Raw genomic sequence first — 55,383 nt, 5'->3', positions numbered from 1 at the left:
GCCCCAGTCGATCTTCGTGCCGGCGCCGCGGGGCACCACTGTCAGGTCGTGCGCGGCGGCCAGCCGCAACACCTCCGCCGCGGCGTGCGGGCCGCCCGGCACGGCCACCCACCGGGCGGTACGGCCGGCCACCTCGTCGGCCGGGCCGGCGAAGCGGGCGAACGGGGCACCGCAGATCGCGGCCAGCTTCCGGGTGATGTCGAGGGCTTCGAGTCGGTCGGTGGAACGTGCCGCATCCGCCATGGCGGTTATCGTACACATGTTCGAAAGACCTGGCGGCGAGTCGTGGGATTCGGTCGACGGGCGAGCCCGGCGGCGGCCCGGCGACCGGTAACGTGGCGCCGTGACCGAAACCCCGCCGCCCGTCGCCAAGCGCCTCCCGACCGAGCGCGTCCATCACGGTGACACAGTCCTCGACGAGTACGCCTGGCTCGCCGCCAAGGACGAGCCGGACACGATCGCGTATCTGGACGCCGAGAACGCGTACACCGAGGCGCGCACCGCCCACCTGGCCGGGCTGCGTGCGGAGCTGTTCGAGGAGACGCGCCGGCGCACCCAGGAGACCGACCTGTCGGTGCCGACCCGCAAGGACGGCTACTGGTACTACACCCGCACGGTCGAGGGCCAGCAGTACGGCGTGCACTGCCGGCGCGCGGTCCGGCCGGGCGAGACGGCGCCCCCGGTCAGCGCGGACGGCGCCCCGCTCGACGGCGAGGAGGTGCTGCTCGACGGCAACCAACTCGCCGAGGGGCACGACTTCTTCTCGCTCGGCGCGTTCGACGTCAGCCCGGACGGGCGCTGGCTGGCCTACTCCACCGACTTCTCCGGCGACGAGCGGTTCACGCTGCGGATCAAGGATCTGACCACCGGCGAGTCGCTGCCGGACGAGGTGCCGGACACGTTCTACGGCACGGCCTGGTCCAGCGACGCGTCCACGCTGTTCTACGTGACGGTGGACGAGGCGTGGCGGCCGAACCGGGTCTGGCGGCACACCGCCGGCACGGCGTCCACCGAGGACGTGGTGGTCTACCAGGAGGACGACGAGCGGTTCTGGGTCGGCGTCGAGCTGACCCGCTCGGAGCGCTTCGTGGTCATCGACATCCACAGCAAGATCACCAGCGAGGTGTGGGTGATCCCGGCGTCCAACCCGACCGGCGAGCCCGCCGTCGTGGCCCCGCGGCGTCAGGGCATCGAGTACGCGGTGGAGCACCACGGCCACCGCTTCCTGATCCTGCACAACGACGGCGCGGAGGACTTCGCGCTGGCGTACACCTCGGCGGACGCGCCGGGCGAGTGGGAGCCGCTGATCCCGCACACGCCGGGCACTCGGCTGGAGTCGGTCGACGCGTTCGAGAACCACCTCGTGGTGTCGTTGCGCGCCAACGGCCTGACCGGCCTGCGGGTGCTGCCGGTGGGCAGCGACGACAGCTGGGACATCGACTTCCCCGAGCCGATCTACAGCGTGGGGCTCGACGCCAACCCGGAGTACCGCACGAACGAGGTCCGGCTGCGCTACACCTCGCTCGTCACCCCGGACTCGGTCTACGACTACGACCTGGTGACCCGCGAGCTGACGCTGCGCCGGCAGAAGCCGGTCCGCCCCGGGCCGGACGGGCGCGCGTACGACCCGGCCGACTACGAGCAGCACCGGGACTGGGCGCTCGCCGACGACGGCACCCGCGTACCGATCTCGCTCGTCTGCCGCCGCGGCACCCCGCGCGACGGCTCGGCGCCCGCCGTCATCTACGGCTACGGGTCGTACGAGGCGAGCATGGACCCGTGGTTCTCGATCGCCCGGCTGAGCCTGCTCGACCGCGGCGTGATCTTCGCGGTGGCGCACATCCGGGGCGGCGGTGAGCTGGGCCGTCGCTGGTACGACGAGGGCAAGCTGCTGGCCAAGAAGAACACGTTCACCGATTTCGTGGCGTGCGCCCGACACCTGGTCAAGGCGGGCTGGACGGCCAGCGACCGGCTGGTCGCCCGGGGCGCCTCGGCCGGTGGCCTGCTGATGGGCGCGGTGGCGAACCTCGCCCCGGACGCGTTCACCGGGATCGTCGCGCAGGTGCCGTTCGTGGACGCGCTCACCTCGATCCTCGACCCGTCGCTGCCGTTGACGGTCACCGAGTGGGAGGAGTGGGGCAACCCGCTCGACGACCCCGAGGTCTACGCGTACATGAAGTCGTACACGCCGTACGAGAACGTGGTGACCGCCGACTACCCGGCGATCCTGGCGGTGACCAGCCTCAACGACACCCGCGTGCTCTACCACGAGCCGGCCAAGTGGATCGCCCGGCTGCGATCGCTCGCGCCGGCCGGCGACTATCTGCTCAAGACCGAGATGGGCGCGGGCCACGGCGGCCCCAGCGGCCGGTACGACTCCTGGCGCGAGGAGGCGTTCGTCAACGCCTGGATCCTCGACCGCGTCGGCCGGGCCTGACCGTTCCGATCAGATGGGCGACGAGAAGCAGCCGGCGGCGCGACGTGCGCCGGCCTGGCTGCTCCTCGTGGTGGTCGCCGGCGCGCTCGTCGTCTGCTGCTGTTCGACGGTGATCGGCCTGGCCGTCGCCGGCTCCGCCGGACTGCTCGGCCGCTGACCGGTCAGGTGCTGCGCAGTTCCTCCACCGAGGTCGCCGCGCGCAGGAACAGCAGGCCGGCCACGACCGTGCACAGCACCGCCGCCAGCCCGCCCGCCGCGAGCCAGGCCAGCTGATCCCACGGTACGTCCGGCGGGACGGTCGTCTTCGGCACCCGTTCGATACGGGTGTACCGGGCCGCGGTGGCCGGGTCGCCGCACAGCTCCGTACCGGCGTCGCAGACGGTTCGCGCGAAGCCACCGTTGCTCGGTGCCGGCATGACGCCCCGGACCAGCAGGTAGCCGACCGTCAACGCGAGCCCGATCGCGGGTACGGCGGGGGCGAGCGCGGCCCAGAGCAGCGACCGGCCGATGGTGGCGCGTGGCACGCCGGTCGCCACCTGCGCCGCGTACGCCCGCCGTCGGCTGGTGATCCCCTCGACCACAGCCACGAGCAGCCCACCGCCGGCGATCGCCATCGCCACCACGACCGCGAGGTCGACCAGGTTCATCGCGCCGAGATAGAAGCCCGGGTCGGCCAGTCCGGAGCCGGTGCGGCGGGTCACCTCGGCCTGGGCCTGGAAGTCGGCGCGCATCCCCGCGGCGCCGGCGCCGAAGATCAGCGCGGCCAGCAACGCGGCGAAGGTGCGGCTGCCGGCCCACGGGTCGGCGGCCAGCCGGCGGGCGGCGAGCAGGGCGGCCGGGCCGCGTCCGTGCCGGTGCAGCAGCCGCCCGGTGTGGTAGGAGATCCAGCCGGTGCCCGAGACGACGCCGATCATCGCGGTCAGCCCGCCGACGACCAGCAGCGTGGGCACCAGCCAGTCGGGTGCCACGGCGCCCCGCCGCTCGTACCAGAGCAGGAGCGGGCGGATCGCGGCGAACATCGCCAGTGCGGCGAGGATGAGCACGCCCGGCCACGGCCAGGGCGCCCGGGTGCGGACCCTGCGCACGACGCCGAACGGCGTGGTGGCGACCCGCCGCAGCAGCAACGCGCTCACCAGCGCGGCGGCCAGCGGCAGGCCGAGCACGACGGCGGCCACCGCCACCGGGGCCGGATGCACGTCGGTGGGCAGCGGCAGCCGCCCGTCCGCGTCGGGCCGGTGCAGCAGGCCGCGCCCGGCCAGGAAGACGGCCAGGCCGACGACGGTGCCGATCAGGCTCGCCACGCCGGTCTCGGCGACCGCGACCCGGGTGACCTGCCCGGGGGTGGCACCGGCCAGCCGGAGCGCGGCCAGCCGCCGGTCCCGGCCGGGCGCGCCGAGGCGGGCGCACTGCCCGGCCAGCCCCAGCACCGGTACGCAGAGCAGCAGCAACGCGAACGCGACGCCGGGGCGCAGGCCGGGTTCCCGCAGCAGGGCGCTGGTGTACTGGTCGGAGTTGAGCCCCTCGTCGCCGGACGGCTCGACCACCGACAGCACGGTCAGCGCGGCCAGCCCGGCCAGCGTCGCGAGCGCGGCGCTCACCGCCGTGAGCACCACCCGTGCGATGTCGGTGCGGGTGCCCGCCAGCACGAGTCGCAGCAGCGTCCCCGGCCTCACCGTGACCCGCCCGGCAGCGCCGGGTCGAGCCCGAGCCCGGTGTGGTCGACCATGCCGTCGCGCAGGCTCACCTCCCGGTCCGCGTACGCGGCGATGCGCGGCTCGTGGGTCACCAGCACGACTGTGGTGCGCTGCTCGCGGGCCAGCCGGACCAACTGGGTGAGCACCTGCTCGCCGGCCAGCGTGTCGAGCGCGCCGGTCGGCTCGTCGGCGAAGATCACCCGCGGCTCGGTGACGAGCGCCCGGGACATCGCGCAGCGTTGCTGCTGCCCGCCGGACATCTCGCCGGGCCGGGCGTCGGCGACGTCGGCCACGCCCAGCCGGTCCAGCCAGGCCAGCGCCGCGGTCCGTGCCGCTCGCCGCCCCGTGCCGGCGAGCAGCAGCGGAAGTGCGACGTTCTCCGCGGCGGTCAGCTCGGCGACGAGCTGCCCGAACTGGAACAGCACCCCGAATTCGGTACGGCGCAGCCGCGAGCGGGCTGCCTCCGACCACGTGTCGATCCGTTCCCCGCGCCAGGTCACCTGACCGGCGTCGGGGCGCAGGATGCCGGCGAGGCAGTGCAGCAGCGTGGACTTGCCGCACCCGCTCGGGCCGGTGACCGCGAGGATCTCGCCTTCGGCCACGTCGAGCGTCACACCGCGCAGCGCGGGTGTGTGACCGTATGCGCGGACGACTCCGCGCGCTTGCAGGAACGTCACGAGCGCACCTCCCGGTGCCAGTCGGCGACCCGGTCCAGGGTGGTGTGCAGCCACCGGAGATCGGCGTCGAGATGGGCGATGGCGAAATCGGCGGCGATCACCTCGTCGAGGCGGGCACCGGGGGCGGTCTTGAGCGCTGTCAGCTCACGCAGTCGCTGCGTGTGCGCCCGGCGCTGGGCGATCAGGCAGTCCCGGGCCTGCCCGGCGTCGGCCACCAGGAGCGCGACGACCACCTTGGCGAACAGCGTGCTCGTCACGTACGGCATCGGTGGTTCGACGGTGCCCAGCCAGTGGTCGAGCGCCGCCCGCCCGTCGTCGGTGAGCGCGTAGGCGGTCCGGTCCGGGCCGCCGTCCCGCTCCTGACCGGCCGGCGCGACCAGGCCGTCCCGGTGCAGGCGGGCCAGCGTCGCGTAGACCTGGCCGAAGGCGAGCGGCCGGGCCCTGGGCAGTCGCTCGTCGTGCGCACGCTTCAGCTCGTAGCCGTGGCGTGGGCCGGCGGCGAGCAGTCCGAGCAGAACGTGCGAAGTGGACACGCCCCTACTATTCGCTGAGTGAATAGCAGTGTCAAGGACGGCCCGCGTGAACAAGCTGCTCGGTCGGAGATGCCGCGCACAGGCGCCCGCTCAGCGGAGGTGGCGCAGCGCGACGGAAGACGCCGTGCGGTTCAGCGGCGGCGGACCGCCACCACCGCCACGTCGTCCTGGATCTCCGGCGGCGCCAGCTCGACGAGCAGTCGCCGGCAGAAATCGTCCAGGTCGTCGTCCACCCGGGCTGCGGCCACGCCGAGCGCCGCCATGCCGTCGTCGATCGTGGCGTCCCGCCGCTCGATCAGCCCGTCGGTGTAGAGCACGAGGGTCGCCCCGGCGGGCAGCACGAACTCCAGGTCCGGCGGGCGCGGTGCACGCACGCCGAGCAGCGGCGCGGACTGCGTGACGAACTCGACCCGCCCGTCCCGGCTCAGCAGCGCCGGCAGGTGCCCGGCGCTGGCCATCCGGACCAGCCCGGTCGACGGGTGGAGCAGAAGGACGCAGATGGTGGCCAGCTCGTTCGGCAGCAGGGTTCGCATCAGCTCGTTGACCCGGTCCAGGATCACCGCGGGCTGATGGCCCTCCACCGCGTACGCCCGCACCGCATGCCGCAGCTCGGCCATCACCGTGGCGGCGTGCAACGAGTGCCCGGCCACGTCACCGATCGCCACCAGCAGGTGCCCGTCGAGCATCACCAGCTCGTAGAAGTCGCCGCCCACCTCGGTCTGCGCGCTCGCCGGCTCGTACCGGACGGCCAGGTCCAGGCCGACGACGTCGGGCAGCCGCTGCGGAAGCAGGCTGCGCTGCAACGTCACGGCGATCCGGTGCTCCTCGTCGAAGGACCGCTGCGCCTCCACCGCCGAGGCGACCGCCTGGGCGAGCTGCACCAGCACCGGCGTACGGACGGTCTGGGTGGCGGTCGGCACCACCACGTAGAGCGGGGCCCGGTCCTCGCGCAGCCGGGACGCGGCCACCGTCACGGTGTCGCCGTCCGGCCAGCCTGCCACCGCCCAGTTGGCCGGCTCGTCGACCCGCACCCGGGTGCCGATCGGCACTCCGGTGTCGTCCACCACCCACGGCACGATGGTGGCCGGCGTGTGCGGGTCGGCCGCCACCCCGGCCAGGCAGTCCCCGTCGAACGTCTCCGCGACCACCGCGGCCGGGGCCTTGAAGATCCGCGCCGCGCCGCTCGCGGCCGCCTCCAGCAGCCGGACGAAGTTCGGCGTCGCGTGCATCTCCACCGTGGCGTCGGCGAGCGCGGCGAGCCGCTCGGCGAGCTGCTCGGCACGCAGCCGGGCCTGGTAGTAGCGCAACACCGCGTGCGCGGTGGCGACCAGTTCCTCCGGCTCGATCGGCTCGGCCAGGTAGGCGTCCGCGCCCCGGGTGAGACCCTGCGCCCGGTCGACCACGTCGACAGCGTGCGCGGAGACGTGGATGACCGGGATGTACGGGTACTCCTCCTTGATCCGCTCGCACACCTCGAAGCCGCTCATGTCGGGCAGCCGCACGTCGAGCACCACGAGGTCGACGTGCTCGCGGGCCACCCGGTCCAGCGCCTCGGTGCCGTTCTCGGCCTCGACCGTGACGAAGCCGGCCCGGGTCAGCCAGTTGACCAGCAGGTACCGCTTGGGGCCGCTGTCGTCGACCACCAGCACGGTCACCGCCCCGCTGTCCACCGTCACGCTCCGCCCGCGGGGAGGACCACGGTGAACCTGCTGCCCCGGCCGGTTTCGCTTGTCAGCTCCAGCGTCCCGCCGAGCAGCGTGACCAGCCGGCGCGCGTACGGCAGGCCGAGTCCGGTGCCACCGACCCGCGTCGTGCCCGGCACCTGGTAGAACTCCTCGAAGATCCGCTCGTGCAGTTCGGGCGGGATGCCGACGCCGGTGTCGGTGACCGAGAGCGTCCACCGCTCGCCGCGGCGCTCGGCGCGCAGGCGCACCTCGCCGCGCTCGGTGAACTTCAGGCCGTTGTGCAGCAGGTTGCGCAGCACCTGGGCGAGCAGCACCTCGTCCGAGCGGAGCGTCGCCGGGGCCGGCGGCTCCTCGACCACCAGCTCCACCTCGGAGCGCGTGGTGAGTGCCCGCAGCGTGCCGCGCAGCTGCCCGAACACCGCGCGCAGGTCGACCTCGGACCAGTCCGGCTCGATCCGGCCCGACTCCGCCTTGGCCAGGTCGAGCAGCTCGTTGACCAGCCCCAGCAGGTCACCCGCCGAGGACCGGATCAGCCCCACCTGGCGGGCCTGCTCGCCGGTGAGCGGGTCGGAGGCGGAGTCGGCCAGCAGCCGGGCCAGACCGATGATCGCGGTGACCGGCGCACGCAGCTCATGGCTGACGTTGGCCAGGAACCGGCTCTTCGACTCGCTCGCTGCCCGCAGTTGCGCGGACTTCTCCTCCAGCTCGGCGTAGAGCGCCACCACACCGCGGTTGGTCTCCTCCAGCTCCTCGGTGAGCTGGTTGTAGAGCGCCATCACGCCCTGGTTGGTCTCCTGGAGTTCGGAGTTGAGCACCTCCAACTCGTCACGCTGGCTGCGTACCTCGTCGAGAGCGGAGATGAGCTGGGAGTTCTGCGCGGCCAACTCGTCCAGCGCGGAGCCCGGAGCGCGCTCGGCCAGCTCGGCCCGGAGCTGGCCGACGCGTTCCGGCGTCAGCTCCTCGGCATGGTCGGGCACCCGTCGGGACATCCTCACGACGGTATCGCCCTCGACGTCCACCGCCCGCAACGTGTCCACAAGACGCGCGACGGCCCCGGACTGCGGCTCGTACCGGCCGCCGGGCAGCGGACGCAGCGGTGACAGGTCCACCTGGAGCACCCTGCGGCCCACGGCGTCGCGGTCGAGGGCGAACGTCACGTCCGCGCCGTCGGCCCCGCGCAGCAACTCCCGGGCCACCTCGCTCAGCGCGGTCGCGATCCGCACCTGGTCCTGGTGTTCCAGCCCGACCGCCGCGGCCACCTCGCGGCCACGCTGCCGGACCAGGAAGATGTCCTGCTCGACCCGGAGTGCGAGATGCAGGAGCGGCTCGCTCATGCCGCCCCCCGGGCCACCAGGACGCACGCGTCGTCGCGGCGGGTGCCGGCGTCACGCAGCAGCGTCGCGGCGGCCAGCAACGGGTTGCGCCCGGCCAGCCCGGGATAGTCGTCCAGGTCCCAGCGATCCACCACCCCGTCACTGTGCATGACCAGGGTGGCGTCGCGCGAGAAGGGGTAGTCGTACCCGCGGATCGCCGGACGCTGGTGCCCGGCGATGCCCGGCAGCGAGACCAGCCCGCGCCGCCGCTCGCCCGGTGTGACGATCATCGCGGCGATGTTGCCCAGGCCGGCGTAGCGGAGCAGCCCGGCGGCGGGATCCGGTTCGGCCACCGCGAGCGCCGCGCCCCGGGTGTGCGAGATGGCGGCGTGCAGGTGCCGCACCACCACGTCCGGCGGCCCGTCCGGCGCCGACCGGAAGGCCGACACGGCGGCCCCGGTCGCGGCGGCGGCCAGTGGCCCGTGGCCGAGTCCGTCGGAGACCAGCACCTGGCGGCGGCCGTCGACCTCGCGGACCGCGTAGCCGTCGCCGCTGCTCTGCTCGCCGGTGATCGGCCGGGTCAGCCCGGCGGCCCAGTCCGGCTCCGGCGGTGCGACGTCCCAGACCTGGACGACCAGGACGGTGCCCCGGCCGGACATCGAGTAGCCGTCGAACCGGCTCGCCTGCCGGACGATCGCGCCGAGGCCGATGCCGAGCGTGCCGGCGGTGGAGTGGCCGTCGACCGAGGACAGCGTGAGGTCGGCCATGCCGGGGCCGGAGTCGATGGCCACCAGCTCCACCCCGGCCAGTCCGGCCCGGCGCGCCGGACGCATCAGGAGCGCGCCCTCGCGGGCGTGCTTGACCAGGTTGCTGGTGATCTCGGCGGTGACGATGGCCAGGTCAGCGACACGTTCGGCGCTCAGTTCGAGCTGCCGGCCGAGACGTTCGGCGGCGCGGCGTACGCCGCCGGCGGTCGCGCCGTTGTCGACCCGGAACCACATCCCGTGGTCGGGGACCACGTCGCCGATCATCGCGACCACTTGGTGATGGTGATCCGCGTCCCCTCGCCGACAGCCGTCCAGATGTCGAAGTCGTCGACGAGCCGGCGGGCACCGCTGAGCCCGAGGCCCAGTCCGCCCCCGGTGGTGTAGCCGTCGGTCAGCGCCAGGTCGAGGTCGGGGATGCCCGGTCCCTCGTCGGCGAAGACGATCCGTACGCCGCGGCGCCGGCCGTCGGAGACGGTGCTCACCTCGGCGCTGCCCCCGCCGCCGTAGATCAGGGTGTTGCGGGCCAGCTCGCTGGCGGCGGTCACCAGCTTCGTCTGGTCGACCAGGGAGAGCCGGACCGCGACGGCGGTGGTACGCACCAACTGCCGGACCCGCACCACGTCCTCGTCGCTGCGGATCGCCTGCGTCGACGGCACGCCCAGGTCGACGCCCGTGGTCATGCCGTCGCCGTCGTCTCGGTGCCCTCGTCGTCGGCCGCCTCGTCCCACTCGTCGGCGCGGCTCGCCGCGATCAGCTCCATGCCGCGCTCGACGTTCAGCGCGGTACGGATGCCGTTGAGCGACAGCCCCAGCTCGACGAGCGTGATGGCGACGGCCGGACGCATGCCGACCACCACCGTCTCGGCGTCCAGCACCTTGGAGATGGACGCGATGGTGGAGAGCATCCGGCCGACGAACGAGTCGACGATGTCCAGTGCCGTGATGTCGATGATCACGCCGTGGCAGCCGGTGGCGACGATCCGCTCGGCCAGATCCTCCTGCAACTGGATCGCCGTCTGGTCGGACATGTCGACCTGGATGGAGACCAGCAGGATGTCGCCGATCTTGAGGATCGGTACCCGTTCCATCAGGACTCCCGGCGCGGGCGGCGAGCGGGGGTCTCGACCCCGGTCATGCGCAGCACGTGGCGCAGCGCGTCGGCGAGGCTCGCCTTGGTGGCGATGTCACCGAACTCGATGCCGAGGGCCACGATCGTCTGGGCGATCTGCGGGCGGATGCCGGAGATGATGCAGTCGGCACCCATCAGCCGGGCGGCCACCACGGTCTTGAGGATGTGCTGCGCGACCTGTGTGTCCACCGCCGGCACGCCGGTGATGTCGATGATCGCGTACGGCGACCCGGTGTCGACCAGGGTCTGGAGCAGCCGCTCCATCACCACCTGGGCACGGGCCGAGTCCAGCGTCCCGACCAGCGGGACGGCGACCACGCCCTCCCAGAGCTTGACCACCGGGGTGGAGAGCTCCAGCAACTGCTCCGCCTGGTCGGCGATCAGGCTCTCGCGGGCCCGGACGAACGTCTCGAAGGTGAACAGGCCCATCTGGTCGATGAGCGCGGAGTAGGCGACGAAGTCACGAAGGGTGTTGTCGCCCTTCTCGTCCTCCATCAGCTCCAGCAGCGAGTCCTTCAACGCGAACACGCTGATCGCGGTCTCGGTCGCGGAGAACCCCTGCCGGGCCCGGTTGGTGGACAGCTCGGACAGCACCGCGCGCAGCTCACCGCCGTGCTCGTCGGCCAGGTCGGAGACACCCTGCCGGCCGGCGTCGATCAGCGCGCGGTGCAACTCCTGCACCTGGCGGGCCAGCTCGGCCCGGCTCAGACGACCGCGCAGCGAACCGGCGACGATCTCGGTCCAGCGACTGGTCAACCGCTCCGCGTGCTCAGTGAGCAGGTGGGCGAGCCGATCACCCTGTTCGGCGCTCAACGCCATGGTTGACCTCCCTGATTTGGACGGGCGGACTCTATCACCGGAGGCTGACGGACTACTTGCCGCGGAGCAAAGAAACGATTGCCCGCACCTGTGACCGCTCCCGTTCTGCGCGGCGGGCCCGACGTGGGATACCGTTTCCACCGAACACAGGAGGTCGACGAATGTCCTTGACGGTGCACACGGAACAGCGCGGCGACGTGGTCGTCGTGTCGGTCGCGGGCGAGCTGGACATGGCCACGGCACCGCAACTACAGGACCAGATCACGGATCTGCTGGACAAGGGGCGCAACCGCCTGGTCTTCGACCTGGCCGAGGTGTCGTTCTGCGACTCCACCGGCCTGTCCGTGTTCGTCCGGGCGAAGAACAACTGCGACGAGGCCGGCGGCGTCGTCCGGCTGGCCGCCCCGCAGCGCGGCGTGCTGCGCATCCTCGAGGTCAGCGGACTGGTCGAGGTGCTGCACACGTACCCGACCGTGGAGCAGGCCGTCGCGGGCGACCCCACCCCGGCCTCCTCCTGACCGGTCCCGCTCAGCGCTCGTCCTCGATGTAGCGGGGACGGGCGATCACCATGCCCGCGGTCGTCTGCACGGCCAGCGCCACCAGCAGGAAGCCGATCGGTGCGGTCCAGCCACCGGTCGCCTCGTAGAGGATGCCCACCAGCAGCGGCCCGAGCGCCGCGATCACGTACCCGGTGCTCTGCGCGAACGCGGACAACGCCACGGTGCCCTCGGCGGTCCGGGCGCGCAGCCCGATCGTGGTCAGGATGAGCGGGAACGCGCCCTGGCCGAGCGCCAGCAGCAGCACCCACAGCGGCGCCAGGCCGCGCGGGGCCAGCGCCAGACCGGTGTACGCGGCGGCGGAGAACACGGTCAGTGACAGCACCAGCGGCCGGAGCGTGGCCAGCCGGCCGGCCAGCGCCGGCATCATCAGCGCCACCGGCACGCCCAGCGCGGTCACGCCGGCGAGCAGCAGCCCGGCCGCCTCCGGCCGGTATCCGGCGTCCCGGAAGAGCTGGGCCAGCCAGCCCATGATCGCGTACCCGCTGAGCGACTGCGCCCCGAAGTAGACCGCCATGGCCCAGCCGAGCCGGGTCCGGCCCGGCCGCACCCGCGCCGGGGTGGCGACGGCCACCGCCGGGGGCGAGGCCCGTCGCGCGGCGCGGGCCCGCAGCGCCAGCGGCACCCACGGGAGTACGGCCAGCGCGGCCAGCCCGGCCCAGATGCCGAGCCCGGCCCGCCAGGAGCCGAACGCGTGCGCCACCGGCACGGCGGAGGCGGCAGCCACCGTCGTGCCCACCGTCAGGGCCATCGTGTACGCCCCGGTGACCAGTCCGGTGCGGTGCGGGAAGTGCTGCTTGACGAGCATCGGCAGCAGGATGTTCGCCACCGCGATGCCGGCCAGGGCGAGCGCGCTGGTGAGCACGAAGATCGCCGCCGAGCCGGTGGCCGCGCGCAGCACCTGCCCGACGGTGAGCGCCAGCATGGCCAGCACCAGCACCCGCGGCGCGGCCCAGCGGCGGACCAGCCACGGGGTGAGCGCGCCCAGCCCGGCGAACGCGATGGTGGGCAGCGTGGTGACCAGGCCGGCCATCGCGCCGGACAGCCCCAGCCCGACCCGGATCTCGTCGAGCAGCGCGCCGAGGCTGGTCACCGCCGCCCGCAGGTTCAGCGCGACCAGCAGCATCCCGGCCAGGACGAGCAGGCCACCCCGCACCGCGCGCGGCGCCGGGGTGGGAGTGCCCGCGGATGCGACGCCCGGGGCGGGGACTGTCGCGGCGGGCGCAGGTGGCGGAGTCATGACCTCGAACCTACAATCATGGGATGAATTTCGGCACGAGGTGTAACCCGTGACACCCGCCGTGGATTCCGTCGCCGTGCCGCCGCGCGGTCACCGGGTCCGCCAGACCATCGAACAGCTGCGGGAGCGCATCCTCGGCGGCGAGTGGCCGGTGGGCGGGCGCATCCCCACCGAGCCGCAGCTGGTCGCCGCCCTCGGTGTGGGGCGCAACACGGTCCGCGAGGCGGTCCGGGCGCTCGTGCACGCCGGGGTGCTGGAGTGCCGGCAGGGCTCCGGCACCTACGTGGTGTCGACCGACGAGCTGGCGCCGGTGGTGGCCCGCCGGCTCACCGACGACCGGATGACCGAGGTGATCGAGGTCCGGCGCGCGTTCGAGGTGGAGGCCGCCCGGCTCGCCGCGCTGAGGCGTACCCCCGAGGACCTGGCGGCGCTCGACGGCGCGCTCGCGGTCCGCGAGGCCGCGTGGCGATCCGGCCGGGTGGACGAGTTCGTCGAGGCGGACGCCGCGCTGCACACGGTCGTGGTGGCGGCCGCGCACAACGCCATGCTCGCCGAGCTGTACGCCTCGGTCGGCGCCGCGCTGCGCAGCACCGTGGCCCAGGCGATGGGCGAGACACTGACCCCCGAGCGGTACGTGGACCACGACCGGTTGGTCGAGGCGATCCGGGCCGGCGACCCGCAGCGGGCGGCGATCGAGGCCGGTGCTTTTCTCGAAGGGCCCGCCGGGGCATAGGTTGTCCCCGACGCAGACTCATCAGGGCACGGGAGTACGGATGCTCAAGGGCTTCAAAGACTTCATCATGCGCGGCAACGTCGTCGACCTGGCGGTCGGTGTCGTCATCGGCGCGGCTTTCACAGGCGTGGTGACCCAGCTCACCAAGTCGTTCCTGGAACCGCTGGTACGCGTGGTCATCGTGTTGATCACCGGCAGCAAGGACGGGATCGGCGGCTCGACACCGTCCTTCCGCGGCGTCGACTTCGACTGGGTGGCGTTCGTCAACGCGGCGATCACGTTCGCGCTCACCGCGGCGGCGCTGTACTTCCTGGTCGTCTACCCGATGAACCGGCTCGCCGAGCGGCGCAAGCGCGGCGAGGAGCCGCCGCCCTCCGCCCCGAGCGAGGAGGTCAAGCTGCTCACCGAGATCCGGGACGCGCTGCTCGCCGGCAACCACGGCACGCCGGGCCAGCGCAGCGCCCTGGACGACGTGCTCGGCCGCCGGCAGGAGCCGCCCGCGCCGCGCTGACGCCATAACCGATCGGCCCTCGCGGGAATCCCGCGGGGGCCGACGTGTATCGAACACATGTTCGATAGAGTCCCGGGCATGGAGCAGCGCAGGCACTGGTGGAACGGGAAATGGGGACGGCTCGCCCGGCGTGACGTCTTCCTCCGGGTCGACGGCGACCGCTGGCACGTGGAGCAGCGGGCCGGCGGCGCCGAGGGGGTCTCCCGGTTCTACGAGCACGCCAGCGTCGAGGAGGCCGAGGATACGGTCCGGGCGCTGCTGGACGGCACCGACACCTGGCGCGAGCTGTCCCCCCGGCCGCCGGGCGGCTGGGCCCCCACCGTTTAGCGCCCGCGTGGCCCGGGAACCGCTGCTGCATGAGCCAGCAGCAGGACACCGTCTCCCGGGTCACCACCGGCATGCGGGTGGTCGACTCCGCAGGCGTCGAGGTGGGCACAGTCGATCTCGTGCAGCGCGGCGACCCGGCCGCGGTGACCGTGCAGGCGCCCGCCCCGGTCGACCCGGGCAGCAGCCTGGACGAGCTGATCGAGTCGGCCGCGGACGAGGAGCCGGACGTACCGGCCGACCTGGCCGCCCGGCTGCTGCGCGACGGCTACCTCAAGGTCTCCACCGAACTGGTCCGCACCGGCGCGGTCTACGTGCTCGCCGACCGGATCGCCGCGGTGAACGACGGCGCGGTACGCCTCACCGTCCCGGCCGCGGAGCTTCCCGCCGAGGAGTGACGGGTCATCCGGTCCGGGCGGGAACGGACGGGACGGGATCCGGCTCGACCGGCGCGGGTGCGGCCCGGCGGCGGAACAGCAGCAGCATCAGCCAGCCCGCGACCAGCCCCCAGAACGCGCCGCCCACCCCGAGCAGGCTCACCCCGGAGGCGGTGACCACGAACGTCACCACGGCCGCCTCCCGCGCGTCCGGCTGGGCGACCGCTGCCGTGACCGCGCCGGCGAGCGCGCCGAGCAGGGCGAGCCCGGCGACGGCCTCGACCAGCACCGGCGGGGAGAGCAGCACCAGGGCGGTGGCCACACCGGCGCCCAGGCCGAGCAGGGCCAGGCCGATCCCGGCGGTGACCGAGGCGATCCAGCGCCGTTCCGGGTCCGGGTGGGCGTCCGGGCCGGCGGCGAGCGCGGCGGTGATCGCGGCGAGGTTCACCGCGTGCGCGCCCGCCGGTGCGCCGAGGGTGGTGGCGAGCCCGGTCACCCGCAGCGCCGAGCCCAGTGGGGCCCGGTAGCCGTACCTGGCGAGCACCGCGGTGCCGGGCACGTTCTGCGCTGCCATGGTGACCAGGAACAGCGGCAGCGCGAGCCCGACGACGGCGGGCAGCGTCCAGGCCGGCGCGGTGAACGCGACGACCGGCGCGGCGTCCAGCCGGGCGGGCCCGGACGTGGTCAGCGCGATCACGACCACTGCGACGGCGAGCGCGCCCGGCACCGCCCAGCGGCGGGCGAACCGGTGCAGCAGCAGCCAGACCAGCACCACCGGCCCGGCCAGCCGGGGCACCTCGACCAGGGCGCGTACCGGCGCCGTACACAGCGGCAGCAGCACCCCGGCGAGCATGGCGGAGGCGATCGGGGCGGGGATCGCGGCGACCGCGCGACCGAGTGCGGGGATCAGCCCGGCCGCGACGATCAGCAGCCCGGTGAGCAGGAAGGCGCCGACCGCGGCAGGCCAGCCGCCGGGGACCGGCCCGGTGGCCACGAGCAGCGCCGCGCCCGGCGTGGACCAGGCGATGGCGAGCGGCAGCCGGTGCCGCAGGCCGAGCCAGACCGCGCAGGCGCCGCTGGCGACGCAGAGCGCGAGCAGGCCGGAGGCGGCCTGGTCCGGTTCGGCGCCGACCGCGCGCAGCCCGGCCAGGACGACTGTGAACGAGCTGGCGAAGCCGACCAGGGCGGTCACCACGCCGGCCAGAACGGGTTGGAGCCGACCGCCCATGCCCTCCTCCTCCGACCGTTCCGTTTACGGAACGGCACGGTGTAGCACCATAGCCCCATGACAGCCGCCGCACCAGCCGATGACCGGGGCGCCCGGGAGGTCGGCCGGCGCATCCGCTCGCTCCGCACCGAGCGGGGCCTCTCCCTGTCCGAACTGGCCCGCCTCGCAGGCGTCGGCAAGGCCACGCTCTCCGGCCTGGAGAACGGTGTGCGCAACCCCCGGCTGGAGACCCTGTACGCGATCACCGCGCAGCTCGGCGTACCGCTGACCGCCGTGCTCTCCGCCCCCGGCGAGGCGCCGACCGTACGCGGGGCCGCGGTCGGGGCCACCCTGCTGGAGGTGTTCGGCGACCGGGAGGCGACCTACGAGCTGTACCGGATGTGGGTCAGTCCGGGCCCGGCGCAGCTCTCCCCCGCCCACTCCGGCGGCGTGACCGAACACGTGACGGTCTTCTCCGGCGTACTCCGCGCCGGCCCGGCCGACGCCCCGCTGACCGCCGGCCCGGGGGGCTACCTGCGGTGGACCTCCGACGTGCCGCACACCTACGCGGCCGTGGGCGAGGAGGAGGTCCACGCGAGCCTCCTGCTGCGCTATCCTCGTCCATCCACACTGGACAGTTGACGCATACCCAGGATGCAAGCTGATGACATTTCTTTCAGCAGACCCGCCAGCGCGTGCAGACGCGGAGCCGTTCTTCTTGGCAAGCTTGTCCTCATGACGCTCATCCTCCGCTCGGCCATCCTCAACGACGTCGGCCTCGTCCGGACCAACAACGAGGACTCCGCCCTCGCCGGTGACCGCCTCGTGGCGGTGGCCGACGGCATGGGCGGGCTCCCCGCCGGCGAGGTGGCCAGCGAGATCGTCATCCGGATCCTCGACGAGCTGACGCCGCCCACCGGCGCCGACGAGGCGGCCGACGCGCTGCGCGCCGTCGTGAGCACCGCGAACCAGCGCATCCGCGCGGCCATCACGGTGGACCCGGCCCGCGACGGCATGGGCACGACGCTCACCACCGCCCTGCTCGCCGGCGACACCCTGGTCCTGGCCCAGGTCGGCGACTCCCGCTGCTACCTGCTGCGCGACCACGAGCTGACCCAGCTCACCCGCGACGACACGTTCGTGCAGGCGCTCGTCGACCAGGGCGCGCTCTCCCGCGACCAGGCCCGGCACCACCCGCAGCGCTCGCTCGTCACCCGCGCGGTGCAGGGCTCCGACGCGCCACCCGCCGTCGGGGCGCTCACCGTGTTCGCCGGCGACCGGCTGCTGCTGTGCAGCGACGGCCTCTCCGACTACGTGGAGGACGCCGCCATCGCGGCGGCGCTCGCCACCTACGGCGACCGCCAGCAGTGCGGCGAGCAACTGGTGAAACTGGCCCACCAGGCCGGCGCGCCGGACAACGTGACAGTGGTCATCTCGGACGTCACCGAGGCGTGAGCGGGCGTCCTTTCCGGTTGCGGACCGCGCCCGGTGCGGTTGGGATGAACGGATGCACATCCGCCGGCTGGCCGCCGATGAACGGCTGACCACCAGCTTCCCGCTCCAGGCGTACGCCTTCGAGGCCTCGCCGATGGCGGCCCCCCGGACCGACCAGTTCCGCGCCTACCTGCCGTACAACGCGGGGAACACGACGCTCGTGGCCGAGGAGGACGGGATCACCGCGGCGGCGGCCTCGGCGATCCCCATGCGGCAGAACCTGCGCGGCGCGGTGCTGCCGATGGCCGGTGTCGCGGGCGTGGCCACCCATCCGCTGGCCCGCCGGCGCGGCCACGTCCGGACGCTGATGCAGCAGCTCCTCGACGGCATGCGCGACGAGGGGCACCAGCTCACCGCGCTGCACCCGTTCCGCGCCTCGTTCTACGAGCGCTTCGGCTACATCGGGCTGCCCCGGCGGCGTACCGCGATCTTCAACCCGGCGGACCTGGCGCCGCTGCTGCGGGCCGAGCTGCCGGACGAGCTGGCCTGGGAGCGGATCGGCGCTGGGTACGCGCGGTGGCGCGCGTACACCGAGCGGTGCCTGCGCGAGCGCCACGGCTTCGCGGTCTTCCCCGACTTCCGGGCGGTCGGGCTGCGCGACCGGGACGACCGCTGGCTGGTCAGCGTGGTGCGCGGCGGCGAGACGGTCGGCGCTGTGACCTACCGCATCGACGACCACGCCGGCACGCTGTTCGTCGACGACCTGCTGGTCGACGACGCGTACGCCCGCGCGTCGGTGCTCCAGTTCTTCGCCCGGCACGTCGACCAGGTGGCCCGGATCAGCGTCCAGGTGACCCCCGAAGAGCTGCCCGAGCTGTGGCTCACCGACCTCGACGTGCAGGTGGAGGCGCGGGTGGCCCGGCCCGACCCGACCGCGCCGATGGCCCGGCTGCTCAGCCTGGACGCGCTGGCCGAGCAGCCGGTCGGGGTCGGCCGGGTGCTCATCGAGCTGGTCGGTGACCGCTGGCTCGCCGGTCGCCACCTGCTCGACGGCACCACCGGCAAGCTCGCGGTGCTGCCCGCGCAGACCGCCGCCGGGGGCAGCGTTCCGGTCGCGCGGCTCACCGCCGCCGGGCTGTCCGCCCTGGCGTACGGCGTGCTCGACCCGGCCGAGGTGGTCGTACGCGGGCTGGGTGAGGTGCCGGTGGACGCGGCCGGTGAGCTGCGCCGCCTGTTCCCCCGCGAGTTGCCGCACCTGTTCGCCGACTTCTGACCCGGTTGGCGGCGCGGATCCGGGGGTAGGGTCCAGCGCGTGCCGGAGTGGCTGGAAGCGGGATTCTGGGGCCTGCTCGCCGGGTCGGCCCTGCTGATCGGGGCGGCCGTCGGGTTCTTCGCGCGCGTACCGCGCCGGGTGACCGCCTCGGTGATGGCGTTCGGGGCGGGCGTGCTGCTGTCCGCCGTCTCGTTCGAGCTGATCGACGAAGCGCACGAGCAGGGCGGGCTGCTGCCGGTGGCGATCGGCGCGGCGGCCGGCGCGCTGCTGTACACCGGGGCGAACGTGCTGCTGGCCCGGCACGGCGCGCGGCACCGCAAACGTTCCGGCGACGAGCAGCCCTCCGAGCGGGAACAGCCCGGCTCCGGTTCGGCCATCGCTGTCGGCGCGCTGCTCGACGGCGTACCCGAATCGGTGGTGATCGGCGCGAGCCTGCTGGCCGGCGGCCCGGTCAGCCTGGTCACTGTCATCGCGGTGTTCCTCAGCAACGTGCCGGAAGGGCTCTCCAGCGCGGCCGGGATGCGGCAGGCCGGGCGTACCCGGCGCTACGTGTTCGGGCTGTGGACGGCCATCGCGTTGATCTCCGGGGCGGCGTCGCTGGCCGGGTACACGCTGCTCGGCGGCGCACCGCCCGAGGTGCTGGCGACGATCACCGCGCTCGCCGCCGGCGCGATCCTGGCGATGATCACCGACACCATGGTCCCGGAGGCGTTCGCGGACGCGCACCTGCTCGTCGGGCTGATCACCGTCCTCGGTTTCCTGGTCGCGTTCGCGCTCTCGCACGCCTGACCGTCGCACGCGGTGCCGAGGGTGCTGCCTGCCGCCGCGCGGCCGCCGACTCCGGCTCCGGCTGCGGGCTGCGGCTGCGGCTGCGGCTTAGCGGTGGGTTAAGGATCGCCTGTGGAGTCGTGCCGGGGCGGCCGGTCCTCCTAGCATCGGGCGGTGCGCGTGAAGTCGGCTGTCACACTGCTCGTCCTCGCCCTGGCGACGGCGACGCTGCCCGCCTGCGGCGACGATCCCGCCCTCGCGCCCGCCGCCGACGCCGGCTCGTCGGCCAGTGCGGCAGCCGCGCCGTCGCCCACCCCGAGCGGGCGTGCCGGACTGGGTAGCGCCCGGCCGCGCCCAACCCCCGCCACCGTGGCATTCAGCGCCGGCAACCCCCAGGGCCGGGCGAGCGTGCCGGCCGAGGCGCGTCCGGTGGACACCTCGCGGCCGACCCGTACCGTCGGCAGCGGCACCCCGGCGAGCTGCACCTCGGAGGCGGTGGTGAAGGCCGTCGCGGCCGGCGGCGTCATCACGTTCGACTGCGGGCCCGCGCCGGTGACCATCACCATGAAGGCCACCGCCAAGGTGGTGAACTCGCACGGCCCGCGCGTCGTGCTGGACGGCGGCGGCAAGGTCACGCTGAGCGGTGGCGGCAAGCGCCGCATCCTCTACATGAACACCTGCGACAAGGCGCAGGGCTTCACCACCTCGCACTGCCAGAACCAGGACCACCCGCGGCTCACCGTGCAGAACCTGACGTTCGTCGACGGGGACGCCACGGGCGATCGCACCGAGGGCGGTGGGGGCGGCGCGATCTTCGTCCGGGGCGGGCGGTTCGCCGTGATCAACTCACGGTTCGTCGACAACCGCTGCGACCGCACCGGGCCGGACCTCGGCGGCGCGGCGCTGCGCGTGCTCAGCCAGTTCGAGAACAAACCGGTGTACGTGGTGAGCAGCACCTTCACCGGCGGGGTGTGCGCCAACGGTGGGGCGCTGAGCAGCATCGGCGTCTCCTGGACGGTGCTGAACAGCGTCTTCCGGGACAACCGGGCGGTCGGCACCGGCGCGAACCCGGCCCGGGGCGGCACGCCGGGCGGCGGTAGTGGCGGCGCGATCTACTGCGACGGCAACGAGTTCGCGGTGCGGATCGCCGGCACGGTGATCGAGGACAACAGCGCGAACGAGGGCGGCGGCGCGATCTTCTTCGTCAGCAACAACCGCACCGGCACCCTGAACATCGACAGCAGCACCCTGCGGAGAAACCCCAGCCGAGGCTTCGAGACAAAGGGCCACCCCGGCATCTTCTTCCTGGGCGCCCAGATCTCCTGACGACCCGGCCTCTTCCCGCCCGCGCTGCCGGCCTCACCTCGCGCGTACCCCCCTTGACTTTGTGATCAAGGAGTTTGCGTCCTAGTCGATCTCTGGGAGGGACACAAACTCCTTGATCAACAGGGCGAGGCGGGGAAGGGCGAGGCGCGGGAAGGGCGGGGGGTCAGTAGGGGTTGGGGTGGCCGGGGAGGTGGCCTCTGGTCAGAGCGGCGGGTCGGCCGGGCAGCGCCGGGTCCGGGGACAGCGGCGGCGAGTCGGTGCCCGCTCTCGTGGCCATGCCGGCGAACAGCTCCTTCAGGGCGGTCACCGTGTCGACGGCCGGCGTCCAGCCGAGTTCGGTCTCGGCACGGTGGCTCGACATCAGCGGCACGTTCAGCGCCAGGTCGACCCAGCCGGTGTCGACCGGTTGCAGCCGCGCCCGCCAGGTCACCGCCGCCGCGGCGCGCAGCACCGGCGTCGCCACCGGCACCGTCCAGCCGTGGAAGTGCCGGGCCACCAGTTCCGGCGTCAGCACCGGGTCGGCCGCCACGTTGAAGGCGCCGCTCGCATCCCCCACGACCGCCCGGGCGTACGCGTCGGCCACGTCGTCGGCGTGCACCGCCTGCATCCGGAGTCGCTTGTTCGACGGCACGAGCGGAATCCGGCCGTACCGCAGCAGGCGCACCGGCACCAGCGGGCCGAGGAAGTAGCGGCTGATCTCCGTACCGGCCTCGCGCTGGAAGATCAGTCCCGGGCGCAGCCGTACCACGCGCAGGTTCGGGTGTTCCCGCTGCACGCCGTCCAGCAGTGCCTCCACCTCCGCCTTGTCCTGGCTGTACGACGACGTCTCCACCCCGGTCGCCGGCCAGTTCTCGCTGACCGGCTGGTTCTTCGGGCCGGGCGCGTAGGTGCCGACCGACGAGGCGTACACCAGGGCCGGAACGCCGACCCGGACGGCGGCCTCGATCACCGCGCGGCTGCCGCCGACGTTGGTCCGGTAGAGCGTGCGCCGGTCGTGGCTGGGCTGGATCTGCCAGGCGAGGTGCACGACCGCCCGCGCCCCGGCGAAGATCCGCACGAGCTGGTCGGCGGCGCCCGGCGCGCCGATGTCGCAGGAGTGCCACTCGACGTCGTCGTACGGTTCACCGGCGTCCGGCCCGGGCAGCCGGCGGGCCACGCCGACCAGCTCGGCGCCCGCCTCCCGCCGCAGCCGGCGCAGCACTGCCGTCCCCACGTTGCCGGTCGCCCCCACGATCACGATGCGCATGGTCGTGCCGTACCCGCTGAACCGGGCAGCAACCGCTCACGGACGGGGGTTCGTGCGCACCCAGCCCTTCTCCCGTTCGCGGCGACCCGCGGTGGCGGCCAGGCAGCGCGGGCAGAGCCAGCTCTCCGGGTCTGTCTCGGTGAGCACGTCGGTGCCGGAGTAGTCGAACGGCACGTGCGGGAAGCGGCGCAGCCGGGTCCGGCTCAGCGGCAGCCCGCACAGCGTCTGGTTCTGCCCCGGCAGCCAGGCGTGCACCTCACCGCCGGGCCGCCGTACGCCGTCGTCGCCCGGCACCTCCCGGGACGCCGCCACGGCGGCGGTGGTCGTGACTCGCATGGTCGCCCAGGTTCCCCGGCCGCCGCCGTTCACGCCTGACAACGACAACCCCTGGGGTACGCGGGCGGAGCGCGTACTCCCGTGGTGGTAGCCCGGTCGACGACTCCGGGGCGACGACCGGCGGCGATGCGCGTCCATACGCTGCCGCCGTCACCAATTGCCGCGACCCGAGGGAGTCCCCGAATGTCCATCCGTCACCTGCTCGCCACCACAGTCGTCGGAGAGTTCGCCCCGGCCGCGCACACCTCGCTCGCCGCCGGGGGCATCGGCGGCTCCGGGCGGGCCGGCGCCACTGTCATCGCCCTGTTGGGCCTGGCCAGCGTGATCGTCGGCGGGCTGGCACTCAGCCGCTCCCGCCGCGGGCCGGGCGAGGGGCGGGTCCAGGCGCTGGTGGCCGTAGCGGCCGGACTGGTCAGCCTCGTCCTCAGCGTGTGGCATCTGGCGCTCACCACCGAGGGCCTCGGCAGCGGTCAGGGACGCGCAGGTGCGGTCGCCGGTGTGGCGTTCGGGCTGATCGGGGCGGTGCTGGGCGGGCTGGCGCTGGCACGTTCCCGGCGTACCGCCTGACCCGGTCGCTCGTCCTGTCCCGGCGCGCCGGTTCCGCCCGGCCGCTCGTTCCGTCCCGGCGGCTCGTTCCGTCCCGGCGGCTCGTTCCGTCCCGGCGGCTCGTTCCGTCCCGGCGGCCCGGTCAGGAGGCGGTGAGCCAGCCGGGGACGGTGAGCCCTGACTCGTACGCGAGCACCACAAGCTGGGCCCGGTCCCGTACCCGCGTCTTGGTCATGATCCGACTGACGTGCGTCTTCGCGGTGGCCGGGCTCAGCACCAGCCGGGCCGCGATCTCGTCGTTGGACAGGCCGGCGGCGACCAGGGCGAGCACCTCCCGTTCCCGCTCGGTCAGCGCGCTCAGGCGGGGGCCCGGGTCCGGGTGCCGGGTCCGGGCGGCGAACTCGGCGATCAACCGGCGGGTGACGGCCGGGGCGATCAACGCGTCGCCCCGGGCCACCACCCGTACGCCGTGGATCAGCTCCGCCGGCTCGGTGTCCTTGACCAGGAAGCCGCTCGCACCGGCCCGCAACGCGCCGTAGACGTAGTCGTCCAGGTCGAAGGTGGTCAGGATGATCACCCGGGCGTCGGTGCCGGCGACGATCTCCCGGGTGGCGGCCAGGCCGTCCAGCAGCGGCATCCGGATGTCCATGAGGACGACGTCCGGCCGCAGTTCCCGCGCCAGCCGTACCGCAGTGGCGCCGTCGGCGGCCTCGCCGACCACCTCGATGCCGTCCTCGCCGTCGAGGATGGAGCGGAAGCCGGCGCGTACCAGGGTCTGGTCGTCGGCGAGCAGCAGCCGGATCATGTCGTCTCCCCCCGTTCCGCGCGTGGCGCCGGGACCGGCAGCGGTGCGGGCCGCAGCGGGAGGCGGGCGCGCACCAGGAAGCCGCCGTCCGGCCCGGGCCCGGTGGTGAGCGAGCCGCCCAGCGCGCGGGCACGCTCGCCCATGCCGAGGATCCCGTTGCCCGGCGGTGCGTCGGGCGGGCCCGTGGGACCGGCGCCGTCGTCGGCCACCTCCACCAGCACCTCGTCGCCGTCCGGCACGACCCGGACCACCGCCGTGCTCGCGCCCGCGTGACGGCTCACGTTGGTGAGCGCCTCCTGGACGATCCGGTACGCGGACAGATCCACCTCCGGTGGAAGCGGCCCGGTCTCCGTCACCTTGGTACGGACCGTCAGCCCGCGCCGCCCGGCCGTCGTGACCAGCTCGTCGAGGCGGTCCAGACCGGGCGCGGGGTGGCTCGGCGTCGTACCCTCCTGCCGGAGCACGCCGAGCGCCGCCCGCAGCTCGCGCAGCGTCTCCCGGCTCGTCTGCTTGATCACGGCGAGTGCCTCCGCGGACCGCTCCGGATCGGGCCGGTGCAACGCGGCGCTCGCCTGCACGCTGATCAGCGAGAGATGGTGGCCGAGAAGGTCGTGCAGCTCGCGGGCGATCCGCAGCCGCTCCTCGGTGGCCCGGTGGCGGGCCTCCTCCTCCTTGCGCTGTTCCGCGGCGAGCACCCGGGCCTGCACCTCGGCGAGATAGGCCCGCCGGTTACGGGTCACGCCGACGATGACCGCTACGAGCCACCCGGCGTGCAGCAGCGTCGCGCCGTTCCCACTGACACCGGTCCGGGTGTAGCTGTCGGCGACGGCGAAAGAGACGACAGAGGCCAGGCCCAGCCCCACCGCGACCGCGAGGTGCCCCTCGTCGACGACCGTGTACAGCGCCACGACGAACACCAGCATGATCGGCCCAGGGCGGTGCAGCAGAGCCCCGTACGCGGCGACCGCGGCCAGCGCCACTGCGCCCACCGTCACCGGGTATCGCCGGCGTAGGTAGAGCGCGGCAGAGGAGGCCACGACGGCCAGCAGCGCCACGAGCTCGGCGGTGGTGTCGATGCCCTCCGACTGCACGAACAGGCCGAGGAGGGCCACCAGGGCGACGGCAGGCACCACTGCGGCTTCCGCTTCGAGGCCGTGCCGGCGCCAGCTCGACATTGCCGAAGCGTAGCGGTCCGCGGACGCAGCGGAGGGCCCCGAGGCGGCGTCGTGTGGTGCCGGAGCGTGGTCCGGAGGGTCGGTGCGCGACGCACGCCGGGCTGATCGGCTTCGGGTAACCTGTGGCGTGCGGGCCGCTAGCTCAATGGCAGAGCTGTGGACTTTTAATCCATAGGTTCAGGGTTCGAGTCCCTGGCGGCCCACTATTCCGCGGGTCAGTGTGCCGGTACCGCTGCAGACCGTTGGCGAACTGGACACCCGGGGATGCACGTCGAGGCCGGCCAGGAGCGAGGCACAGGTCCGCCGGGCATCCCGCACGGTGATCCGTCGGACTCCCGCCGCCTCCCAGCGCCGGCCCCAGGAGCGGTTGAAGTTCCGTAGCTCAACCGGCTGACCGTAGCGGGTGGCGAAGATCAGGTCGGAAGGCTGCCAGGCCGAGCCGACGGCATCTCGGGCTGCGGTCCGGGCGGCACGGCGGCGGCCGAGGACCACGGTGGCAGATGTTGGGCAGCGGCAGGGTGGTGGCCGAGGCGGCCGTGTTCGTCTCGGGGTGCAGCAGCTCGGCACCGACCCGGTGCGCACTCGACCTCTCGGCAGCACCCCGGCGCAGGAGCCGCCAGACGGCCTTCGGCAGACGGACCTTCTTCGGCAGGTGCGCCCTGACCAGACAGTCTCGCCACTGACCGATTGCCGACTCGAGCGCCGGTGAGTGCCTCGGTCAGTCGACCGGGTCTGGACGGGTGGGTTCTTCCGCAGCGGCCAGCATCTCGTTGATCCGCCGGAGCCGCTCTTTCAGATCAGCGGTCACGGCGTCCGGATCCGCACCGGCGCGAACGGCTGCCGCGCCCGCCTCGCGCAGCTCCGACGTGAGGTATTCGCGCAGCTCGGCGGAGGTCGGATCCTCGTCCATGGGTGCGCTCCTGTCGGCCGTCGAGTCGAGCCCACCGCCAGCATGCCCGCAATCCGCTCCCACCGGCAGGCCGTTTCCGATCAAGACAGGGTCATGCTTTCGGACTACGACGTTCATCCGGATCTATCGCCCTGTCGACCCTCCGTTGTGGACCAATCGGTGATAACCCGACCTCTGAGCCGCGCATCGCCTCGACTGACCGGCGACTGAAACGATTCATCCCGCCGTTCACCGTACGCAATTCCTTGGTCCAAGGTGAGTCACCTTCGTTGGTCCACTCTGAGGAGGGTGCGGTGCTCGGATCGCCCCACACCGACGGCGTCGACGAGGTCCGGGATCTGGCGCGCCAGGGTTTGCTGGCCACCACGATCGCGGGTGCCTCGGGCCCGCGCCGGTCGCAACTCACCGGTGCCACGTACTCCATCGCCTGGCCGGTCGTGTATCAGCGACTCACCCGCAAGATCGAGCTGCGCCGGGGACATGTCAACTGCGCCGCCTCGGTGCGGCACCTCGCGGCCGAGTGCCTGGACCGGTTCGAGAACGACGTCGAGGCCGTGGTCGACGACGTTGCCCGGAAGGCGAGCGCGCGGATAGAGAATCTGGAGGGCTGGATCGCCAGCCGCCTGATCCCGGCCACTGTCGATGCCCACCGACGGCGCCGCGGTGAGCACGGAGCGCTGCAGCGTCCCCGCGTACCGGCCTGGCTGGCCAAGGAACTGGGTGGTGAGCCGTGGCTGCTCGACCTGGCGACTCAGATCCTCGTCTGGGCGGGTACGCCGGCCACCGCCGGCTACGAACTGTGGCCCACCGAAAGCTGGGTGGTACGGCGCTGCGAGCGACACGGCGGCTGGTCGACGTATGGGGAGACGGACCTGCAGACCGACATCCGGACCGTCCTGCACGCCATGAGCAGTCGCCCGCAGTGGTACGAGCAGTACGTCGAGGGGCCGCTCGGCCACAAGCAGGCTCCGCTCGCCTCGTCGGCGCTTCTCGACGATCGGGGCGACGTCCCGGTGGATGCCGAGGCCGAGAACGAGCGATTACTCACCGCGCTCGCTGACGGTGCCGTCCAACTCATCCGGGTCCGCCTTGCCCGGGGTGAGGCGGCCGCGACCGTGGTGGCCGAGGTGATCGACACGGTGTTCGGCGCGGACGTGAGCGGCGGCCACCTGGGCCGGGCATACGACGACCGTCTGGAGCGGGTGTTGCGTGACAGCAGCGAACTGGACCGGATCGTCGCCACGGTACTGGATATCATCGATATCGGGCGCAGCCGATAGCTTCGAGCAGGGATGGTGTACGTGCCCGAGGAGCCGGTGTTCGTCGGCCGCGACCACGAGTTGAACACGTTACGACGCCGCCTGTCCGAGGCGGGGCAGGGCACAGCCCGTACGGTGCTGATCGGCGGAGAGCCGGGAGTCGGCAAGAGTCGGCTCATGGCCGCGTTCGCACGCGAGGCACGAGAACGTGGTGCCCATGTGCTGGCCGGCGCGTGTGAGGAGCATTTCGGCGACCCGATGCCGTACGCCCCACTGCTCGAAGCGTTGGAGACGTTCGGCCGGGAGCACGGCGACCCGGAGGCCGCGGAACTCGGCGGCCCGGCGTACCGGAAGCTGACCGCCTTCTTCGATCTCGAGGGCGACTCCATGCACACGCCCCAGCAGGTCTTCCTGGCGGTCCGCCGGATGCTCGACCACATCGGGGCGGAGGCCCCGGTCGTACTCATCGTGGAGGACCTGCACTGGGCCGACCCTTCGACGCTCGACCTGGTGCGGCATCTCGCCCAGGCGTCCCCGGACGGCCGTCGGCTGCTCTTCGTGTGCAGCTACCGCGCCAACCCCCGACGCGGCGACCCGCTGTGGCAACTGCTGGCCGGCACGACGTTCCTACGCCGCACCGAGCGCTTCGAGCTACCGGCCTTCACTCTGGAGGAGATGCGCCGTCTCGTCGCGGCGGGCAGCCCTGGGCGCGTCGATCCACGGCTCGTGGAGCGCTGCCTGCGCTGGTCCGACGGCATCCCCTTCTACGCGGAGCAGTTGATGGCCGCCGGCGCCCTGGCCGGCCGGGACGAAGACGTCCAGCTACCGCCGGACATCCGCTCGGTGATGCTCGGCCGCCTGGGTGGGCTGACCGAGGAAGCTCTCAAGGTGCTACGGGTCGCGGCGGTGGCCGGCCGGGCGATGAGCCGGCGGCTGTTGCGGACCGTGAGCGGGTTGCCGGCCGAGACGTTGCGGGACGCGTTGCAGGAGTGCTTCGACCAGCAGATGCTCGTTGCCGGCCAGGAGGACAGCTACAGCTTCCGGCACGCCTTGCTGCGCGAGGTGGTCTACCAGGAGACGGTCCGGGACACCCAGGTCGACCTGCACACCGCGATGGCCGAGGCGTTGGCAGCCGACCCCCGGCTGTCACTGATCGACGGCTCTGCCGCAGCCGAACAGGCCAGCCACTGGTATCAGGCGGGCGCCTGGCCGCAGGCGCTCACGTACGCCGTGCAGGCCGGCCGGGCAGCAGCCCGGACGTTGGCGTTCTCGTCGGCCGAGGTGCAGTTCGATCGGGCCCTGCGGTTGTGGCACCGGGTCGACGATCCGCAGGCCCGAGCCGGTGTGCCCCGCTCGCAGCTGCTCGCCGAGGCGGCCGATGCGGCCCGCTGGTCCGGGCGGGTCGACCGAGCCCTGGAACTCGTGGAGGAGGCCATCGACGCACCCGACCACGACGGCGACCCCGATCGGCTGGGCGAGATGCACGAGCGACGCGCCACCTACCTGTGGGAGGCCGGCCGGCGAGCCGAGTCCGGTGAGGTGTTCCGCGAGGCGGCCACGCTGCTGGCCGACAGTCGTCCCTCGGCCGTGAAGGCTCGGGTCCTGGCCGGAATCGCGCTCGCCCACCTGCAGGCCGGGCACTACCAGGAGGGCCGCAGGACCGCGGACGAGGCGTTGACCATGGCGACCGCGGTCGAGGATGAAGCCGTCCGGGGGCGGGCCCTCAACATCTCCGGCCTGGCCCTCGGCATGCTCGGCGATCCGGAGGGCGAGGTGCGGCTACGCCGGTCCATCGAGATCGCCAGGTCGGCCAATCACATCGAGGATCTCTTCCGGGCCTACGGAAACCTGGGTCTGGTCCTGGAGCACACCGGGCGCCTGCGGGAATCGGCCGAGGTGACGATGGTGGCGTTGGACGAGGCCCGTCGGCTCGACCTGGCCGGCACGCGGCAGGGGGCCGTGCTGGCCAACAATTCGAGCGCGGCTCTCGTGCTGCTGGGTGAGTGGGACGACGCCGAGAAGATCATCATCGAGGTGACCCTGGACCGGCTGCCCGCGGAGAGCCTCTATCCGCGCCTCACGCTCGCCGAGATCAAAGTGGCACGTGGCGACCTCCACCGGGCGCGCGAGTTGCTCACTTCGATCGAGAACGTGGAGCACGGCGAGGACCCGCGGTTCCTGGGCCCGCTGCACGGAGTCCGAGCGGAGTTGGCACTCGCCGAGAACGATCTCGCGCGGGCGGTCGACGAGGTGCTTCGGGGCGTCACGGCGGTGCGTGGGGCCGAGAACGCGCTGGAGCTGCTGCGACTCTGCGCGGTGGGGATGCGCTGCGCGGCCGACCGTGCGACGGTCGATCCGGACGGCGCAGCGGCCGACGGCGACCGGATCGCCCTTCTCGCGTCGGACGCCCGCCGACAGCCGGCGAACGACGAGATCGACCAACTCGTGCTGCTCTGCAAGGCCGAACGCCTGCGAATCCGAGGCGCGGACACCGCCACCGACTGGAAGCGGGTTGCGCGCGGCTGGGCCCGACTCGACCGGCCCTACCCGGCCGCCTACGCCCACTGGCGACAGGCGTTGGCGCTCGCGGCCGCCGATCCGAAGGCTGCCCGCGAACCGGCGCGCAACGCCTACCTGGCGGCGAAGACGCTCGGTGCCACACCCCTGTGCGAGCGGGTGCGGCAGCTCGCCGCCAAGATCGGACTCGACCTGGCCGACCGTCCGGCACCGGCCCGGCGCCCCTTCGAGCTCACCCAGGCGGAACTGGACACCCTTCGCCTTCGATACGAAGGCAAGGACGCGGTCCGTATCGCACACGCCCGCGGCGTGGCGAAGCGGACCGTCGACAAGCAGCTCGGACGGGTGTACGCGAAACTCGGCGTGCACAGCGCCGTGGAGGCGATCGCCCTCGCCCGCCGCGAAGGGCTCTTCGACTGATCACGCTCGCGCTTGTCCGTCAGTGACGGGCATGACGCGAAAAGCCCTGCTGATCGGTGCGCAGACCCACGGCCTCTCCGGGGTACTCAACGACGTCGGCGCGATGGAGCAGGCGTTGACGCCGCGCGGTTTCGACGTCCAGCGGCTGGTCACTCCGTACGCCACCCGGGCTGGGATCCTCGACGCCTACGAGAAGCTGGCCGCTGACGCCGATGCGGACGACGCACTCGTCGTCTACTACAGCGGCCACGGTGGTCGCCTGCGGTCGCCCGACGGCCGCGACCTGCAGTTCATCGTGCCGGACGATTACGCGGACTCGGACGAGGACGACTTCCGCGGTATCACCGACGTCGAACTCTCGGTGCTGCTCGCCACGCTCACCGAACGCACCCCAAACGTCACCGTGATCTTCGACTGCTGTCACGCCGCGCACATGTCCCGCCAGCCCGACCGGCGGGTGAAGGCACTGCTGCGGAACGCGCCGGCGCGGTGGCGACCGACGTACGAGAGCGTCGAACAGCAGGTACGAAAGCTGGTCGCCGACGGCCTTCCGATCGACCGGCGGCCGTTGATCGGCAACCCGCACGCGGTCCGAGTGGTGGCGTGCTCGCCGTCCGGCTCGTCCTGGGAGACCGTCAACCGGGACGGCGTCGAGATGGGCCTGCTCACCGACGCGCTGTCTCGCGCGCTGCGGGAGACGGACGGGCTGCGGATCAGCTGGGCCGCGTTGGTGGACGCGATCCGTCGTGAGGTGCAGACGTTCGTGGCCTCGCAGCGACCCGAGGTCGAAGGGCCGTCTGGGCGCCAGCTGTTCGAGACGGACGAAGCGGACGCGCTGGACGGGCTACCCGTTGCGGTCGACGGTCCGGACCGGATCCGGCTGCTCGGCGCGCCGCTGCTCGGCGTCCGGACGGGCGACGAGTTCGCGATCATGCGTGGAGACGCGACCAGCTCGCAGGACGGGTCGGCGATGGGCACGGCGGTGGTCACCCACCTTCTGCCCGCGGCCGCCGCCGCGCAGTTGCGACTCACGCCGCCGGGGCAGGCCGTGCCGTCCGACGCCCGCGCGTACCGCACCAGCGCTGCGCCGCCCGCGCTGGCGGTGCGGCTGCCGTCGGAGCATCCGGTGACGGCGGAACTGGTCGAGAGCATCGTCCGGCGTCCGATGCTACGACCGGCCGAGCAGGACGTGGAGACCACCGTCGAGGTCACCGTCGACGAGCAGGGCGGCCTCGCGGTGCGGGACGAGGCGGGCCCGCTGCACCTGCCGTACCGGCCGAACGCGGCCGGCGTCGGTGCCGTCGTCGCCAACCTCCAACGGATCGCCCAGGCCACTGCCTTGCGGCGGTTGAGCGGCGATCCGAGCCGACCGCTACGGCAGTCGGTCCGAACCGAGTGGGGCCGCGTGCGCGACGGCCGGGAGACGCCACTCGCGTCCTCCGGGGAACTCCTGTTCGCGCAGGCCGACGAACGAATCTTCTTCCGGGTGACGAACGAGGGCGACCGCGATGTCTTCGTCTCACTCGTCGACATCGGCGTGTCGTACCGGATCACGCTGCTCACCCACTCCGATCCGAGCGGCGTCCGACTCGAGCCCGGTGCCTCCTACACGTACGGCTGGAACGAGGACCGTAACGAGCTGACCGGCGTCGCCGTCAGCTGGCCGGATGGTATCGACATGTCGGCGCCTCGGCCCGAGACCGTGCTGGTCCTGGTCAGCGACGGCCCGGTCGACGTGTCCAGCCTGCAGCGGCCGGGCGTGAGGGCTGGTGGCCGGTCGGCGACGACGCGATCCGGGCTGGCCCGCCTGCTCGCGCAGATCGCCACCGGCGCCACTCGCGAAGTCGGTCCCGCGCCCGCCGACCAGGTCCGCTACGCCGTTCAGCCGATCGATTTCATGCTCAGCCCGACACCACCACCCACGGCAGAGCGAGCCGTGTTCCTGGTCGACGAGCGGCCCGCACGGCCGATCCGGCTGTTGTCGCCACGCGGCGCGTCGGCGGGAAAGCTCGCCGTCCGCATCGCCGAACTCGTGGTACATCGCAACCGGGCGTTGGGCAGCGCGGACATCCGGGTGGACGCGGTGGTGCTCACCGGAGGCTCAGGCGGGCAGCCGGTCTACCGCGCGGAGACCATGCGGTTCAGCAACGTACGCGACGGCGACCGGCTGCCGATGGACAACGTGCTCATCTATCACGGGCCGGCCGAGGACTTCCTGGACATCGCGGTCTGGGTCTCCCGGGACACCACCGGCAGTCTGGCGCTCAGCTCGCTGCTCGAGGAGAGGCTCACCGACCCGGTGGTGCACGGGGCCGTCGCCGAGGTCGCCGGGCTGGCCATGAGCGCGCCACACGCGGCCGTCGCGGTCGCCCTCATGGGCGCCGGTGCGGTCCTGGTCAACACGGCGTACGAACTGCTCACCGGTGTGGTGGGGCCGAGCGTCGGGCTCTACCGCACGTCCCTGCTGGCCCAGGAGCAGTTCGGGATCGGCCGCCACGTGCGGCACCCGCAAGACTTCTCGTTCACGTTCTGCGTGGACGAGGTGGCCTGATCCATTCCGATCACCATCACGACAAGGAGTACGAGCATGACCAAGAAGCTCATCATCGGCCCGGCCGAGTGGTTCATCGCCGACGCTGACGCATCCGGTGTGATCCGGCTGGTCCGGGAGGCGATGACCAACCGCACCACCGTCGAGTTGGGGCTCTACGACGGCGCCGGCCGTGCGGTGACCGTGTTCCTCAACGGCGCGACCGCCTCCAGCGTGGTACTCGCCCTCGACCCGACTCCGCGTCCGCCGAGCGAGATGTCCTGACCGATCGGGAAGGTACGTGGCCCGTACGTACGCGACGGGCCACGTACGCATTTCCCGGTATCTCCGTCGCCACGCCTCGCCCGACCGCGACCCCGTCAAGACGATCGATGCAAACGTCGAGGTACGGAGGAGTTCGCCGTGGTCAGTCCCGAACAGCAACCCACCACGACGGATGTCGTCCGTGAGCTGGCCCGGCAGGGCGCGCTCGCACGGCATTTCGCGGCATCGACCGAAGCAGAGCGCCGGCGGCTCCGCGCCGCCGCCACCGAGCTCGCCTGGCCGCTGATCTTCCTGCGCGTGACCAGGCGGGTCGAGCGCGGGCGTGGGCACCACATCTGCGCCATGGGTGTGCAGCGGCTCTCGCCCGACTGCCTCGACCGTTTCCATGACGACGTCGAGGCGGTTCTCGACGACCTGTTCGCCCATGCCGACGTGCCGATCGACAACCTCGAGGGCTGGCTGACCATGCGGATGCGCCGGGCGACAGTGGACGGCTACCGCCGTCGACGTGGTGAACGGGGCGCTCCGCAGCGACCGCGCGTGCCGAACTGGCTGGCCGAGGCGGTGGGCCGGGATCCCTGGTTACTGGACCTGGCCATGGCGATTCTCGACTGGGTCGGCACCGAGGCCACCGCGGGCTCCTCGTTGTGGCCCCTCTCCGCCTGGGCTGCCCGGCGCGCCGTACGCACCGGCGACCACAGCGTCGGAGAGTCGCAGGTCGCCACCGAGATCGAGGCCGTGCTGGCCGCCATGCGGCAGCGCCGGACCTGGTACGAGCGCAACGTGGATCGGCCGCTCGGCCGCAAGCGAGCACCGGTGCACTTCCCGCGGCGTGAATCGTCCGGCGAATACGCCGAGCCCGAGCCGCTCGCCCTGGTCGAGCGGCACGAGAAGGACGACACCCTGATGCTCGAGCTCGCCGCCCAGGCGATCGCACTGATGAAGCGCCGGCGGGACGCCGGCGAGGACGTGCGTGTCCTCGTCACGGAGGTCCTGGGCACGGTGTTCGGCGCGCTCCCGGCGGCCCACGGTCTGGACCGGATCCCCGGCGACGACCCGATCGGCGCGGAGCAGGTCGACGCCCTGGTCGGCGATCCGGACCGGCTCGATCACGTGGTCGAGACGGTGATCGAGCTGCTCAACCGCGCGGATCGTCCGTCAGATCTGTAGAAGGCAGGCCGGAAGGAGCATGATGACCAGCCGTTCGGGAGAGCCCGAGCACGACAGGCGAGCGCGGGCCGCCGCCCGGATCCAGGAGGTGCTCCGGACGACCATCGACGGAAGCCTGCTCGACACTCGGACGACGATCGCCGAGATGGACCGCCTGGCCACGGAGTTCGCCGACGACCTGCCGGTCCGGCGAATGGCCGAGGCCGCACGGTCGGCGCTCGAGATGGCCGCCGGCTATCCCCAGAGCGACGGAGGCGGGATCGGCACGTCGCTGTCGAATCTCGTCGAGTTGCTCGCGGGGAACCCCGAGGCCGACGCGATGCGGGCGATGCTGCCGAGCCTCGTCGCCGCCTACCAGGCCAGTCAGTCCGGCGACCACGACACAGCACTGGCCCTGTTCGCCGACGTGGCGGCACGATCCGCCGATCTTCCGCCGGGGAATCTCCTTCGGGACGCGATGGCCGAGTCCGGGCCGATGGTGCGGGCGCTGGGCGCGACCATGAACGGTGAGGTACCGACGATCCCCGAGGTACGGGCGGGCGGGTTCGCGACGGACCGCGCCACCCAGCTGGTCGCCCGGGGCGGCATGGCGATGCGGCAGGGTGCCGAGACCGACCTCGGCACCATCACCACCGGTGTCGACGACCTGCGTGAGGCCGTGACGCTGAGCCCCGTCACACACCCGCACCACGTGTTCCACCTCGCCTCGCTCGCACTGGGGCTGGCCCATCGCTCGGAAGTGACCGGTTCACTCACCGACGTCGACGAGGCGATCACGGTGCTGGAGCGCGCCCGCGAGTTGGCCGGTGGTCCGGAACACCCGAACTGGTCGTTCGTCAGTGGGATGCTCGCCGGCCTTCGGCGCCGTCGCGGTGAAGCCCAGCCGGCCCGGCTCCACACGTTCGAAGGGCTGCGCGGCTACGCCTGGAGGGTTCTCCTGCAACCTGACCCGACGTCCGCTCGCGCCGTCGCCGCCGAGGCGGCCGACGAGGCGGTGGCGGCCGCCGGCCGGTTCCTGATCGACCACCATCCGGCGGACGCTCTGCGGGCGCTGGACGCAGGCCGCGGGCTGATGTTGTTCGCGGCGACCGAGCTACGCGACCCGTACACCCGGCTGGTCGAGGCGGGGCATCGTGATCTGGCCGACCGATGGCGGGCGGTGGGCGAACCGCCGCCGCGGCTGCGCGGGGAGGTTATCGCGGTACTGACACGCGACACCGGCCTCCTCGACGCGCCTGACCTCGACGAGATCCAGGCGGCGCTGCGCCGGCTCGAGGTGGACGCTCTCGTATATCTGGTTCCGGCGGAATCACCGGCACCGGGCTGGGCGGTGATCGCCCCGGTCGAGGGCCCTGCCCGCTTCATCGCCCTGCCACACCTGTCGATCGCCGAGGGCACCGATGTCGAGCGCCATCTCAGTGCCGTGGCGAGTCGAGCCGGCCGCCTCGTCCGCGAGGTGGATCCGATCGACGGGCCCGCACTCGCCGAAAGCGTCGACGAGTTGTGCGGATGGGCGTGGAAGGCCGCGATGGGGCCGTTGCTCAAGCCGTATCTCGGCCGGGAGCGCCTCCCGCGCCTCGTTCTCATCCCCATGGGGGGCCTCGCCCGCGTGCCGTGGCAGGCGGCACGCGCCCCGGACGGCAGCTACGCCGTGCAGCATGTCGCGCTGACGCAGGCTGTGTCGGCGCGGATGCTGTGCGACACCGCGGCGGCCGAGCCGGTCCCGGCGAGCTCCGGTGGCATGATCGTGGCCGACCCGGACACCGCCGGCCGCGCGTCGGACCTGCGCTCCGCGCGGCTCGAGGCGTACGCGATCCACCAGGTCTTCTATCCGGCCGCCACCTATGTCGGCCGACGCCCGGACGGAAGTGTCAGTCGCTCCGGCGCGGGCACCGCCGACGACGTGCGCACCTGGCTGCGCGCCGACGGTTCCCGGGCCGGCACCATCCTGCACCTCGCGTCGCACGGCGTGATCGAGACAGCTCGGGCATCCGCCTCGTCACGCCTGCTGTTGGCGGACGGCGACCTTGCCGCCGACGAGTTGATGGGCGTCATGACCGAGACCGGGCGCCATCCGATCGCGCTCGTGGTGCTCGCGGCCTGCCACTCGGGCCGGTCGATCCACGGATACGACGAGGCGTACAGCCTCGGCACGATGTTCATGGCGGCGGGCGCGCGCTCGGTGCTGTCGACGCAGTGGAGCGTCCCCGACCAGGAGACGTCCCTGCTCATGTACATGTTTCACCACTTTCTGACGACCGAGCGCCGAGAGCCGTGGGACGCACTGCACCGCGCGCAGCTGTGGATGCTCGACGACGATCGGCAGCCGCCGCGGAAGATGCCTCTCCCGCTGCGCCGAATGCTTGAGGACGCCGACCCCGCACGTGTGGTCGCTTGGGCCGGATTCATCCACTGGGGACGGTAACGAACGGAGGGCGGCGACGCCATGGACGACGACGTGACGAAACTTCAGGATGATCTGTCCCGGTTGCGGGGGCCGGCGCGGCTGCCGACCCTTGTGCGGCTCGGCCACAAGCTGAGCCAGGAGTACTGGCGGGCCGGACCGGGTCAACCCGCCGCACTCGGCAAGCTGTCCTCGGCGCTCGAGGCGTGGCGCGAGGCCTACAGCTTGACAGGTGCGGGCGACGATCCGGCGCGCGGTCAGATCGCCGCCCTCTACGGCTGGCTCCTGGCCACCCGCTACACCGCGCACGGGGGTGCTCCGCAGGATCGGCAGGTCGCCATGTCCGTGCTCGCCGAGGCGACGAAGTTCGCCACCCTGCCGCCGGTGCACGCCACGATGGCACGCCTGATCCTGGGTCAGCTGTTCCTCAGCCGGGCGGTCGAGACGCTGGGTCCGGGCGCTCGCAGTGGATTCCTCGGCGGTCCTCCGGCAGGTGGGAGCGCGGACATCAGCGAGGCCGCCCGGCTGTTTCGCGGGGTCCTGGCCGGGGAGCCGCTCAACCCCGACATCGTTACCGCCGCCCGAACCCTGCTCGACATCACCGAGATGATCCAGCCACTGCTCAGCGGTGATCTGGCCCGCTTCGACCTCGGCAGGCTCAGTGGCTTGGCCTCGGAGCTGAGCCGCTTGCAACGCGGCATGGGTCCGTACCTGTCGGTGCTGAACGCAGACCCGATGGACTATCCGGTCCTCGACATGCCCGGCCCCGCAACCGAGCAGCCGACGATCCCGCCGCGCCGCGCCACCCCCGCCGCGCCGACCCGCCCGTCCACCTCAGCGTCGGCCCGCAGTGCCGCCCGGGAACAACTCGCGGCGCTGGCCCCGGATCCCGTGCTCGCGGTCTGGGAGCAGGCCCGCGCACTACTCACCACCGACCTCACGGTTTCGGCCGCCGACCTGGACGCCTTCGTGGGGGCGGCGGCCAACGCGGTCACCGCCGAGGAGGACGGCCCGCCGGTGGAGCACGGCCTGGACCGGCTGCTGCTCGCGGTTGGGCTGTGCCTACGCCACCGACGCGACGGCATCGGCTGGGGAGACGACGGCGACGAGACGACCGATGCTGCGTTGTCCACCGCAGCCGAACATCTCGCCGCCGCTTCGGACCGTGTCCCGCCTGGGCATCCGGCCGCGATCGTGCTCGTCGAAGCGGTCGGCGCGGTTCTCGACGACACCCGGCCGCTGTCCGGGCCGATCACGGACATCGCCGACAGTTTCTTCTCGTACGCGGAGAAGATCCCCTCCCCGCCGCCCACGGTGACCGCGCTTGCCGAGTTGTGCCGCGCGGTGGCTGCGCTCCGTGACGACGTCCCCCTCGACCTCGATGCCTTCACCACCGCCGTGCCGGCTGACCCCTGGCCGCCGGCGCTGTCCGTCGCGGTCGCGCATGCGCGGCTCGCCGCGGCGGTACGGGCCGGCGAGCCCATCGCCACCGATCCCGCCCTCGGCGAACTGGCCGGACTGCTCGACGCGCTGATCCGCGACGACCGCGACGCCCTCAACGCGTCGCTCGACGCACTCTCGGGACGACAGCCGCCACGGGTGGCCACGGTCCTCGGCGCGGTACGGCTGAAGCTGCACGATCCCGGGGCCGCGATCCCCCTGCTGTCCCGTGCCGCCCGCGCTCTCCACGACAGCGGTCTGCGTACGCGCACCTGGTGGCGGCTCGCCGAGGCGTATCGGCTTCGGGGCGCGGCCGGAGACATCGCGCTCAGCCGCGACGCCGGAGTGAACGCGCTCAGCGGGCCGGACCCGGACCGGCGCCGAGCGGCCCGCTTCGCCGGCTGGATGCTCGCCGACGGACAGGCCGAAGACGCGTTCGTGGCACTGGAGGTCGCCGGGTCCTCGCCCGAAGGACCGGGCGACCAGCTCATCCGCGACGTGTTGTCAGTCGTCATCGGAACAGGACCACGCGCGGCGGACGCCGCAGACCCACCGACCCCGGCGAGGGTAGCCGCCGCACTCCGAGAACTCGCCGCCGCCGCCCTGCTCTATCTGCACCCGACCGACGACGCGGGACGGACCGCCGGAGTGCTCTGCCTCCACGCCGGGACCGACCGGCTCGACCTGCTCGCCAACGTCCCCGTCGCCGATCCGCTGACCTCCGACGACCCTGGGCTGCCGGCGGTCCTGGGAAGGTGGACCAGCGGCAACCTGCTGATCGCCGCGACCGGCGGTCTCGACCGGCTGGCGCTGGCCGCGGCACGCACCGGTGCGGGTCGCCGGTTGGCGCAGGACGTCGCACTGTCGTCTGTGACGTCCGGAGCCCAGGTGGTACGGCTGGCCGCACGACCGGTGACGCCGGTGGAGGCCGAGCCGCTCTTCGTCGTCAACCCACGCGGCGACCGCGACCCGTCGATGGCCGACGTCCTGGTCCTACGACGGTTGTTCTATCCGCGATCGGCCTGCGTGGGGAGATCGCTGGAGCCGGTCGACGCGGCCGGGACACCGGACGACCTGCTCAAGCGGCTACCCGGGGTATCCGTCCTGCACCTGGCCTGCGGAGTTCGAGACGACACGCTCGAACTGGCGGAGGGACGGACGCTGGACATGGCGGGCCTCCACGGCGGACGCGGACTTGCCGTCCTCACGGAGGGCACCGCACCGAGACTGCTGAACGCCGGCTTCACCGGGGTCGTCGGCTGGCGGTGGGAGGTGCCCGCGCCGTTCGCGGCGCTCGCCCTGTTCATGGTCCACCTGCATCTGGTCGACCGGCGGCTGGCCCCCGCGGCGGCGGTCAACGCCACGCAACGCTGGATGCTGGACACCGATCGGGTACTGCCACCGTTCCTGACCGGTGCGCACCTGCACACCGTCACGACGACCGACCTGACCCAGCCGGCCCTGTGGGCCGCTCTGGTGTACCACGGTCGCTGACGGGAGCCGGGATGTCCGAGAGGCTGAAGGAACTGTTGCTCACTGAACTACGACGCGCGGTAGACGTCCGGATCGAGGGCAGTGACGATCCGGACGAGATCACCGCGGAGCTGGTCGGCCGACTGCGGAGGATCAAGGCGATGCGGAGGCAGTGCGAGCATCGATACGGCGGTGGCGGGGAACGGTGACAGGTCCGAGGGCGGCGCCAGGTTTAGCGGCTTGGCGGATGGCTATGAGGGGTGTCGATCCGCAGACCGACGATCGAGGAGAGAGCCGATGGCCAGCGGTGCGATCCCGTCCGACGATCCGACCCGTACCCTCGTCCACGCCCGTCCCGACGACCCCGCCCTCACGCACCTCGCCATCGCGGGCGGCACCTACACGATCCTGGTCACCGGCGAGCAGACCGCCGGCCGGTACTGCCTGATCGACATGCGTGTTCCGCCGGGCGGTGGGCCGCCTCCGCACCGGCACGACTTCGAGGAGATGTTCACGGTGCTCGACGGGGCGGTCGAGTTCACCTTCCGGGGCGAGCAGGCCGTCGCGCGGGCCGGGGAGACGATCAACATCCCGGCGAACGCGCCGCACTTCTTCCGCAACTCCTTCGACCAGCCCGCGCGGCTGCTGTGCATGTGCACGCCGGCCGGGCAGGACGAGTACTTCCTGCACGTCGGCGACAAGGTCGACGGTCCCACCGCGGCGCCACCGGAGCTCACCGACGAGGAGCAGGCCGAGCGCCGGGACCGGGCCGCCGCGCTGGCGGCCGAGTACCGCACCGAGTTGCTCGTCCCATGACCTCCCGGCACGGATCAGCCGTGCCGGGCGGCGACCTCCAGCAGACCTTCGTAGAACGCGACGAGTTCGGTGTCGCTCGGGTCGATCGTCCGTAGGTGGCGGGCCACGCCCTCGGTGAGGGCGGCGGCGATTCGCTCGGCTCGGTCCGGTTCGAGTCGCGGCAGCCTCAGCAGGCTCATCGCCCGGGCGGGCCACAGATACGTCTCCAGGTCGTCGTCCTGAAGCATTCCGGCGGGCACCGACCTGACGATGTCCGCGTAGATGCGGCCCTGGATGTACCACTCCCGGTCGGCGTCGAAGATCACGATCATCACTGCCGTCTCCGCTCCCCCGCGCGCCGGCCGTCTCACACAATTCGATCCAGCCTAGTCGTCATCCTGTGTGGACTCGGACCGCGATCGCAGAGACGCGACGGGCGGGCCCGGTGTCGCGTTCACACCGGGCCCGCCCGTCGCGCGCCTTCCGGAAGTGGGTCAGCTCGTCGCGACGAGCTGGAACCGCTGGTTGGCCTGGCCGTTGCAGTCGTAGAGCTGCACCTGCTGGCCGTTGCCCGTGCCCCAGACGTCGAGGCAGCGGCCGGACTGGACTCCGCTGATGGTGCCGTTGGAGTTGACGTTCCACTGCTGGTTCGTCTGCCCGTTGCAGCTGTAGATCTGGACGGCCGAGCCGTTGCCGGAGCCGGCGGCGTCCAGACACATCGAGCCGTACACGGTCAGTTGCCGGCTGGAGGTGTAGGTCCACCGCTGGTTGGTCTGGCCGTGGCAGTCGTAGAGCTGCACCCGGGTGCCGTTGCTCTGCGAGGAGTTCGGCACGTCGATGCACCGGCCGGACTGGTTGCCGACGATCCGGCTGGCGCCGTTGGTCGGCGGCGGCGTGGTCGGCCCGGCGGTCGGGGTCGTAGTCGGGGTCGCGGTCGCCGTCGTGGTCGGCGTGGGGTTGGGCGTGGCGGCGTTGAGGGCGTTGAGGACCGAGGTGTACGCGGCCTTCTTGTTGCCGCTGCCGTCGAACAGCAGCGGGTTCTCGTTGGAGCGCCAGGAGTCGCTGTCGCGCACGCCCCACACGGTGATGCCGATGCAGCGCGGCACGTTCAGGCACGCCTGGGTCAGCCCGGCGTACTGGCTGGTGGACGAGTTGGTGACGTCGACCTCGGTCAGCGCCACGTCGACGCCGAGGGCGGCGAAGTTCTGCAGCGTGGTCTGGAAGTTGCCGGGCAGCGAGCTGCCGCCGGTGAAGTGGGTCTGCAACCCGACGCAGTCGATCGGGACGCCGCGCGACTTGAAGTCCCGGATCATGTTGTAGACGCCCTGCGTCTTGCCGTACGACCAGTTCTCGATGTTGTAGTCGTTGTAGCAGAGCTTGGTCGACGGGTCGGCCGCCCGCGCGGTGCGGAACGCGACCTCGATCCAGTCGTTGCCGGTGCCCTGGAGGTTGGAGCTGCGGCGGCTGCCGTCCTCGTTGAACGCCTCGTTCACCACGTCCCACGCGGCGAGCTTGCCCCGGTAGTGGGCCATCACGCCGTTGATGTGGTCGATCATCGCCTGGCGCAGGTTGCTGCCGTTCAGGCTCTGCATCCAGCCGGGCTGCTGCGCGTGCCACGCCAGGGTGTGGCCGCGGACCTGGAGGCCGCGCTGGGTGGCCCAGTTGTAGATCTGGTCACCCGAGGAGAAGTTGAACTGGCCCCGGTTGGGCTGCAGCGCTTCCGGCTTCATCTCGTTCTCGGCCGTGATCATGTTGAACTCACGCGCCGCGATGGTGCTGTACGTCGAGTCGTTCAGCCGGTTCGCCGCGATGGCGGTGCCGAAGTAGCGGCCCGACTGTGCCGCGGCGGCACCGAGCGTGCTCGCCGCTGCCTGAGCCAGGCTGGGCACCACGAGCGCGGCACCGGCCAGTGCCAGCGCGCTGGTGACGGCGGCCAGCACCACGCGGTGGCTGCGCCTCGGTAGATGTTTCATGACACTCCTCTGCATATCGGACGATGATGCGCTGGCGATGCCCGGCTGGACGCGGGTGGGAGCCGGCGGTGCGCCCACCCCCGCGTCACTGCCCTGAAACTTTTCGAAGATGTACCGGTAACTTCCCTGGGAAGATATCCGCGACGGCACGATCGGTCAATGTCGATGTCAACGCGAACATGGACTCAACCGGCTGATCAGCGCGGGAGTCCACAGATGTCCGTGAGAGCGAAGCGCGACGAGAGCTGCGCCCAGGACCGAAAGTTTCGGAAAATCCCGGCGCGACTGGTCAGCGATCGACCGCGGCGTCGTACCGCTCGCGGTTGGCGTGCACCTCGTCCATGTGCGCCTCGGCCCACACCTTGATGCCGTACGTCAGCCGGTGCAGCGACAGGCCGAGGTCGGTCAGCTCGTAGGTGACCGTCACCGGCACGCTCGGCGTCACGGTGCGGGTGACCAGGCCGTCGCGTTCCAGTGAGCGCAACGTCTGCGTGAGCATCTTCTGGCTGACCCCGGCCAGCCTGCGGGACAGTTCGGAGTACCGCATGACCTGCGGCTCCGCGTGGTGATCGGGACCGTCACGGCCGAGCGCGGCCAGGATCAGCGCCACCCACTTGTCGGAGATCCGGTCCAGGAGTTGCCGGCTCGGGCAGCCGGCGAGGAACGCGTCGTACTCGGCCCGCGCCTGCGCCCGCTTCTGCGCCGCCGTCTGCGTCGGCATCGTCCGCGCCTCCCACCCGGGTACCCAACGCACTCCGAAGTGCGTACTTCCCGAAAGAAAGTTACCCCTCCATCGTGGAGCAGGTCACCCCTCAAGAACAAAGGAGACCCCATCATGGGTACGCGTACCTTCCGCACCGCAGTCGTCCGCACCCCGGGCGGACCCGGCGCGATCGAGATCGTCGACGTCCCGGAGCGCGAGCCGGGGCCCGGCGAGGTCCGGGTGGCGGTCGCGGCAGCGGCGGTCAACCCCGTCGACCTCGGGGTGGCGGGCGGCTTCTTCCACTCGCTGGGGCTGATCGACCAGCCGCACCACACCGGCCTGGGCTGGGACTTCGCCGGCACCGTCGACGCCGTCGGCCCGGGCGTGGACCTGACCGCCGGCACCCGGGTCGCCGGTCTGGTGGTCGGGTTCGACCGCGACTACGGCACGTACGCCGAGCAACTCGTCGTGCCCGCGGCCGACCTCGCCGTCGTACCCGAAGATCTGGACCTGGTGGCGGCGGCGACAGTGCCGCTCAACGGGCTGGCCGCGGCGCAGGTCGTCGATCTGCTCGGCGAGCCGCCCGCCGGTGGCCGGCTGCTGGTCACCGGGGCGGCCGGCGCGGTCGGCGGCTACGTCCTCACGCTCGCCTCGGCCCGGGGATGGCGGGTGACCGGCCTGGCGCGGGCCGGGGACGAGAAGTTCGTCCGCGGACTCGGCGCCGGCTTCGCCACCGACGCCGAACCGGGCTGGGACGCGGTCGCCGACGCCGCCGCGTGGCAGGAGCGGGCGCTCGCCCTGGTCCGCGACGGCGGCGTGTTCGTCGGCGTGCGGCCCAACGCGCAGCCGGCCGCCGAGCGCGGCGTCGCCGTCCGCGTGATCGAGACCCGCGCCGACGGGGTACGCCTCGCCGACCTGCTCGCCCGCACCGCGGCCGGTGAGCTGCCGGCCCGGGTGCACGCGGTCCTGCCGCTGGACCGGGCGGCGGACGCGCACCGGGCGATGGCCGAGGGCGGGGTACGCGGGCGCTACGTGCTGCGCCCCTGACCGCCGCGCGCCCGGTCCAGCACCTCCTCGACGGTGAGTGGACTGCGCGGATGGTGGGTGAGCGACAGCGGGGTGCGGATCTTGCGGGGTGCGGCGCCCTCGGCAGCGAGGTAGAACTCGCCCACCGTGAGGCGGGAGATGTCCGGCACGTCGCCGCCCTTCGCCCGGGCCATCTCGCGGGCCGCCTCGATCTGGATCGGGCTGTTCATCAGACCGTAGAGCTGGGTCGCCGCGTTGCCGGGAATGCGGTTGTGCAGCCCCTTCGGCGCCTGGGTGGCGAAGACCAGCCCCAGCCCGTACTTGCGGGCCTGGGCGGCGAGCGCCAGCGTGCTCTGGGTGCACGCGGTCATCGCTCCGGACGGGGCGAACGTCTGCGCCTCGTCCATGATGAGCAGCCCGAGCAGCGGGCGGTCACCGGCCGGGTTCTTCTTGATCCAGGCGAACAACGCCATCTGAAGCTGGTTGACGAAGCTCTGCCGTACGTCGTCGGACGGCAGGCCCACCAGGCTGACCACGGAGACGCGAGCCCGCTTGCCGGGTGCGGGGGTGAGGAGCACGCCGGGGTCCATCGGCGTGCCCTCGCCGCCGAACAGCGGGTCGTTCACCATGGCGGCGGTGAGGGTCTGCGCCAGGCTGAGGCCGATCTTGTCGGCGTCGTCCAGGTCGATGATCCCGTCCGGCAGGTCGGCGAGCGTGTCGACGAGGCCCTGCAACCGCGAGCCGCCGCGCCGGCCGTAGTGCTCGACGGCCTTGCGCAGCACGGCCAGCCCGAGGTGCGCCCGGGTGGCCCGGCCGGTCACCATGGCGCGCGGCGCGAGCGACGCGACGGCCGCCTCGACGGCCTCGGCGAACTCGTCCGGGTCGTCGCGTACGCCGGTGAAGTCGGGCAGCGGCTGGAAGCTCAGCGGACGGCCCGAGTTGCGGCGCGGCGTCCAGACGACGACGTCGGTGTGCGCGAGGTAGTCCCTGGCCCGGTCCGCGTCACCCGGTCGCCACTGCGTCGGCGGCTCGGGCCATCCCTCGCCGAGGCGGGCGAGGTCGTTGTTGGGGTCGAGCACGATGGCCGAGACGCCCGCGAGCGCGCACTCCTCGACGATGCGGCGGATGAGGACGGTCTTGCCGGAGCCGGACCCGGCGAAGATCGTGGTGTGCTTGCGCAGCGCCTCCAGCGCCAGCGGCACCGGTTCCCCGTCGTCGTACCCGTGCCCGACGACGAAGGAGGGATCGGCCGGGCCGGTGGCAGCGGCGGCGGGCGGTGCCGGCTCGGCGGGTTCCGGCGGCGGTCCGGCGTCGGTGGTCCACCGGTCCACGTCGGCCAGCGCGTGCTGGAGGAACTTCAGCTCCCGGGTCGGCCGGCGCTCGGCCAGCCAGCCCTGAAGCTCCATGGTGGCCTCGGCGAGCATGACCCGCAGCGCGGACAGGATGCGCACGTCCTCGTCGTCGAGGCCGAGCGTCTGACCCCCCGCCTCGGTGAACGCGCCGACCGCCTTGCGGGTGGCAGCGCTGGCCGACCAGGCGCGGTTGCGCAGCAGGAACAGCTTCCGTCGGCCCGATCCGGTGTCGAGGGCGGCGGCCACGCTCGCCTTGCGGAGCCGGGCCAGCGCGGCGTTGCCGTGGTGGTCGTCGCCGATCGCCCGGAAACACCAGTGCACCTGGTCCTCGGTGCGCTCGTCGAGCGTGAGCCGCAGCCGGGCGTGCAGCGGCGGGTCGGTGCTCGGCGGCGGGTCGACGCTGAACGCCTCGCCCGCGTCGCCCCGCTCCAGGATCCAGGCGGTGAGCCCGGCGGCGAGCAGCGGCGGCACCGCCTCGTCCTCGGACGCGCGCCGGAGCGGGCCGGTGACGTCGGCGGCCTCCCGCAGCTCGGCGAATCGGGCGTCGTAACGGTCCATCTCCTCGCCGGTGGCGGTCACCGGGGCAGGCCGGGGCGCGCGCGGCTCGGCCGTGGGCGGCTCGCCGAGCGTGGTCATCTCCCGGACCTGGTCGTCGGCGATGCACTCGCGGATGTGCCGGTCGATCTCGATGAGCAGTTGGCGCGGGGTGAAGGCACCGGCCTCGGTGAAGGCACGCGGGGCCACCGGCCACGACGGGTACGGCGGCACGAAACCCGCCTCCCGGTAGCGGAGGGTGAACCGCTTCTCGATGATCGCCCGGGCCAGGTCGGCGTCGTCGATCCGGCGCAGCGGCGGAGCTTCGCGGAACCGGTCGGCCACCGTGTCGGCCGCGGCGGACTTGATGACGGTCCACGAGTTCGGGATGCAGGCGAGCACGGTGAGTGTGCGCCGGGTCGTCTGCCGCAACGCCATCAGGCCGTCCGCCATCCGGGCCAGCATCAGCGCCTGTTCGGGACTCATGGCGGCGGCACCGGCCAGGGCCGGGTCGCTCTGGATCGCCAGCTGGGCGATGAGCGTGTCGATCTGGTCGATCGCCACGACCGACGGGCCGGTGAGGGCGAGCAGCCAGGACAGGTCCTGCACGATCTGCTGGGCCGGGCGCGGAACCCGGCGCATGCCCCAGGCAGCACGTTCCCCGGCGACCATCTCCTCACCGGAGAGGAAGTAGTTCTCCGCCACGTCGCGGTGGGAGATGTCCTCGGAGGCGCTGAGCGCGAGCGCACGCGCCGTCTCCTGGCAGGTGCGGGCCGCGTGCCTGTCGAAGTCCCCGAGCCCTTCCAGGAAGGCGTCGAGCGCCGCCTTGGTCAGTTCGGTGTCGCCCATGACGGCTCGGCGCGCCGTCCGTGGTGCCCCTACCATCGCGGACAGCCGCCGCAGCAGCAGTTTGAGCTGCGTCTCGCGACTGCCGGGCACCGGCCGGGACAGGCCGTCGAGCATCGCGGCGAGCACGCCGTCCCAGAAGCCGCCGGCGTCGAGCAGGCCGACCAGGAAGAAGTAGCCGCCGCGCTCCTGCACCTGCTGGCGGACGACGCCCAGCAGGTGGGTCTTGCCGGAGCCGCGCTGGCCCTGGACGACCAGGCCGAGCGGGCTGCCGTGCGGGTTCGACGCGGCCTCGTCCACCCCGGCGAGGACGTCCCGGACGACGGGTACGTGCAGGCCGTCGACGTGGAAGGGCAGCGGGCGCCACACGTCGTCGGGCACCGGCGCCCAGTCGAACCGCAGGGCGGCCAGCGCGTTCCGTTCCGCCTCGTTCATTACACGCCGATCGCCAGCAGGTGGTTGTCCTGGCCGCCGAGGCGAAGCGCGGCCTCGGTGTCGGCCCCGGTGAGCGTCTTCTGGTTCGACTCCGGCGCGATGGTGACGCCCTCGGAGCGGCTGAGCCGGCGCAGGGTCTCGTCCAGGTCGTCGCGCGGCACGTCGGCGAAGAACGGCCGCAGCCGCCGCAGGCTCACCCAGGCGCCGGGCTCGTCGGCGAGCGCCCGGTACGCGGCGACCACACGCGCCTCCAGCGACCCGGCAGGCTCAGCGGCGGGCGCGCGCACGTCGGTGAGCGCGAACAGCTCGGCGAGCGTCGCGCAGCCGCTGCGGGCCAGAACACGATCACGCAGGCTCACCTGCAAAGCGGTGAGCGCGGCACCGAGCGCGCTCGCGCCCCGCAGCGCGAAGTCCAGCTCGCTCTGCATCCGTACCCAGCCCTTGTCGTCCAGTTGCAGGGCGTACGTCGGCCCGCTCTTGCGGCTGGCGACGTAGTGCAGGCGGGTGAGCTTGTCGCGCTGCGGCTTGCGTACGACCAGGCCGTAGCGGTCCCGCAGTTCGGTGCTCAGCACCTCCCGCGCCTCGGCCATGAGCACGACGAGGATCGCGCTCTCGGATGCGGTCAGGTCATCGCCGGCCATGGTGCCGTCCTTCCGCCAGGTCTCGGCGACGTGCCCGCAGATAGGTACCGATCTGCGTGACCACGGTGCCGACGTCGTGGATTACTCGGGCGTTGGTGAAGCGCAGGACGGCGTAGCCGTCCAGTTGCAGCTGGACGTCACGTTGCCGGTCGGCCTCGAAGCGGACCGGGCGGCAGTGCTCCGGGCCGTCGATCTCCACCACGCACCGCTCGTCCGGCCACACTAGATCCAGGCGTACCGGCGCGGAAAGGCGGTGCGACTGGTAGTTCTGGTTCCATCTCCGTCCGGCCGACCAGCTCTGCGCGGCCAGCGCCGCCTCCAGGCGCTTCTCGGCGCCGCTGCCGGGATGCGGCCGGCCCGCCACCGGCGCGGGCCCGGCCGGCCCGGCCGGCGGCGCGACGGGGAAGGCCGGAAGCCCTTCCAGCCCGGCCGCGCCGGCTCCGGCCAGCCAGACCGGCGGGCCGCCGTGCTGCACGAGCCACGCGCCCCCGGCCGCGACCACCGCGGCGTCGCCGTGGACCGGCTCGACGACCAGCACCACCTTCCGCCGCCCGAACGCGTCGGCGACGAGACGCGCCAGCGCAGCGGCCCGGGCGCGCAACGGGAGCGTCGTGGTACCTGGCCGTCGCCCGGTCACCGCGAAGACGGCCAGGTCGGACAGGAACGAACCGGGGTAGCGGTCACGGCGCGAGCGCGCGGCGGCCGCGGCCCGCACGGCGGCGAGTCCGGAGGTGTCCGGGCGGACGTCGTGCGCCGCCTCGGGCAGCCAGGCCGGCAGCAGCTCGACGGCTACCTGTTCGAGCCGGTCCAGCGCGGCGTGCACGAAGTCCGCGGGCATGGCGTACGCCGAAGCCGGGCGGTGCACGACGGCGGCCAGCTCCGCGTGGTCGCGCGCGACCATCATGGCGACCGCGTCGGTGTCAGCGCCGGGCAGGGCGACGACGCGATCGGTCGGCAGACCGGCGAGGACCGGGTCCATGCAGCGTCGACCCTCCCCCACCGTCGACCCTGGGCGTCGGAGGACCAGAGTACGAATCGTCTTCGGCCGGCGCCAGCCCCGATACGCCGGACGGCGACGAAGCGGCGACGCTCAGGTGATGTCGCGGCGCATCGGGACGACCACGGCGATCGCTGCGGCGGCCAGCGCGTACCCGGTCAGCAGCAGGGCGCCGGCCGCCGGTGGCAGGAGCGCGACGGCGTCGTTGCCGAGCTGCGCGGACATCGCGTCGGCGACGTACGTGAAGTCGGTGAGCGCGGCGGTGGCTCCGCCGGGCAGGAGCGGGTAGAGCGCGTTGACGCCGGGGATCATCATCAGTACGGGCTCGGCCAGGTACAGGTAGCCGACCACGACGCACACGGCCGCGACCTGGTTGCGGAGCAGCGCGCCCACGCCGGTGCCGACGAGCAGGTAGACAGCCATCGCGACGCCGATGCGGGCGAGCAGCGCCAGCACTGTGGGGGCGGGCATGCCCAGCGACACGCCACGCAGGGCGGCGACCGTGAACAGGGCCACCGCGGCGGAGCCGGCCAGCGCGATCCCGTAGCCGAGGCCGACGATCGCGTGGGTGGCGAGTTTCGCGGCGAGCACCCGCCCTCGGCGCGGCGCGAACATGAACGTGACGGCGGCGGTGCCGTGCCGGTATTCCGACGTGGCAGCGAGGGCGCCGGCGGCGGCCGGCACGAAGGCGGTGAAGCCGAGGATGCCGAGGATCGACCGCAGGCCCTCCTCGGTGTGCAGTCCGGGCATCGGCGGGTCGAAGTTCTCCGGCCCGACGAGCGCCATCAGCCCGACCAGGCCGCCACCGAGCGCGACGGCGGCGAGCAGCAGCCCGCCCCACATCCGGGTCGCCAGCACCCGGCGTAGTTCCGCTCTGAGCAGGTTCATCGGGCCTCCGCCGGGTCGGTGGTCAGGTCGAGGAAGAGCTGTTCGAGGCTTGTGGTCTCGGTGACCAGCTCGTGGATCCGCAGACGGTGGTCCGCGGCGAGGTCGGCGACGCGCGGCGCGTCCAGTCCGCGTACCCGCAGCCGGCCGGGTCCGGCGGCCTCGACGGACCCGGCGGCGGCCGTCAGCGCGGAGGCCAGGGGGTCCGCGTCCGGCGAGGTGACGAGCACCGTCGGCGGGCCGGTGAGCCGGGACCACGGCCCGGCGGCGACGAGTTCGCCGCGCCGGATCACCACCACGTCGTCCACCACCTGCTGGACCTCGTGCAGGACGTGGCTGGAGACCAGCACGGTGCGGCCCTCGTCGGCGAGCCGGCGCAGCAGGCCGCGCAGCCACGACATGCCTTCCGGGTCCAGGCCGTTCGACGGTTCGTCGAGCAGCAGGACGCGGGGGTCGCCGAGCAGCGCCGTGGCGAGACTGAGCCGTTGGCGCATGCCGGTGGAGAACCCTCGGGTACGACGGTCGGCGGCGTGCGCGAGGCCGAGCAGGTCCAGCAGCTCCGCGACGCGGCTGTCCGGGCAGCCGGCCATCGCGGCGTAGAGGCCCAGGTGGTCACGGGCGGTGTGTCCGGGGTGGAACGCGTTGCCGTCGAACACCGCGCCGACGGTCCGTGACGGCTGGGCCAGCCGGCCGTAGGGCTGTCCGCCGATCGTGGCTGTGCCGCTGGTCGGCGTCACCAGCCCGGTCAGCATCCGCAGCGTGGTGGTCTTGCCGGCGCCGTTCGGGCCGAGGAAGCCGGTGACCGCGCCGGGCCGTACGGTGAAGGTAAGATCGCGTACGGCGGTGACGTCGCCGTAGCGTTTGGTCAGGCCCGACGCCTCGATCGGCAGGTGGTCGCCGGTCATGCCCGGTTCCTCGTCGCACGCTCGATCGTCTCGGCGAGGCCCGCTGCTGCAGGGTCGGAGACCACGACCTCGTCGAACTCTCCGCCGGCTGCCGCGCGGTCCAGCATGAGGTGCAGGCCGGGCTGACCCCGCCGGGCCGCCACGAGTTGGCGGGGGCCGCCGAAGATGCCCCAGACGCCGATCTTGGCGAAGCCGGACACCGCGTACCCGCGCCGGGCGCCGCGCGCCAGCCGGATCGGCTCGTCCGCCGGTGCGGCGTGCCGCACGGCGGCCAGGCGCAGCGCGAACCGCTCCCGCCCGACCCACATCCGTTCCCATCCGGTGAACCGGATGTCGATCACATCGCCGTTGAGCATTACGGAGGCCATCAGTCGTCGCCCTTCGTCGTGTCGGAGTCGTGCGCTGATGTGTGCGTGTCGCCGGGGGTCGCCTGGCGGTCGGCGGGCATCAGGATGGTCGCCAGCAGCCGGGGGGTCCGTCCGTCGCCGGGCCCTCTGGCGAGCAACGGGCCGACCAGCGCGTTGAGCCCGGCTGCGAACTCGTGCAGCTCGGCGTCGGTCAGGTGCAGTACGAGCTGCTGGTATCCGACGCCGTCGGCGACGAAGTCGACGGAGTCCCGCGCGAGGTAGCGGGAGAACTCGGACAGCAGGCTCGACACGAACGCCGTGAAGTAGCGCGCGTGGTCCTCGGGCGTCGCCGTCGCCAGGGCCGCGGGGTCCAGCGCCGCGCCGTGCGCGGGCAGCGCGTACACCCGCTCGACGGCGCCGCGGACCTTGCGCTCCTCCACCACGTCGAGCATTCCGGTCTTCACGAGCGTCGCCAGGTGCCGGTAGAGCGTGGCGTGCGGGATGTCGGGAAGCAGCTCGGCCAGGTCGTGCGTGGTCACCCGGGTGCCCGCCACGGCACGCAGGACGCGGAGCCGCACCGGGTGCAGCGCCACCTCCGCCCACCGCTCCATCGACGTCGCCATGGCCGAACGCTATCACTATCGAGAGTGATAGCGGTAGTGAGTGGAGCAACCGGACGCGAAAAGCCGGTCGATTAGACGGGCGGGCGGGTGTGGTGGGCAAGCACTCGCGACAGGAGCCGGGTCAGGTCCGCGCGCTCGTCCGGCGACAGCGGCGCGAGCAGGTCGTCCTGGACGGCGGCGAGCCGCTTCTCCAGCCGCCGCAACTGCCGCCGCCCGGCCGCGGTGATGGTGACGATGTTGCGCCGCCGGTCGGCCGGGTCCGGGCTGCGGGTGACGAACTCCCGCTCGGCGAGTTCGTTGAGCGCCGCCACCACGTCGCTGACATGGATGCCACTGCGCCGGCCGAGCGCCGCCTGACTGGCCGGGCCGAACTCGTCGAGCGTGGCGAGCAGCCGGAAGTGGTAACCCCGCGCGTCGACAGCGGCGAGGCCGTCGGCGACCAGCCGGCCGGCGCGTACGGCGGTCTGGGTGATCAGCCAGCTCGGCAGGCCGGCCAGACGGGTCGGTACGAGGTCCGGCTCCGGGTTCTCCACGTGCCCAGCCTAACCGGAAAACGTTGGCGTCCCCAACGATCTGCGTTATCGTTGGCCGCGCTAACGTTAGTGTCACCAACGATCGGAGCCACAGTGATCGAGCCGTTCCGCGTCCACGTCCCCCAGGCCGACCTCGACGACCTGGCCGACCGCCTGGCCCGCACCCGCTGGCCCGACGAACTGCCCGACGCCGGGTGGGACTACGGCATCCCGCTGGCCCGGGTACGGGAGCTGGCCGAGCACTGGCGCACCGCGTACGACTGGCGGGAGGCCGAGGCCGAGCTGAACCGGTATCCGCAGTTCACCACCACCATCGACGGGCAGAACATCCACTTCCTGCACGTACGCGCCGCCGACCCGGACGCGCTGCCGCTGATCCTCACGCACGGCTGGCCCGGCTCGGTCGTGGAGTTCCTCGACGTGCTCGGCCCGCTGTCCGAGCAGTTCCACCTGGTCGTACCGTCGATCCCCGGCTTCGGCTTCTCCGGCCCGACCCGGGAACGCGGCTGGGACGTCGACCGCGTCGCCCGCGCCTGGGCCGAGCTGATGCGGCGGCTCGGCTACCGGCGGTACGGCGCACAGGGCGGTGACTGGGGTTCGGTCATCTCCACCCGGCTCGGCGGCATCGACCCGAAGCACGTCGTCGGCGTACACCTCAACTACCTGCCCACACCCCCGCCGCCCGGCTGGACCGGGGAGGCCGGCCTGTCCGACGGGGACCGGGACCGGCTGACCCGGATCATGCGGCTCAAGACGCAGCGGCATCCCCATCAGGTGCTCTACGCCAGCCGGCCGCAGACCGTGTCGTACGCGCTGCACGACTCACCCGTCGGGCAGCTGGCGTGGATCGCCGAGAAGTTCACCGAGTGGACCGACCCGCGATCGGCGGTCGGCGTGGACCGCATCCTCACCGACGTCTCGGTCTACTGGTTCACCCGCACGGCCGCCTCGTCCGCGCGGCTGGTGCGGGAGAGCGCGTTCGGTGGCCCGCCCGCGCCCTGCCCGCCCCCGCTCGGGGTCGCCGTGTTCGCGCACGACATCACCCAGGCCGTCCGGCCGATCGCCGAACTGACGTACACGATCCGGCAGTGGAGCGAGTTCGACCGGGGTGGTCACTTCGCCCCGCTGGAGGTGCCGGAGCTGTTCGCCGACGACGTCCGGTCGTTCTTCTGGAGCCTGCGGTGACGGCCGCGCTCAGCCCATGTCCGCCGCGAACATGCCCGGCTCGTACGAGCCGCCGCGCTGGTGCACGAGCACCGCGAACCGGTTCGCCGCGTTGATCAGCCCGACCAGGCAGACCAGCGCGGCGACCTGGTCGTCGTCGTAGTGCTTGCGCACCTGCTCCCACGTCTCGTCGGACACGCCCTGATGGGCGTCGGCGAGCCGGGTGCCCTCCTCGGCGAACGCCAGCGCCGCGCACTCGGCCCCGGTGAACACTGTCGACTCACGCCAGGCGGCGACCAGGTTCAGCCGGACCGCGCTCTCGCCCCCGGCCACCGCCTCCTTGGTGTGCATGTCGATGCACCAGCCGCAGCCGTTGATCTGGCTGGCCCGCAGCGACACCAGCTCCTGCACGGTGCGGGGCAGCGACGACTGGTGGATCATCAGGCCCGCGCCGGCGAAGCGCTTCATGAACGTCGCCGAGACCGGGCTCTCGAACAGGTTGAATCGGGTCTGCATGGTTGCGCCCTCTCTGCTGGGGTGGGTGTGGGACGAACACGAGGTGCCGGGGACGCGTCCGGCGTGACGGCGACGCCCGGTGAGGACCGCCACAGCGACCGGATGTCACACGGCGGCGGTGGCCGGCGTCTGGTGGGGAACGCAGCCGAGCAGCGAAGGAGCCAGCCATGGCGGACCCGGCCACCGAGGATTTCCTCGCGCACCGGAACCTGCTCTTCACCGTCGCGTACGAGATGCTCGGCTCGGCCGCCGACGCGGAGGACGTGGTGCAGGAGACCTGGCTGCGCTGGGCCGGCGTGGACCTCGACGAGATTCGGGACCGGCGCGCCTACCTGGTCCGGATCACCACCCGGCAGGCGCTGTCCCGGCTGCGCACGCTGGGCCGGCGCAAGGAGTCGTACGTCGGCTCATGGCTGCCCGAGCCGCTGCTCACCGCGCCCGACGTGGCCGACGACGTGACGCTCGCGGAAAGCGTGTCGATGGCGATGCTGCTGGTGCTGGAGACGCTCACGCCGACCGAACGGGCCGTGTTCGTTCTGCGGGAGGTGTTCGACGTCGGCTACGACGAGATCGCCGAGACGGTCGAGCGGAGTCCCGTCGCCGTGCGGCAGATCGCGCACCGGGCGCGGGCCCACGTCGCGGCGCGCCGCCCTCGCCGTACGGTCTCGGCGGCCGAGGCCCGCGACGCGCTCGACGCGTTCCGGCGGGCGGTGGAGACCGGCGACCTGGACGGGCTGCTCCGCGTCCTGTCGGCGGACGCGGTGCTCGTCGGCGACGGCGGCGGGATCAAGCAGGCGATCGTCCGTCCGGTCACCGGTGGCGACAAGGTGGCCCGGCTGCTCGCGGGCGGCTGGCGCCGGGTCGCCGCCGTGGCGTCGATCGAGCCGGCCCAGGTCAACGGCTACCCGGCGCTGCTGGTACACCTCGACGGCGAGCTGGACACGGTCGTCGCGGTACGCCTCGACGACGGCCGGATCAGCGGCCTCTACGCGGTGCGCAACCCGGAGAAGCTGTCCCACATGACCCGCGAGACGACGCTGCGGCGCTGACCGGCGGGAGGGCGCGGCGGTCTGGACCGACGACGGCGGCTCAGCGGCGGACGCCCACCCCGCCGTACCCGTGCGACACCGCGGCCTGCGGTTCCCCGTCGGGCCGCCAGTCCGCCACCCTGACCAGGCCCGGCTCGACCAGCTCGTACCCGTCGAGGAAGCGGGCCACCTCGTCGCGGGTGCGGGGCACCAGCGGGGAGCTGCTGCGGCGGTAGATCGCGGTGCCCTGCTCGGTGGGCAGCGTCGGCAGGCCGTCCAGGGTGAGGTGGGACAACGCGAGCACGCTGCCCGGCACCGTGGCGTCGCGCAGCTTCGCCACCGCCGCGTACGGATCGTCGGCGTCCGGCACGAAGTGCAGCACCGCGAGCAGCAGCACCGCGACCGGCTCGCTCAGGTCGATCGTGGCCCGCAGCGTCGGGTCGGCCAGCAGCTCGTCGGGACGCCGCAGGTCGCCCTGGAGCACCACGGTGCGGCCGTCGGTGGGCAGCAACCGCCGGGCGTACGCGACCGCGACCTCGTCGTGGTCGACGTAGACCACCCGGGCGTCGGGGCGTACCGCGCGGACCACCTCGTGCACGTTGCCCTGGGTGGGCAGGCCGGCGCCGATGTCGAGGAACTGGCGTACGCCCTGCTCGGCCGCCCAGCGCACGACCCGGCGCAGGAACGCGCGGTTGCTCTGCGCGGCGACGCCGGTGTCCGGGAAGATCTTCAGGATCTCCTCGGCCGCGGCCCGGTCGGCG

55 protein-coding genes and 1 tRNA gene (2 of these 56 running past the window's edge) are annotated in these 55,383 nt (G+C 72.7%); 26 read left to right on the top strand and 30 right to left on the bottom strand.

The features are described 5' to 3' along the window. Positions 1-243, bottom strand: partial view of an FAD-binding oxidoreductase gene (locus GA0070562_RS02430; protein ID WP_254663708.1) — the 5' portion only. The gene continues 1,320 nt to the left of window position 1, outside the view; 243 of the gene's 1,563 nt are visible here — the first part of the coding sequence; it begins with the start codon at positions 241-243; the stop codon falls past the left edge of the window. Positions 244-343: 100 nt separating this feature from the next. On the opposite strand from GA0070562_RS02430, the gene GA0070562_RS02425 reads away from it, so the two are divergent. Beyond that, entirely contained in the window at positions 344-2,437 is a 2,094-nt protein-coding gene (locus tag GA0070562_RS02425; protein WP_091414316.1) for a S9 family peptidase, read from the top strand. 13 nt (positions 2,438-2,450) lie between these two features. Next, on the top strand, positions 2,451-2,594 hold the full coding sequence (locus GA0070562_RS30145; protein ID WP_175438597.1) for a hypothetical protein: 144 nt from the start codon (positions 2,451-2,453) through the stop codon (positions 2,592-2,594). 4 nt (positions 2,595-2,598) lie between these two features. On the opposite strand, the gene GA0070562_RS02420 is transcribed toward GA0070562_RS30145, so the two are convergent. From GA0070562_RS02420 to GA0070562_RS02380, 9 genes are all read right to left on the bottom strand, one after another. Continuing rightward, a complete protein-coding gene (locus GA0070562_RS02420; RefSeq protein ID WP_091414314.1) occupies positions 2,599-4,110 on the bottom strand; it encodes an FtsX-like permease family protein in 1,512 nt (503 codons plus the stop codon). Beyond that, the gene (locus GA0070562_RS02415; RefSeq protein ID WP_091414312.1) at positions 4,107-4,808 is read right to left on the bottom strand and encodes an ABC transporter ATP-binding protein; all 702 of its coding nucleotides are present in this window, start codon (positions 4,806-4,808) and stop codon (positions 4,107-4,109) included. The genes GA0070562_RS02420 and GA0070562_RS02415 overlap by 4 nt, the downstream gene beginning before the upstream one ends. Beyond that, on the bottom strand, positions 4,805-5,341 hold the full coding sequence (locus GA0070562_RS02410) for a PadR family transcriptional regulator (RefSeq protein ID WP_091414310.1): 537 nt from the start codon (positions 5,339-5,341) through the stop codon (positions 4,805-4,807). The genes GA0070562_RS02415 and GA0070562_RS02410 overlap by 4 nt, the downstream gene beginning before the upstream one ends. Positions 5,342-5,472: 131 nt before the next feature. Then, the gene (locus GA0070562_RS02405; RefSeq protein WP_091416071.1) at positions 5,473-7,011 is read right to left on the bottom strand and encodes a SpoIIE family protein phosphatase; all 1,539 of its coding nucleotides are present in this window, start codon (positions 7,009-7,011) and stop codon (positions 5,473-5,475) included. Between the two features lie 2 nt (positions 7,012-7,013). After that, positions 7,014-8,360: an ATP-binding protein gene (locus GA0070562_RS02400; protein WP_091414308.1), complete on the bottom strand. Its 1,347-nt coding sequence runs from the start codon at positions 8,358-8,360 to the stop codon at positions 7,014-7,016. Beyond that, the gene (locus tag GA0070562_RS02395) at positions 8,357-9,370 is read right to left on the bottom strand and encodes a SpoIIE family protein phosphatase (RefSeq protein WP_091416068.1); all 1,014 of its coding nucleotides are present in this window, start codon (positions 9,368-9,370) and stop codon (positions 8,357-8,359) included. The genes GA0070562_RS02400 and GA0070562_RS02395 overlap by 4 nt, the downstream gene beginning before the upstream one ends. Continuing rightward, a complete protein-coding gene (locus GA0070562_RS02390) occupies positions 9,367-9,786 on the bottom strand; it encodes an ATP-binding protein (protein WP_091414306.1) in 420 nt (139 codons plus the stop codon). The genes GA0070562_RS02395 and GA0070562_RS02390 overlap by 4 nt, the downstream gene beginning before the upstream one ends. Then, complete coding sequence (locus GA0070562_RS02385; protein WP_091414304.1) at positions 9,783-10,193, bottom strand: STAS domain-containing protein; 411 nt, start codon at positions 10,191-10,193, stop codon at positions 9,783-9,785. The genes GA0070562_RS02390 and GA0070562_RS02385 overlap by 4 nt, the downstream gene beginning before the upstream one ends. Beyond that, on the bottom strand, positions 10,193-11,053 hold the full coding sequence (locus tag GA0070562_RS02380; protein WP_091414303.1) for an STAS domain-containing protein: 861 nt from the start codon (positions 11,051-11,053) through the stop codon (positions 10,193-10,195). Before GA0070562_RS02380 ends, GA0070562_RS02385 begins: the two co-directional genes overlap by 1 nt. A 161-nt stretch (positions 11,054-11,214) precedes the next feature. Here GA0070562_RS02380 and GA0070562_RS02375 point away from each other — a divergent pair, with 161 nt between their 5' ends. Next, positions 11,215-11,571, top strand: coding sequence for an STAS domain-containing protein (locus GA0070562_RS02375; RefSeq protein WP_091414301.1), 357 nt, complete (start codon positions 11,215-11,217; stop codon positions 11,569-11,571). A 10-nt stretch (positions 11,572-11,581) separates the two neighbouring features. Here GA0070562_RS02375 and GA0070562_RS02370 read toward each other — a convergent pair whose 3' ends face one another. After that, entirely contained in the window at positions 11,582-12,850 is a 1,269-nt protein-coding gene (locus GA0070562_RS02370) for an MFS transporter (protein ID WP_091414299.1), read from the bottom strand. Between the two features lie 49 nt (positions 12,851-12,899). Here GA0070562_RS02370 and GA0070562_RS02365 point away from each other — a divergent pair, with 49 nt between their 5' ends. The 4 genes from GA0070562_RS02365 (at position 12,900) to GA0070562_RS02350 (ending at position 14,816) form a co-directional block, all read left to right on the top strand. Further along, positions 12,900-13,583 (top strand): FadR/GntR family transcriptional regulator, encoded by a 684-nt coding sequence (locus GA0070562_RS02365; protein ID WP_091414297.1) that lies wholly within the window; start codon positions 12,900-12,902, stop codon positions 13,581-13,583. A 40-nt stretch (positions 13,584-13,623) separates the two neighbouring features. After that, the gene (gene mscL, locus GA0070562_RS02360) at positions 13,624-14,094 is read left to right on the top strand and encodes a large conductance mechanosensitive channel protein MscL (protein ID WP_091414295.1); all 471 of its coding nucleotides are present in this window, start codon (positions 13,624-13,626) and stop codon (positions 14,092-14,094) included. A 78-nt stretch (positions 14,095-14,172) separates the two neighbouring features. After that, the gene (locus tag GA0070562_RS02355; RefSeq protein ID WP_091414293.1) at positions 14,173-14,421 is read left to right on the top strand and encodes a hypothetical protein; all 249 of its coding nucleotides are present in this window, start codon (positions 14,173-14,175) and stop codon (positions 14,419-14,421) included. Positions 14,422-14,450: 29 nt separating this feature from the next. Next, on the top strand, positions 14,451-14,816 hold the full coding sequence (locus GA0070562_RS02350; protein WP_091414291.1) for a hypothetical protein: 366 nt from the start codon (positions 14,451-14,453) through the stop codon (positions 14,814-14,816). Positions 14,817-14,820: 4 nt separating this feature from the next. Here GA0070562_RS02350 and GA0070562_RS02345 read toward each other — a convergent pair whose 3' ends face one another. Further along, a complete protein-coding gene (locus GA0070562_RS02345) occupies positions 14,821-16,023 on the bottom strand; it encodes a benzoate/H(+) symporter BenE family transporter (RefSeq protein WP_091414289.1) in 1,203 nt (400 codons plus the stop codon). Positions 16,024-16,080: 57 nt separating this feature from the next. On the opposite strand from GA0070562_RS02345, the gene GA0070562_RS02340 reads away from it, so the two are divergent. From GA0070562_RS02340 to GA0070562_RS02320, 5 genes are all read left to right on the top strand, one after another. After that, positions 16,081-16,644, top strand: coding sequence for an XRE family transcriptional regulator (locus GA0070562_RS02340; RefSeq protein ID WP_091414287.1), 564 nt, complete (start codon positions 16,081-16,083; stop codon positions 16,642-16,644). 93 nt (positions 16,645-16,737) lie between these two features. Then, positions 16,738-17,457, top strand: coding sequence for a PP2C family protein-serine/threonine phosphatase (locus GA0070562_RS02335; RefSeq protein ID WP_091414285.1), 720 nt, complete (start codon positions 16,738-16,740; stop codon positions 17,455-17,457). 52 nt (positions 17,458-17,509) lie between these two features. Continuing rightward, positions 17,510-18,709 carry a GNAT family N-acetyltransferase gene (locus tag GA0070562_RS02330; RefSeq protein ID WP_091414283.1) on the top strand — a complete coding sequence of 400 codons (1,200 nt, stop codon included), beginning with the start codon at positions 17,510-17,512 and terminating at the stop codon, positions 18,707-18,709. A 39-nt stretch (positions 18,710-18,748) separates the two neighbouring features. Next, a complete protein-coding gene (locus GA0070562_RS02325; RefSeq protein ID WP_091414281.1) occupies positions 18,749-19,498 on the top strand; it encodes a ZIP family metal transporter in 750 nt (249 codons plus the stop codon). A gap of 159 nt (positions 19,499-19,657) precedes the next feature. Next, the gene (locus GA0070562_RS02320) at positions 19,658-20,803 is read left to right on the top strand and encodes a hypothetical protein (protein WP_091416065.1); all 1,146 of its coding nucleotides are present in this window, start codon (positions 19,658-19,660) and stop codon (positions 20,801-20,803) included. A gap of 163 nt (positions 20,804-20,966) precedes the next feature. Here GA0070562_RS02320 and GA0070562_RS02315 read toward each other — a convergent pair whose 3' ends face one another. Together GA0070562_RS02315 and GA0070562_RS02310 are read right to left on the bottom strand one after the other, a co-directional pair. Continuing rightward, entirely contained in the window at positions 20,967-22,049 is a 1,083-nt protein-coding gene (locus tag GA0070562_RS02315) for an NAD-dependent epimerase/dehydratase family protein (protein WP_091414279.1), read from the bottom strand. Positions 22,050-22,085: 36 nt separating this feature from the next. Then, positions 22,086-22,385, bottom strand: coding sequence for a hypothetical protein (locus tag GA0070562_RS02310; protein WP_091416062.1), 300 nt, complete (start codon positions 22,383-22,385; stop codon positions 22,086-22,088). Positions 22,386-22,568: 183 nt separating this feature from the next. Here GA0070562_RS02310 and GA0070562_RS02305 point away from each other — a divergent pair, with 183 nt between their 5' ends. Further along, positions 22,569-22,952, top strand: coding sequence for a DUF6223 family protein (locus GA0070562_RS02305; RefSeq protein WP_091414277.1), 384 nt, complete (start codon positions 22,569-22,571; stop codon positions 22,950-22,952). A gap of 121 nt (positions 22,953-23,073) precedes the next feature. On the opposite strand, the gene GA0070562_RS02300 is transcribed toward GA0070562_RS02305, so the two are convergent. Beyond that, positions 23,074-23,736: a response regulator gene (locus GA0070562_RS02300; protein ID WP_091414275.1), complete on the bottom strand. Its 663-nt coding sequence runs from the start codon at positions 23,734-23,736 to the stop codon at positions 23,074-23,076. After that, complete coding sequence (locus GA0070562_RS02295; protein WP_091414273.1) at positions 23,733-24,911, bottom strand: sensor histidine kinase; 1,179 nt, start codon at positions 24,909-24,911, stop codon at positions 23,733-23,735. Before GA0070562_RS02295 ends, GA0070562_RS02300 begins: the two co-directional genes overlap by 4 nt. Before the next feature lie 131 nt (positions 24,912-25,042). Here GA0070562_RS02295 and GA0070562_RS02290 point away from each other — a divergent pair. Then, positions 25,043-25,114: transfer RNA gene (locus GA0070562_RS02290), tRNA-Lys, on the top strand. A 515-nt stretch (positions 25,115-25,629) separates the two neighbouring features. Here GA0070562_RS02290 and GA0070562_RS02280 read toward each other — a convergent pair. Further along, positions 25,630-25,821 (bottom strand): hypothetical protein, encoded by a 192-nt coding sequence (locus tag GA0070562_RS02280; RefSeq protein WP_091414270.1) that lies wholly within the window; start codon positions 25,819-25,821, stop codon positions 25,630-25,632. A 293-nt stretch (positions 25,822-26,114) separates the two neighbouring features. Between GA0070562_RS02280 and GA0070562_RS02275 the strand changes: the two genes are divergently transcribed. From GA0070562_RS02275 to GA0070562_RS02240, 9 genes are all read left to right on the top strand, one after another. After that, positions 26,115-27,101, top strand: a complete 987-nt coding sequence (locus tag GA0070562_RS02275) for a hypothetical protein (RefSeq protein ID WP_091414268.1) — start codon at positions 26,115-26,117, stop codon at positions 27,099-27,101. Positions 27,102-27,122: 21 nt separating this feature from the next. Beyond that, a complete protein-coding gene (locus GA0070562_RS02270) occupies positions 27,123-30,017 on the top strand; it encodes an ATP-binding protein (RefSeq protein WP_175438596.1) in 2,895 nt (964 codons plus the stop codon). Positions 30,018-30,048: 31 nt separating this feature from the next. Next, complete coding sequence (locus GA0070562_RS02265; protein WP_091414263.1) at positions 30,049-32,568, top strand: caspase family protein; 2,520 nt, start codon at positions 30,049-30,051, stop codon at positions 32,566-32,568. Positions 32,569-32,604: 36 nt separating this feature from the next. After that, positions 32,605-32,832: a hypothetical protein gene (locus GA0070562_RS02260; protein ID WP_091414261.1), complete on the top strand. Its 228-nt coding sequence runs from the start codon at positions 32,605-32,607 to the stop codon at positions 32,830-32,832. A 138-nt stretch (positions 32,833-32,970) separates the two neighbouring features. Continuing rightward, positions 32,971-34,002, top strand: a complete 1,032-nt coding sequence (locus tag GA0070562_RS02255; protein WP_091414259.1) for a hypothetical protein — start codon at positions 32,971-32,973, stop codon at positions 34,000-34,002. A 22-nt stretch (positions 34,003-34,024) separates the two neighbouring features. Beyond that, positions 34,025-36,427, top strand: a complete 2,403-nt coding sequence (locus GA0070562_RS02250; RefSeq protein WP_139135418.1) for a CHAT domain-containing protein — start codon at positions 34,025-34,027, stop codon at positions 36,425-36,427. Positions 36,428-36,460: 33 nt separating this feature from the next. Further along, positions 36,461-39,340 (top strand): CHAT domain-containing protein, encoded by a 2,880-nt coding sequence (locus GA0070562_RS02245; RefSeq protein ID WP_175438595.1) that lies wholly within the window; start codon positions 36,461-36,463, stop codon positions 39,338-39,340. Positions 39,341-39,351: 11 nt separating this feature from the next. After that, positions 39,352-39,528, top strand: coding sequence for a hypothetical protein (locus tag GA0070562_RS30140; RefSeq protein ID WP_175438594.1), 177 nt, complete (start codon positions 39,352-39,354; stop codon positions 39,526-39,528). 88 nt (positions 39,529-39,616) lie between these two features. Next, complete coding sequence (locus GA0070562_RS02240; protein WP_091414253.1) at positions 39,617-40,135, top strand: cupin domain-containing protein; 519 nt, start codon at positions 39,617-39,619, stop codon at positions 40,133-40,135. 14 nt (positions 40,136-40,149) lie between these two features. Here the strand turns inward: GA0070562_RS02240 and GA0070562_RS02235 are convergent, their stop codons facing one another. From GA0070562_RS02235 to GA0070562_RS02225, 3 genes are all read right to left on the bottom strand, one after another. Beyond that, positions 40,150-40,446, bottom strand: a complete 297-nt coding sequence (locus GA0070562_RS02235; RefSeq protein WP_254663732.1) for a hypothetical protein — start codon at positions 40,444-40,446, stop codon at positions 40,150-40,152. Positions 40,447-40,608: 162 nt separating this feature from the next. Then, the gene (locus GA0070562_RS02230; RefSeq protein WP_091414248.1) at positions 40,609-42,087 is read right to left on the bottom strand and encodes an endo-1,4-beta-xylanase; all 1,479 of its coding nucleotides are present in this window, start codon (positions 42,085-42,087) and stop codon (positions 40,609-40,611) included. Between the two features lie 289 nt (positions 42,088-42,376). Next, complete coding sequence (locus GA0070562_RS02225) at positions 42,377-42,808, bottom strand: winged helix-turn-helix transcriptional regulator (protein WP_091414246.1); 432 nt, start codon at positions 42,806-42,808, stop codon at positions 42,377-42,379. Positions 42,809-42,922: 114 nt separating this feature from the next. On the opposite strand from GA0070562_RS02225, the gene GA0070562_RS02220 reads away from it, so the two are divergent. After that, the gene (locus GA0070562_RS02220; protein WP_091414244.1) at positions 42,923-43,837 is read left to right on the top strand and encodes an NADP-dependent oxidoreductase; all 915 of its coding nucleotides are present in this window, start codon (positions 42,923-42,925) and stop codon (positions 43,835-43,837) included. Here GA0070562_RS02220 and GA0070562_RS02215 read toward each other — a convergent pair. The 8 genes from GA0070562_RS02215 to GA0070562_RS02180 form a co-directional block, all read right to left on the bottom strand. After that, positions 43,819-46,983 carry an ATP-binding protein gene (locus GA0070562_RS02215; protein WP_091414241.1) on the bottom strand — a complete coding sequence of 1,055 codons (3,165 nt, stop codon included), beginning with the start codon at positions 46,981-46,983 and terminating at the stop codon, positions 43,819-43,821. The genes GA0070562_RS02220 and GA0070562_RS02215 overlap by 19 nt on opposite strands. Beyond that, on the bottom strand, positions 46,983-47,624 hold the full coding sequence (locus GA0070562_RS02210) for a hypothetical protein (protein ID WP_091414239.1): 642 nt from the start codon (positions 47,622-47,624) through the stop codon (positions 46,983-46,985). Before GA0070562_RS02210 ends, GA0070562_RS02215 begins: the two co-directional genes overlap by 1 nt. Next, complete coding sequence (locus tag GA0070562_RS02205; protein ID WP_091414237.1) at positions 47,611-48,603, bottom strand: endonuclease domain-containing protein; 993 nt, start codon at positions 48,601-48,603, stop codon at positions 47,611-47,613. Before GA0070562_RS02205 ends, GA0070562_RS02210 begins: the two co-directional genes overlap by 14 nt. Before the next feature lie 111 nt (positions 48,604-48,714). Continuing rightward, on the bottom strand, positions 48,715-49,509 hold the full coding sequence (locus GA0070562_RS02200) for a GumC domain-containing protein (protein ID WP_091414235.1): 795 nt from the start codon (positions 49,507-49,509) through the stop codon (positions 48,715-48,717). Then, entirely contained in the window at positions 49,506-50,411 is a 906-nt protein-coding gene (locus GA0070562_RS02195; protein ID WP_091414234.1) for an ABC transporter ATP-binding protein, read from the bottom strand. Before GA0070562_RS02195 ends, GA0070562_RS02200 begins: the two co-directional genes overlap by 4 nt. Beyond that, positions 50,408-50,779 carry a hypothetical protein gene (locus GA0070562_RS02190; protein WP_091414233.1) on the bottom strand — a complete coding sequence of 124 codons (372 nt, stop codon included), beginning with the start codon at positions 50,777-50,779 and terminating at the stop codon, positions 50,408-50,410. The genes GA0070562_RS02195 and GA0070562_RS02190 overlap by 4 nt, the downstream gene beginning before the upstream one ends. Continuing rightward, a complete protein-coding gene (locus GA0070562_RS02185) occupies positions 50,779-51,381 on the bottom strand; it encodes a helix-turn-helix domain-containing protein (RefSeq protein ID WP_254663707.1) in 603 nt (200 codons plus the stop codon). The genes GA0070562_RS02190 and GA0070562_RS02185 overlap by 1 nt, the downstream gene beginning before the upstream one ends. A gap of 71 nt (positions 51,382-51,452) precedes the next feature. Beyond that, on the bottom strand, positions 51,453-51,914 hold the full coding sequence (locus GA0070562_RS02180; protein WP_091414231.1) for a MarR family winged helix-turn-helix transcriptional regulator: 462 nt from the start codon (positions 51,912-51,914) through the stop codon (positions 51,453-51,455). Positions 51,915-52,007: 93 nt separating this feature from the next. Here GA0070562_RS02180 and GA0070562_RS02175 point away from each other — a divergent pair, with 93 nt between their 5' ends. Further along, positions 52,008-53,099 carry an epoxide hydrolase family protein gene (locus tag GA0070562_RS02175; protein ID WP_091414229.1) on the top strand — a complete coding sequence of 364 codons (1,092 nt, stop codon included), beginning with the start codon at positions 52,008-52,010 and terminating at the stop codon, positions 53,097-53,099. A 9-nt stretch (positions 53,100-53,108) separates the two neighbouring features. Here the strand turns inward: GA0070562_RS02175 and GA0070562_RS02170 are convergent, their stop codons facing one another. Beyond that, a complete protein-coding gene (locus GA0070562_RS02170) occupies positions 53,109-53,594 on the bottom strand; it encodes a carboxymuconolactone decarboxylase family protein (protein WP_091414227.1) in 486 nt (161 codons plus the stop codon). Positions 53,595-53,761: 167 nt separating this feature from the next. Here GA0070562_RS02170 and GA0070562_RS02165 point away from each other — a divergent pair, with 167 nt between their 5' ends. Continuing rightward, complete coding sequence (locus GA0070562_RS02165) at positions 53,762-54,643, top strand: RNA polymerase sigma-70 factor (RefSeq protein WP_091414225.1); 882 nt, start codon at positions 53,762-53,764, stop codon at positions 54,641-54,643. 40 nt (positions 54,644-54,683) lie between these two features. Here the strand turns inward: GA0070562_RS02165 and GA0070562_RS02160 are convergent, their stop codons facing one another. Beyond that, positions 54,684-55,383: the 3' portion of an SAM-dependent methyltransferase gene (locus GA0070562_RS02160; RefSeq protein ID WP_091414223.1), read on the bottom strand. It continues 74 nt past the right edge of the window; 700 of the gene's 774 nt are visible here — the last part of the coding sequence; the start codon falls outside the window, past its right edge; it ends in the stop codon at positions 54,684-54,686.

Origin of the sequence: Micromonospora tulbaghiae (assembly GCF_900091605.1) — a bacterium.
Taxonomy (GTDB): Bacteria; Actinomycetota; Actinomycetes; order Mycobacteriales; family Micromonosporaceae; genus Micromonospora; species Micromonospora tulbaghiae.
Note: the sequence above shows the minus strand (reverse complement) of the source record. Positions and strands in the feature narration are given on the sequence as shown.

Bases quoted from the DNA above. Each gene is read 5' to 3' on its own strand.
- GA0070562_RS30145 (WP_175438597.1), top strand. From the start codon at position 2,451: ATGGGCGACGAGAAGCAGCCGGCGGCGCGACGTGCGCCGGCCTGGCTG.
- GA0070562_RS02400 (WP_091414308.1), bottom strand. From the start codon at position 8,360: ATGAGCGAGCCGCTCCTGCATCTCGCACTCCGGGTCGAGCAGGACATC.
- GA0070562_RS02395 (WP_091416068.1), bottom strand. From the start codon at position 9,370: ATGATCGGCGACGTGGTCCCCGACCACGGGATGTGGTTCCGGGTCGAC.
- GA0070562_RS02390 (WP_091414306.1), bottom strand. From the start codon at position 9,786: ATGACCACGGGCGTCGACCTGGGCGTGCCGTCGACGCAGGCGATCCGC.
- GA0070562_RS02385 (WP_091414304.1), bottom strand. From the start codon at position 10,193: ATGGAACGGGTACCGATCCTCAAGATCGGCGACATCCTGCTGGTCTCC.
- GA0070562_RS02380 (WP_091414303.1), bottom strand. From the start codon at position 11,053: ATGGCGTTGAGCGCCGAACAGGGTGATCGGCTCGCCCACCTGCTCACT.
- GA0070562_RS02375 (WP_091414301.1), top strand. From the start codon at position 11,215: ATGTCCTTGACGGTGCACACGGAACAGCGCGGCGACGTGGTCGTCGTG.
- GA0070562_RS02370 (WP_091414299.1), bottom strand. From the start codon at position 12,850: ATGACTCCGCCACCTGCGCCCGCCGCGACAGTCCCCGCCCCGGGCGTC.
- mscL (WP_091414295.1), top strand. From the start codon at position 13,624: ATGCTCAAGGGCTTCAAAGACTTCATCATGCGCGGCAACGTCGTCGAC.
- GA0070562_RS02355 (WP_091414293.1), top strand. From the start codon at position 14,173: ATGGAGCAGCGCAGGCACTGGTGGAACGGGAAATGGGGACGGCTCGCC.
- GA0070562_RS02350 (WP_091414291.1), top strand. From the start codon at position 14,451: ATGAGCCAGCAGCAGGACACCGTCTCCCGGGTCACCACCGGCATGCGG.
- GA0070562_RS02345 (WP_091414289.1), bottom strand. From the start codon at position 16,023: ATGGGCGGTCGGCTCCAACCCGTTCTGGCCGGCGTGGTGACCGCCCTG.
- GA0070562_RS02340 (WP_091414287.1), top strand. From the start codon at position 16,081: ATGACAGCCGCCGCACCAGCCGATGACCGGGGCGCCCGGGAGGTCGGC.
- GA0070562_RS02335 (WP_091414285.1), top strand. From the start codon at position 16,738: ATGACGCTCATCCTCCGCTCGGCCATCCTCAACGACGTCGGCCTCGTC.
- GA0070562_RS02330 (WP_091414283.1), top strand. From the start codon at position 17,510: ATGCACATCCGCCGGCTGGCCGCCGATGAACGGCTGACCACCAGCTTC.
- GA0070562_RS02315 (WP_091414279.1), bottom strand. From the start codon at position 22,049: ATGCGCATCGTGATCGTGGGGGCGACCGGCAACGTGGGGACGGCAGTG.
- GA0070562_RS02310 (WP_091416062.1), bottom strand. From the start codon at position 22,385: ATGCGAGTCACGACCACCGCCGCCGTGGCGGCGTCCCGGGAGGTGCCG.
- GA0070562_RS02305 (WP_091414277.1), top strand. From the start codon at position 22,569: ATGTCCATCCGTCACCTGCTCGCCACCACAGTCGTCGGAGAGTTCGCC.
- GA0070562_RS02300 (WP_091414275.1), bottom strand. From the start codon at position 23,736: ATGATCCGGCTGCTGCTCGCCGACGACCAGACCCTGGTACGCGCCGGC.
- GA0070562_RS02295 (WP_091414273.1), bottom strand. From the start codon at position 24,911: ATGTCGAGCTGGCGCCGGCACGGCCTCGAAGCGGAAGCCGCAGTGGTG.
- GA0070562_RS02280 (WP_091414270.1), bottom strand. From the start codon at position 25,821: ATGGACGAGGATCCGACCTCCGCCGAGCTGCGCGAATACCTCACGTCG.
- GA0070562_RS02265 (WP_091414263.1), top strand. From the start codon at position 30,049: ATGACGCGAAAAGCCCTGCTGATCGGTGCGCAGACCCACGGCCTCTCC.
- GA0070562_RS02260 (WP_091414261.1), top strand. From the start codon at position 32,605: ATGACCAAGAAGCTCATCATCGGCCCGGCCGAGTGGTTCATCGCCGAC.
- GA0070562_RS02250 (WP_139135418.1), top strand. From the start codon at position 34,025: ATGACCAGCCGTTCGGGAGAGCCCGAGCACGACAGGCGAGCGCGGGCC.
- GA0070562_RS30140 (WP_175438594.1), top strand. From the start codon at position 39,352: ATGTCCGAGAGGCTGAAGGAACTGTTGCTCACTGAACTACGACGCGCG.
- GA0070562_RS02240 (WP_091414253.1), top strand. From the start codon at position 39,617: ATGGCCAGCGGTGCGATCCCGTCCGACGATCCGACCCGTACCCTCGTC.
- GA0070562_RS02235 (WP_254663732.1), bottom strand. From the start codon at position 40,446: ATGATCGTGATCTTCGACGCCGACCGGGAGTGGTACATCCAGGGCCGC.
- GA0070562_RS02230 (WP_091414248.1), bottom strand. From the start codon at position 42,087: ATGAAACATCTACCGAGGCGCAGCCACCGCGTGGTGCTGGCCGCCGTC.
- GA0070562_RS02225 (WP_091414246.1), bottom strand. From the start codon at position 42,808: ATGCCGACGCAGACGGCGGCGCAGAAGCGGGCGCAGGCGCGGGCCGAG.
- GA0070562_RS02220 (WP_091414244.1), top strand. From the start codon at position 42,923: ATGGGTACGCGTACCTTCCGCACCGCAGTCGTCCGCACCCCGGGCGGA.
- GA0070562_RS02215 (WP_091414241.1), bottom strand. From the start codon at position 46,983: ATGAACGAGGCGGAACGGAACGCGCTGGCCGCCCTGCGGTTCGACTGG.
- GA0070562_RS02210 (WP_091414239.1), bottom strand. From the start codon at position 47,624: ATGGCCGGCGATGACCTGACCGCATCCGAGAGCGCGATCCTCGTCGTG.
- GA0070562_RS02205 (WP_091414237.1), bottom strand. From the start codon at position 48,603: ATGGACCCGGTCCTCGCCGGTCTGCCGACCGATCGCGTCGTCGCCCTG.
- GA0070562_RS02200 (WP_091414235.1), bottom strand. From the start codon at position 49,509: ATGAACCTGCTCAGAGCGGAACTACGCCGGGTGCTGGCGACCCGGATG.
- GA0070562_RS02195 (WP_091414234.1), bottom strand. From the start codon at position 50,411: ATGACCGGCGACCACCTGCCGATCGAGGCGTCGGGCCTGACCAAACGC.
- GA0070562_RS02190 (WP_091414233.1), bottom strand. From the start codon at position 50,779: ATGGCCTCCGTAATGCTCAACGGCGATGTGATCGACATCCGGTTCACC.
- GA0070562_RS02185 (WP_254663707.1), bottom strand. From the start codon at position 51,381: ATGGCGACGTCGATGGAGCGGTGGGCGGAGGTGGCGCTGCACCCGGTG.
- GA0070562_RS02170 (WP_091414227.1), bottom strand. From the start codon at position 53,594: ATGCAGACCCGATTCAACCTGTTCGAGAGCCCGGTCTCGGCGACGTTC.
- GA0070562_RS02165 (WP_091414225.1), top strand. From the start codon at position 53,762: ATGGCGGACCCGGCCACCGAGGATTTCCTCGCGCACCGGAACCTGCTC.